Origin of the sequence: Synechocystis sp. FACHB-383, assembly GCF_014698605.1 — a bacterium.
Classification (GTDB): Bacteria; Cyanobacteriota; Cyanobacteriia; order Cyanobacteriales; family Microcystaceae; genus Synechocystis; species Synechocystis salina.
Genome location: NZ_JACJTJ010000040.1, coordinates 115,344 through 165,657 on the forward strand (window position 1 = coordinate 115,344; position 50,314 = coordinate 165,657).

At 49.5% G+C, this 50,314-nt stretch carries 52 protein-coding genes, 1 other RNA gene and 1 pseudogene (1 of these 54 running past the window's edge); 30 read left to right on the plus strand and 24 right to left on the minus strand.

What is annotated here, in order from left to right:
* The 4 genes from H6G45_RS11590 to H6G45_RS11605 all read right to left on the minus strand — a co-directional run.
* Positions 1-595, minus strand: the 5' portion of a protein-coding gene (locus H6G45_RS11590; protein WP_190598586.1) for a MoxR family ATPase. 350 nt of this gene lie to the left of the window's left edge; the window shows 595 of its 945 coding nt (coding positions 1-595); it begins with the start codon at positions 593-595; its stop codon lies off the left edge, out of view.
* A gap of 174 nt (positions 596-769) precedes the next feature.
* The gene (locus H6G45_RS11595; protein WP_199309719.1) at positions 770-1,852 is read right to left on the minus strand and encodes a DUF4350 domain-containing protein; all 1,083 of its coding nucleotides are present in this window, start codon (positions 1,850-1,852) and stop codon (positions 770-772) included.
* A gap of 49 nt (positions 1,853-1,901) precedes the next feature.
* Positions 1,902-3,221, minus strand: coding sequence for a HAMP domain-containing sensor histidine kinase (locus H6G45_RS11600; RefSeq protein ID WP_190598588.1), 1,320 nt, complete (start codon positions 3,219-3,221; stop codon positions 1,902-1,904).
* Between the two features lie 51 nt (positions 3,222-3,272).
* Complete coding sequence (locus H6G45_RS11605; protein WP_190598589.1) at positions 3,273-4,646, minus strand: GTPase; 1,374 nt, start codon at positions 4,644-4,646, stop codon at positions 3,273-3,275.
* 209 nt (positions 4,647-4,855) lie between these two features.
* Here H6G45_RS11605 and H6G45_RS11610 point away from each other — a divergent pair, with 209 nt between their 5' ends.
* The 8 genes from H6G45_RS11610 (at position 4,856) to H6G45_RS11645 (ending at position 11,017) form a co-directional block, all read left to right on the plus strand.
* Entirely contained in the window at positions 4,856-5,362 is a 507-nt protein-coding gene (locus tag H6G45_RS11610) for an ATP synthase subunit I (protein ID WP_199309720.1), read from the plus strand.
* Positions 5,363-5,429: 67 nt separating this feature from the next.
* Positions 5,430-6,260: a F0F1 ATP synthase subunit A gene (gene atpB, locus H6G45_RS11615; RefSeq protein WP_199309721.1), complete on the plus strand. Its 831-nt coding sequence runs from the start codon at positions 5,430-5,432 to the stop codon at positions 6,258-6,260.
* 193 nt (positions 6,261-6,453) lie between these two features.
* Positions 6,454-6,699, plus strand: coding sequence for an ATP synthase F0 subunit C (atpE, locus tag H6G45_RS11620; protein WP_010871369.1), 246 nt, complete (start codon positions 6,454-6,456; stop codon positions 6,697-6,699).
* A 116-nt stretch (positions 6,700-6,815) separates the two neighbouring features.
* A complete protein-coding gene (locus H6G45_RS11625; RefSeq protein WP_190598590.1) occupies positions 6,816-7,247 on the plus strand; it encodes a F0F1 ATP synthase subunit B' in 432 nt (143 codons plus the stop codon).
* A 25-nt stretch (positions 7,248-7,272) separates the two neighbouring features.
* Positions 7,273-7,812 (plus strand): F0F1 ATP synthase subunit B, encoded by a 540-nt coding sequence (locus H6G45_RS11630; RefSeq protein ID WP_190598591.1) that lies wholly within the window; start codon positions 7,273-7,275, stop codon positions 7,810-7,812.
* Positions 7,812-8,369, plus strand: a complete 558-nt coding sequence (gene atpH, locus H6G45_RS11635; protein WP_190598592.1) for an ATP synthase F1 subunit delta — start codon at positions 7,812-7,814, stop codon at positions 8,367-8,369. Before H6G45_RS11630 ends, atpH begins: the two co-directional genes overlap by 1 nt.
* Positions 8,370-8,429: 60 nt before the next feature.
* Entirely contained in the window at positions 8,430-9,941 is a 1,512-nt protein-coding gene (gene atpA / locus H6G45_RS11640) for a F0F1 ATP synthase subunit alpha (protein ID WP_190598593.1), read from the plus strand.
* A 131-nt stretch (positions 9,942-10,072) separates the two neighbouring features.
* Entirely contained in the window at positions 10,073-11,017 is a 945-nt protein-coding gene (locus H6G45_RS11645) for a F0F1 ATP synthase subunit gamma (protein WP_190598594.1), read from the plus strand.
* A 249-nt stretch (positions 11,018-11,266) separates the two neighbouring features.
* Here H6G45_RS11645 and larC read toward each other — a convergent pair whose 3' ends face one another.
* Positions 11,267-12,523, minus strand: coding sequence for a nickel pincer cofactor biosynthesis protein LarC (gene larC / locus H6G45_RS11650; RefSeq protein WP_190598595.1), 1,257 nt, complete (start codon positions 12,521-12,523; stop codon positions 11,267-11,269).
* A 5-nt stretch (positions 12,524-12,528) separates the two neighbouring features.
* Here larC and H6G45_RS11655 point away from each other — a divergent pair, with 5 nt between their 5' ends.
* Positions 12,529-13,161: an L-threonylcarbamoyladenylate synthase gene (locus H6G45_RS11655; protein ID WP_190598596.1), complete on the plus strand. Its 633-nt coding sequence runs from the start codon at positions 12,529-12,531 to the stop codon at positions 13,159-13,161.
* Positions 13,162-13,173: 12 nt separating this feature from the next.
* On the opposite strand, the gene ctpB is transcribed toward H6G45_RS11655, so the two are convergent.
* Positions 13,174-14,691 carry a carboxyl-terminal processing protease CtpB gene (ctpB, locus tag H6G45_RS11660; RefSeq protein WP_242018147.1) on the minus strand — a complete coding sequence of 506 codons (1,518 nt, stop codon included), beginning with the start codon at positions 14,689-14,691 and terminating at the stop codon, positions 13,174-13,176.
* Between the two features lie 135 nt (positions 14,692-14,826).
* Positions 14,827-15,336 carry a L,D-transpeptidase gene (locus tag H6G45_RS11665; RefSeq protein ID WP_190598597.1) on the minus strand — a complete coding sequence of 170 codons (510 nt, stop codon included), beginning with the start codon at positions 15,334-15,336 and terminating at the stop codon, positions 14,827-14,829.
* Positions 15,337-15,356: 20 nt separating this feature from the next.
* Between H6G45_RS11665 and H6G45_RS11670 the strand changes: the two genes are divergently transcribed.
* From H6G45_RS11670 to H6G45_RS11690, 5 genes are all read left to right on the plus strand, one after another.
* Positions 15,357-15,536 carry a hypothetical protein gene (locus tag H6G45_RS11670; RefSeq protein ID WP_190598598.1) on the plus strand — a complete coding sequence of 60 codons (180 nt, stop codon included), beginning with the start codon at positions 15,357-15,359 and terminating at the stop codon, positions 15,534-15,536.
* A gap of 172 nt (positions 15,537-15,708) precedes the next feature.
* On the plus strand, positions 15,709-17,445 hold the full coding sequence (locus tag H6G45_RS11675) for a diflavin flavoprotein (RefSeq protein WP_190598599.1): 1,737 nt from the start codon (positions 15,709-15,711) through the stop codon (positions 17,443-17,445).
* A 26-nt stretch (positions 17,446-17,471) separates the two neighbouring features.
* The gene (locus H6G45_RS11680; protein ID WP_190598600.1) at positions 17,472-17,990 is read left to right on the plus strand and encodes a phosphate-starvation-inducible PsiE family protein; all 519 of its coding nucleotides are present in this window, start codon (positions 17,472-17,474) and stop codon (positions 17,988-17,990) included.
* Between the two features lie 49 nt (positions 17,991-18,039).
* A complete protein-coding gene (locus tag H6G45_RS11685) occupies positions 18,040-19,827 on the plus strand; it encodes a diflavin flavoprotein (protein ID WP_190598601.1) in 1,788 nt (595 codons plus the stop codon).
* A gap of 1,062 nt (positions 19,828-20,889) precedes the next feature.
* Complete coding sequence (locus tag H6G45_RS11690) at positions 20,890-24,327, plus strand: PKD domain-containing protein (RefSeq protein WP_190598602.1); 3,438 nt, start codon at positions 20,890-20,892, stop codon at positions 24,325-24,327.
* A 760-nt stretch (positions 24,328-25,087) separates the two neighbouring features.
* Here H6G45_RS11690 and H6G45_RS11700 read toward each other — a convergent pair.
* Positions 25,088-25,384: a Calvin cycle protein CP12 gene (locus H6G45_RS11700; RefSeq protein ID WP_190598603.1), complete on the minus strand. Its 297-nt coding sequence runs from the start codon at positions 25,382-25,384 to the stop codon at positions 25,088-25,090.
* A gap of 399 nt (positions 25,385-25,783) precedes the next feature.
* Between H6G45_RS11700 and glmS the strand changes: the two genes are divergently transcribed.
* Both glmS and H6G45_RS11710 read left to right on the plus strand, forming a co-directional pair.
* On the plus strand, positions 25,784-27,679 hold the full coding sequence (glmS, locus tag H6G45_RS11705) for a glutamine--fructose-6-phosphate transaminase (isomerizing) (RefSeq protein WP_190598604.1): 1,896 nt from the start codon (positions 25,784-25,786) through the stop codon (positions 27,677-27,679).
* A 129-nt stretch (positions 27,680-27,808) separates the two neighbouring features.
* A complete protein-coding gene (locus H6G45_RS11710) occupies positions 27,809-28,363 on the plus strand; it encodes a peroxiredoxin (RefSeq protein WP_190598605.1) in 555 nt (184 codons plus the stop codon).
* 36 nt (positions 28,364-28,399) lie between these two features.
* Here H6G45_RS11710 and H6G45_RS11715 read toward each other — a convergent pair whose 3' ends face one another.
* Positions 28,400-29,200, minus strand: coding sequence for an RDD family protein (locus H6G45_RS11715; protein ID WP_190598606.1), 801 nt, complete (start codon positions 29,198-29,200; stop codon positions 28,400-28,402).
* Positions 29,201-29,366: 166 nt separating this feature from the next.
* Here H6G45_RS11715 and petN point away from each other — a divergent pair, with 166 nt between their 5' ends.
* The 5 genes from petN to H6G45_RS11740 all read left to right on the plus strand — a co-directional run bounded on the left by petN (position 29,367) and on the right by H6G45_RS11740 (position 32,684).
* Positions 29,367-29,456, plus strand: coding sequence for a cytochrome b6-f complex subunit PetN (gene petN, locus H6G45_RS11720; protein WP_010871354.1), 90 nt, complete (start codon positions 29,367-29,369; stop codon positions 29,454-29,456).
* Between the two features lie 42 nt (positions 29,457-29,498).
* Positions 29,499-29,642 carry a hypothetical protein gene (locus H6G45_RS11725; protein WP_190598607.1) on the plus strand — a complete coding sequence of 48 codons (144 nt, stop codon included), beginning with the start codon at positions 29,499-29,501 and terminating at the stop codon, positions 29,640-29,642.
* Between the two features lie 37 nt (positions 29,643-29,679).
* Complete coding sequence (locus H6G45_RS11730; protein WP_190598608.1) at positions 29,680-30,690, plus strand: metallophosphoesterase; 1,011 nt, start codon at positions 29,680-29,682, stop codon at positions 30,688-30,690.
* A gap of 140 nt (positions 30,691-30,830) precedes the next feature.
* A complete protein-coding gene (locus tag H6G45_RS11735) occupies positions 30,831-32,396 on the plus strand; it encodes an NAD(P)H-quinone oxidoreductase subunit N (RefSeq protein ID WP_190598609.1) in 1,566 nt (521 codons plus the stop codon).
* A 69-nt stretch (positions 32,397-32,465) separates the two neighbouring features.
* A complete protein-coding gene (locus tag H6G45_RS11740; RefSeq protein ID WP_347338264.1) occupies positions 32,466-32,684 on the plus strand; it encodes a hypothetical protein in 219 nt (72 codons plus the stop codon).
* Between the two features lie 80 nt (positions 32,685-32,764).
* On the opposite strand, the gene psaK is transcribed toward H6G45_RS11740, so the two are convergent.
* The 6 genes from psaK to rnpB all read right to left on the minus strand — a co-directional run bounded on the left by psaK (position 32,765) and on the right by rnpB (position 36,293).
* Positions 32,765-33,025, minus strand: coding sequence for a photosystem I reaction center subunit PsaK (psaK, locus tag H6G45_RS11745; protein WP_190598610.1), 261 nt, complete (start codon positions 33,023-33,025; stop codon positions 32,765-32,767).
* Between the two features lie 184 nt (positions 33,026-33,209).
* Positions 33,210-33,995 carry a precorrin-6A reductase gene (gene cobK / locus H6G45_RS11750; RefSeq protein ID WP_190598611.1) on the minus strand — a complete coding sequence of 262 codons (786 nt, stop codon included), beginning with the start codon at positions 33,993-33,995 and terminating at the stop codon, positions 33,210-33,212.
* A gap of 11 nt (positions 33,996-34,006) precedes the next feature.
* Positions 34,007-34,765 carry an LPS export ABC transporter ATP-binding protein gene (gene lptB, locus H6G45_RS11755; protein ID WP_204250435.1) on the minus strand — a complete coding sequence of 253 codons (759 nt, stop codon included), beginning with the start codon at positions 34,763-34,765 and terminating at the stop codon, positions 34,007-34,009.
* 24 nt (positions 34,766-34,789) lie between these two features.
* A complete protein-coding gene (locus tag H6G45_RS11760) occupies positions 34,790-35,326 on the minus strand; it encodes an LptA/OstA family protein (protein WP_190598612.1) in 537 nt (178 codons plus the stop codon).
* Positions 35,327-35,472: 146 nt separating this feature from the next.
* Positions 35,473-35,847: a DUF1818 family protein gene (locus tag H6G45_RS11765; protein ID WP_190598613.1), complete on the minus strand. Its 375-nt coding sequence runs from the start codon at positions 35,845-35,847 to the stop codon at positions 35,473-35,475.
* Positions 35,848-35,869: 22 nt separating this feature from the next.
* Positions 35,870-36,293: RNase P RNA component class A (gene rnpB, locus H6G45_RS11770), an RNA gene on the minus strand.
* 116 nt (positions 36,294-36,409) lie between these two features.
* Here rnpB and H6G45_RS11775 point away from each other — a divergent pair.
* From H6G45_RS11775 to speB, 6 genes are all read left to right on the plus strand, one after another.
* Positions 36,410-37,135: an amino acid ABC transporter substrate-binding protein gene (locus H6G45_RS11775; RefSeq protein WP_242018148.1), complete on the plus strand. Its 726-nt coding sequence runs from the start codon at positions 36,410-36,412 to the stop codon at positions 37,133-37,135.
* Positions 37,125-37,307, plus strand: coding sequence for a hypothetical protein (locus tag H6G45_RS19575; RefSeq protein WP_242018149.1), 183 nt, complete (start codon positions 37,125-37,127; stop codon positions 37,305-37,307). Before H6G45_RS11775 ends, H6G45_RS19575 begins: the two co-directional genes overlap by 11 nt.
* A gap of 82 nt (positions 37,308-37,389) precedes the next feature.
* Complete coding sequence (locus tag H6G45_RS11780) at positions 37,390-38,868, plus strand: GH3 auxin-responsive promoter family protein (protein WP_190598614.1); 1,479 nt, start codon at positions 37,390-37,392, stop codon at positions 38,866-38,868.
* Positions 38,869-39,007: 139 nt separating this feature from the next.
* A complete protein-coding gene (locus tag H6G45_RS11785; protein ID WP_190598615.1) occupies positions 39,008-39,574 on the plus strand; it encodes a photosystem I assembly protein Ycf4 in 567 nt (188 codons plus the stop codon).
* 214 nt (positions 39,575-39,788) lie between these two features.
* Entirely contained in the window at positions 39,789-40,544 is a 756-nt protein-coding gene (locus H6G45_RS11790; protein WP_190598616.1) for a peptidylprolyl isomerase, read from the plus strand.
* A complete protein-coding gene (gene speB / locus H6G45_RS11795; protein ID WP_190598617.1) occupies positions 40,545-41,465 on the plus strand; it encodes an agmatinase in 921 nt (306 codons plus the stop codon).
* 181 nt (positions 41,466-41,646) lie between these two features.
* Here speB and H6G45_RS11800 read toward each other — a convergent pair whose 3' ends face one another.
* Entirely contained in the window at positions 41,647-42,561 is a 915-nt protein-coding gene (locus H6G45_RS11800; RefSeq protein WP_190598618.1) for a histone deacetylase, read from the minus strand.
* A 148-nt stretch (positions 42,562-42,709) separates the two neighbouring features.
* On the opposite strand from H6G45_RS11800, the gene psbM reads away from it, so the two are divergent.
* Positions 42,710-42,817, plus strand: a complete 108-nt coding sequence (psbM, locus tag H6G45_RS11805) for a photosystem II reaction center protein PsbM (protein ID WP_010871338.1) — start codon at positions 42,710-42,712, stop codon at positions 42,815-42,817.
* A 114-nt stretch (positions 42,818-42,931) separates the two neighbouring features.
* Here the strand turns inward: psbM and H6G45_RS11810 are convergent, their stop codons facing one another.
* The gene (locus tag H6G45_RS11810; protein WP_190598619.1) at positions 42,932-43,786 is read right to left on the minus strand and encodes a universal stress protein; all 855 of its coding nucleotides are present in this window, start codon (positions 43,784-43,786) and stop codon (positions 42,932-42,934) included.
* Between the two features lie 231 nt (positions 43,787-44,017).
* On the opposite strand from H6G45_RS11810, the gene H6G45_RS11815 reads away from it, so the two are divergent.
* On the plus strand, positions 44,018-44,383 hold the full coding sequence (locus tag H6G45_RS11815; protein ID WP_190598633.1) for an MTH1187 family thiamine-binding protein: 366 nt from the start codon (positions 44,018-44,020) through the stop codon (positions 44,381-44,383).
* An 81-nt stretch (positions 44,384-44,464) separates the two neighbouring features.
* On the opposite strand, the gene H6G45_RS11820 is transcribed toward H6G45_RS11815, so the two are convergent.
* From H6G45_RS11820 to H6G45_RS11850, 7 genes are all read right to left on the minus strand, one after another.
* Complete coding sequence (locus H6G45_RS11820) at positions 44,465-45,001, minus strand: hypothetical protein (RefSeq protein ID WP_190598620.1); 537 nt, start codon at positions 44,999-45,001, stop codon at positions 44,465-44,467.
* A 10-nt stretch (positions 45,002-45,011) separates the two neighbouring features.
* Positions 45,012-45,494 (minus strand): thioredoxin-dependent thiol peroxidase, encoded by a 483-nt coding sequence (bcp, locus tag H6G45_RS11825; RefSeq protein WP_190598621.1) that lies wholly within the window; start codon positions 45,492-45,494, stop codon positions 45,012-45,014.
* 88 nt (positions 45,495-45,582) lie between these two features.
* Positions 45,583-46,428 (minus strand): M56 family metallopeptidase, encoded by an 846-nt coding sequence (locus tag H6G45_RS11830; protein ID WP_190598622.1) that lies wholly within the window; start codon positions 46,426-46,428, stop codon positions 45,583-45,585.
* Positions 46,428-46,850: a BlaI/MecI/CopY family transcriptional regulator gene (locus H6G45_RS11835; RefSeq protein ID WP_190598623.1), complete on the minus strand. Its 423-nt coding sequence runs from the start codon at positions 46,848-46,850 to the stop codon at positions 46,428-46,430. Before H6G45_RS11835 ends, H6G45_RS11830 begins: the two co-directional genes overlap by 1 nt.
* A gap of 43 nt (positions 46,851-46,893) precedes the next feature.
* Positions 46,894-48,687: an alpha/beta hydrolase gene (locus H6G45_RS11840; RefSeq protein ID WP_199309725.1), complete on the minus strand. Its 1,794-nt coding sequence runs from the start codon at positions 48,685-48,687 to the stop codon at positions 46,894-46,896.
* 103 nt (positions 48,688-48,790) lie between these two features.
* Positions 48,791-49,576: a precorrin-4 C(11)-methyltransferase gene (cobM, locus tag H6G45_RS11845; RefSeq protein WP_190598624.1), complete on the minus strand. Its 786-nt coding sequence runs from the start codon at positions 49,574-49,576 to the stop codon at positions 48,791-48,793.
* On the minus strand, positions 49,573-49,812 hold the full coding sequence (locus tag H6G45_RS11850; RefSeq protein WP_199309726.1) for a DUF4926 domain-containing protein: 240 nt from the start codon (positions 49,810-49,812) through the stop codon (positions 49,573-49,575). Before H6G45_RS11850 ends, cobM begins: the two co-directional genes overlap by 4 nt.
* A gap of 263 nt (positions 49,813-50,075) precedes the next feature.
* On the opposite strand from H6G45_RS11850, the pseudogene H6G45_RS11855 reads away from it, so the two are divergent.
* Positions 50,076-50,314, plus strand: a pseudogene (locus H6G45_RS11855) (IS4 family transposase); the annotation flags it as partial.

The following is a 50,314-nucleotide window of genomic DNA, read 5'->3' on the forward strand; positions in this document are numbered from 1 at the left end:
ACTGCTCCAGGTCTTGCCGTTGGGCATGGAAACCCCGCTGGAAATTGACCAACATTTGTTTCGCTGCGGCCTGGGGGGGATAGTCCACCACTAGCTTAAATAAAAAGCGGTCTAGTTGGGCTTCCGGTAGGGGATAGGTACCTTCAAATTCCAAGGGGTTTTGGGTGGCCACTACCCAGAATAGAGCTGGTAGCGCATGGGTCTGGCCATCGAGGGTCACTTGTTGCTCTTCCATCGCTTCCAACAGAGCAGACTGAGTTTTGGGAGGAGTGCGGTTGATTTCATCCGCTAGCAAAATTTCGGTAAACACTGGGCCCTGTTTGAGGCTAAAGGCCTGCTGGTTGAAGTCAAACACGTTTACCCCCACCATGTCGGACGGCAACATATCCGGGGTTAGTTGTACCCGCCTAAATTGGGATTGGATCGATTGGGCTAGGAGTTTTACCAACAGAGTTTTGCCCGTACCCGGCACCCCTTCTATGATCACATGGCCCCCGGCCAACAGAGCCACCAGTAATTCCTGGATGAGATGGGGTTGGCCCACCAAAAATGTTTCCAAATGGCCACGGAGTTCGTTAAACAGGGGACGGGTCATAGGGTTTGGTCAAGGGAAGGAAAATCGAGCAATTGATGGCAATGGCAGTTTTAGCAGAGTTGATTGGCAAAAGCCCTAAAAACACCGAAATAAACGCAAAACATTAACTCAATCAGCCCCCATAATGGGCAGTTACTCCACCCCACTAGGTTTGAGACCATTGCCCAATGGATTTTAACTAGAGGGAGGTAGTTGGGCTTGCAGTTGTTGCCATTGTTTTAACCATACCCGTAAGTCACTCTCATTTTTGGGCAATTTGTCTGGGTGGCTAAGGTTGGTTAGTAAGGCCGCAGTAGCTTCACTTTCCTTGGCCTTGGGCAAATTGCCTAATCGCCTCTGTAGGGAGGGACTTTCCGCCTGGAGCAATTGTTGCACCACAAATTGAGGTCGATCGCCTTTTTCCAACACCTGGGCAAGGGCATGGATATAGGCTTGATTATTGTTGCTAGTCAGACTAGGTGGTGCTTGGGGTTGGCCAAAACGTCGGTTCCCAAAAATGACTAGGAGAATCACAGCCACTAGGGATTGCAGAAAAACTAGCATTAGGGGCGTGTTTTGCAGATAGGCCCACACCGATGCCACCCCTTCCTTCTGGAGGGTTTCCGTATCCTTATAGCCGTGTAAATATTCATCCACCCAGAGGGGATGATTACCTTCCGTCAGTAAAGATTGGAGCAGGGCAAAGTTGCCTGGGTCATCCTGAAAAGCATTGGCCGCCAAAAAGGGCGGTACCACCCAGATAATTTCTCCCTTGCCTTGCCGTTGCCGCCAAATGAGGGTGCCGTATTCGTCCGCTAATATTTTCCCTTCCTTTTGGGGCGATCGCCTTCTGCCCTGAATGCGTACCGGGCCCTGGTCACTAACTACGGTTTGATTAAAGGGAGCTTCGGTCAATTCGGCCCATCGTCCTAGGTAAACCAAACGATTACCACTGGCTACCCACTCCCGCTCCTGGGGGGTGACATTACCGCCATCTCCATAGGGCGCAATGTTAGTGATCGGTCGGGGGTCAATTCTTAGTAAAGTTACCGGGGTTGGTAAATTGGTGAGTTCGTCCCCCGGTTTACGCCACCGCTCTACGGGGTTTCCCCTTTGTTCCATCCATTGCCACCAAGCGCCATAGCCCCCCGGATTAGTACTATAGGTGGACCCCTGCAGATGGTCTGCCCGCCCGGTTCCTGCCCACAGTAATGCCCCCACCGCCACCACGGCGATCGCCAGCAGAATAATCAAATTACGACGGGATTTAAATAACATTGGCAACGGCGGACCAAGACCCACAGATCAGAACATCAGAGAACAAAACCTAGTTGGTGACCACAAAACGGTGGCCGAGGGAATTATCCACCATAGCTGGCAAAAAAATGTGGAAATTACTACCTTGTCCGGGGCGACTGTGGACAGTGATTTTGCCACCCCACCGTTCCACTAGGCGATGGACAATGGTCAAACCCAACCCCGCCCCCTGTGTTCCCGAGGAAGTATTTTGCCCCCGGAAAAAACATTCAAATAAATGGGGGATGTCCGCTCTGGCAATGCCACAACCACTATCATTCACCACAATTTCCACCTGAAATTCCTGGTGATAGGCTTTAATTTGCACTCTTCCCACAGAGTCAGTGAATTGCAGGGCATTTTCTAATAATCTTTGCAGTATGGCTTGCAAATCCGCCCGAGAACAGGCCACTGGAGGACAGTTTTCCACCACAGTAGAGTTCAAGGTAATTGATTTTTCTGCAGCGATGGGTTGGTAAATACCGATTACCCCCATAATGCAATCGGCAATTGACACTGATTCCGGGGAGGGGGCAGTGGCATCAATTTCCAACAACGCCTGTAAACCAGTGATCAAATCAGTTTGGCGATCACAATTTTGTCTAATTAAGTCTAAATATCGCTGGCGGGCTTCCTTTTTGTGTTGAAAAGATTCCAACAATTGCAGTGCTGTTTTGGTATTGGTGAGGGGAATACCCAATTCCCGAATCAAATTAACCACAAAGGAGTTGGCGATCGCCGTATAATTCGGCTGCTTATTATCATTACTCGTAATTTTTTTGAGCGGTGGTCCCATCCCCTGCACCAGTTGATTAACCAAATCCAAATCAGCGCTGGAGGGCAGCTTCTCCGGTGCGAACAAATCCACTGGCAAATCGTCCGCCACCACCAATAATTGTTTTAATTGATTTAAATAATGCCCAATCACCTGTGGAGAAAAGCTTTGTAAAATATTGACTACCTTGGGGTTTTCCGGGGATTCATTCAGCAAAATTAAGAGGCTAATTTCGGCGCTGAGAAAACAGAAAAAACTTTCCCCCTGCCAATGGGTATCAACTTCCAAAAGCAATGGGCTAATGGTTGTTTTTAGGTCCAACCTCAACCCCGCCACCGGCCCCGGCTCATCCCCATCCCCGGGACGACACCAATATAAATGCTTCAACAACCCTGTTTGACTATAGTCGGCGATCGCCGTTTGCCAGGGAGATTGCCCACTAAACTTAGCCCAAACACTGCACTGAATCTGGTTATCAGCCAAAATCAGACAAATACTCTTAAACCAATTAACCGCCGCCGCCGTTCCCAACGTGTGCAGGGTATGGGGAGCCTGCCCCTGAACCAATCTGAACATGGATGGTGATCACTCCAATTTTTTGTGGCCATGGCCTTGGGAGAACCTAACCTAATTATGGCCACTAGGGGGATTTTTAAACCGATTTTGGGCTTCTTGGAAAGCATTTCGCATCACCGCTTGGATTTTTTGTGGATCTGGTTTCTTGCCCCCCATCAAATCCCCAAAATAAACACAGGCCCCTTCCCCCAAAGACCAGGTGTAGGCCGCTGCCCAGGATGCCGCCACCACGGAACCAAATCCCGGCACAAATTTAATCAGTTCTCGCCCCACTGCCTGGGCCAAAAATCCCCCCGCAATGGCACTGACCACCACCCCTGCCTGGGAAGGGGTCAACACTTGCCCATAGAGTTTACCCAGCAATCCCACCAAGGAAACTTGGAGCGCCGTCAGCACGGGCATCGTCGCAAAGGGGAGGGGTACTGCGGCCAAGGTTGCCGCCATGACAGAAAAAGCCAAAATATACCGGCGGGCCACATCCCGGTAAATGTTGCCCAGTCGCTTGCCCGTTTCCCCATCCAATAGTTGATGCAGGGTTTGGGCTTCGGCCTTGGGGAGTCTCTCCGCCAGGCGATCGCGCAGCGCTGTTAGACCGTAAAACTCAGGGCTATAGCCATCTTCTTCCCTGGTAAAATCCACCATCACCGCTCCGTCAATCCAGGGACCAAAATTTTTGGTAATGGCGGCGAAGGCCCGCTCTATTTCCGGTTGGTCGGGGGGATAGGGGGGATGGTCATCGCTGGGGTGGGGGTAAATTTCATGGAGACAGGTCACCACCAACAGGCAGGGAATTTGGGGATAGGCGGTTTTTAAATCCTCAATAATTTGCCGGAGGGTGTCGGTGGCAAAATCGGTAATTTTGACAGTAAGCAGTAAAATTTTCGCCGCTGGATTAACCTCCTGCGGGTCGGCTAGCTCTGTCTTGAGCTCTTCAATTAAAGATTGGGTGTCGTGGCCCAAATCCCCCAAACCAACGGTGTCGGTGAAAATTAACAGAGGAAGCTCTGGCGAAGGGTAGGCATAGCGGGCGGTGTTTTGGGTGTGGGGCTGGAAACCTTGGCCGACTATGGCAGCGGAGGCCCCGGTTAATCCCCTTACCAAAGAGCTTTTCCCAGATTGAGGTTTGCCAATAAGCAAGGCTTCCGTGGTGGGTAGTTCCTGACGCAATTGGGCCAAGATGTCGGCAATTTCGGCTTCATCCACCCAAAGGCGGTCTAGGAGCTTTTTTTTCCAATACTCCAGGGGCAGGAGGTTTTGCAGATGCTGACGGGTGTTTTGCCACCATGTATGAATTGGCCAAGTTTGCTCTGGTTGGTCGGACGGAGCTAGGGGGTGATTGGGATGGGTAATAATTTCCTGGTCAATTTTGTCTGGGTTTTTGGCTTCGTTGACCTCGGGCTGGGGAGAATTGGGGGGAAGAACCATGGCCGCTGGGGAAAAATGCTACACAGGATGGGGGAACTGACGGGCCTCGGACAACGGCCAGAATCAGCTACCTAGGTGATCTTGGCAATTTTCTGCGGCGATCGCCAGGGGGATTGCCGTCCTTGCTGGGGGTCTAGACAAAAAACAAAAAACTAAGAATCGGTTGCGACAGCGTGATATGATCGCTTCTGGCTTAGGGTAGGTGGTCCTTGATTACCAAGGAAGACCATTGCCCAAACTCCATTTCTCACCTTGCTAGTAGTCAGAGTGTGACACCGCCAACTCCATCGTCCGAGGGTCAAAATTTCCCCAGTGCCCCTGCCCCGAAGCTTATGGAAGCGGAAACGGTAGTGGATAACGGAATGGCTGACTTTTACCGGTTGCAACGGCAGTTGTTGACCTGGACCCTGGTGGCTACGGCGATAATTTTTGTCTGTGTTGTCTGGGCCTATTCCCTCAATATAGCTTTAAATTATTTGCTCGGAGCACTGGTGGGACTGATATACCTCAAGCTATTGGCAAAAGATGTGGAAAGGATCGGAACCCAGTCTGGGCGGGCTGGGGTGAAAGGTTTAGCAGTTTTTGTTGGGCTGATCATCATCGCCACCCAAAGGGAAAGCCTCGAGGTTTTACCTATTTTTCTGGGATTCCTAACCTATAAAGCTGCGATCATTTTCTATATGCTGCAAAGCGTGTTTACGCCCACAGCGGATTAGATGATGAGAGGTTGAAGAAAGGTCTGGGCTATGGACTAGCTTAGTCCCGGGTAGTATCTCCTAGTTTATGCAAGGGAGCCTTTCCTGGTTGCTAAGGTTTGTTGAGTGCCAACAGCTTTCCTCTTTACCCCGTCAATCTCACCGAATAACAATGTTAGCTGGTTTGAGTGTTTTAAATTTGTTTCCTCTAGCTGCCCTGGAAGTGGGTCAGCAGTGGTATTGGGAAATTGGGAACCTCAAATTACACGGGCAAACATTTGCAACCTCTTGGTTTGTCATTTTATTGCTGGTAATTGCTTCCCTCGCGGCTACGCGAAATGTGCAACGGGTTCCCAGCGGCATCCAAAACCTCATGGAATATGTGCTGGAGTTCCTCCGGGATCTGGCACGGAACCAACTGGGGGAAAAGGAATACCGCCCTTGGCTACCGTTTATCGGCACATTGTTTCTGTTTATTTTTGTATCTAACTGGTCCGGGGCTCTATTACCCTGGAAGCTAATTCACATCCCCGATGGAGCAGAATTGGCGGCCCCCACCAACGATATCAATACAACTGTTGCCCTGGCGTTGCTTACCTCCTTGGCCTACTTCTATGCAGGTCTCAGGAAGAAGGGGTTGGGGTATTTCGCCAACTATGTGCAACCCATTCCCGTTCTTTTACCCATCAAGATTTTAGAAGACTTCACTAAGCCCCTTTCCCTGAGCTTCCGTTTATTTGGTAACATCCTTGCGGACGAGTTGGTGGTGGCAGTGCTTGTACTGCTTGTGCCTTTACTTGTACCTTTACCCCTGATGGCATTGGGTTTATTCACCAGTGCGATCCAGGCCTTGGTGTTTGCCACTTTAGCCGGAGCCTATATCCATGAGGCGATCGAGTCTGAAGGTGAAGAGCATTAGCCCTCCGGTGTAAGATCTCTACGGCCATGGTGGTTTGACCCCTTGCGGTTGACCTGCCCTGCCCGATGCTTGCCTGGGCCCATGCTCCCCCCAGGAGTTGTCCGTTTCCCCAGGTCTATTTTTAATCTGGTGGAAATTTACTCCGAAAATCCTAAACTTTACTGTCGTTTTGTTAGCTAAAAGGAAAAAAATTATGGATTCTACCGTTGCTGCCGCTTCTGTCATTGCCGCTGCCCTTGCTGTTGGTTTAGGGGCGATCGGTCCTGGTATTGGTCAAGGTAATGCTTCTGGCCAAGCCGTGTCCGGTATTGCTCGCCAACCCGAAGCTGAAGGAAAAATTCGGGGTACTTTGCTGTTGACCCTGGCATTCATGGAATCCTTGACAATTTACGGTCTGGTTATCGCCCTCGTATTGTTGTTCGCCAACCCCTTCGCGTAAGGACGGATTCGTAGCCCGAGACGTGAGTTGATCGCGTCTCCTCACCCCGCCAATCCGCTATTCGTTGGGTTTGTGGGGATTATTCCGCTAATCCCTGACCTAGTTTTTGTAAAACAATGTTTGATTTTGATGCCACCCTGCCCCTGATGGCATTGCAGTTCGTGGTTCTCGCGTTCCTGCTCAATGCCATTTTCTACAAGCCGATGAATAAGGTTTTGGATGAACGGGCTGATTACATTCGCACCAATGAAGAGGATGCCCGGGAGCGGTTAGCCAAGGCCAAGGCGATTACCCAGGAGTATGAGCAACAGATTACCGATGCCCGTCGGCAGTCCCAGGCTGTGATCGCTGATGCCCAAGCGGAAGCTAGGCGTTTGGCGGCGGAAAAGATTGCGGAGGCCCAACGGGAATCCCAACGGCAGAAGGAAACGGCGGCGCAGGAAATCGAGGCCCAACGGCAGTCGGCTCTGAGTTCTTTGGAACAGGAGGTGGCTGCCCTGAGTGATCAGATTTTGCACAAATTGTTAGGCCCTGAATTGATTAAATAAGTGCCCTATAGACTTAGTTGCCATTATGCTTAATACCTTGTTCATCCTAGCGGCCGAAGCCCATGCGGCGGGGGAAGGGGGGTTCGGAATCAATTTAGATTTTTTGGAAGCCAACCTCTTTAACCTGGCCATTTTGCTGGGAATTATTATTTACTATGCGCCGAAAACCTTGGGTAAAATCCTTGGCGATCGCCGTCAAAAAATTGCTGATGCCATTGAAGAGGCTGAGACTCGCCAACGCAAATCTGCCCAGATTTTAGCGGAGGAAGAGAAAAAATTGGCCCAAGCTAAGGCTGAGGCCGCCCGCATTGTCCAGGACGCGGGTCAACGGGCAGAGGTGGCTAAACAGGAAATTGCAGCCCAGACGGAAACCGACCTACGCCGGATGCAAGAAACAGCGGCCCAGGATTTGGGTGCCGAGCAGGACCGGGTCATTGCGGAATTAAAGCGCCGCATCGCTGAACAGGCAGTGGCCAAGGCCGAAGCTGACCTGCGCGATCGCCTCAATGAGGATACCCAGGATCGGTTAATCGAACGCAGTATTGCCCAATTGGGAGGTCGTTAATGAAAAGTTCTATGTACAGCAGTAAAATTGCTGAACCCTATGCCCAGGCATTGATGGGACTGGCCCAACAGCAAAACCTAACGGAGGCTTTTGGTGAAGACCTGCGCTCCATTTTGGCTCTACTGAATGAATCTCCGGATTTAGCCGCCGCCCTTTCTAGCCCGGTGGTCAAGGACGAAGATAAAAAATCTGTGCTGCGTTCTGTGATGGGAGAAGGGGGCAATGGCTACCTGATCAACTTCCTGATGTTGTTGGTGGATAAACGCCGGATCATTTTCCTCGAAGCCATTTGCGAGCAATACCTGGTCCTGTTGCGACAGTTCACCAATACAGTGTTAGCCGAAGTGACCTCCGCCCTCAAGCTCACCGATGCCCAAAAGGATCAGGTGAAAGAGAAAGTTAAACAACTTACCGGAGCCCAGTCGGTGGAATTGGTAACCAAAATCGATGGAGATATTCTGGGGGGCATTGTCATCAAAGTCGGTTCCCAGGTGTTCGATTCCAGTTTACGGGGTCAACTCCGCCGGGTTGGTCTAAGTCTCGGGACCGCCCTCTAGCAGTTAGTTTGGTCGCCCAGCGACGCTTTATATTCACTTTTTCAACGGAAAATTAAGACTATGGTAAGCATTAGACCCGACGAGATTAGCAGTATCATCCGCCAGCAAATCGAGTCCTATGATCAGAGTGTGCAGGTGTCCAATGTGGGCACAGTGCTCCAGGTAGGGGATGGTACCGCCCGGATTTATGGTCTGGAACAGGTGATGTCCCAGGAGTTACTGGAGTTTGAAGACGGCACCATTGGTATTGCCCTCAACCTGGAAGAAGATAACGTCGGTGCAGTGTTGATGGGAGATGGCATCAATATTCAAGAAGGCAGTACCGTTAAAACCACCGGCCAGATTGCCCAAATTCCCGTAGGGGATGCCATGGTGGGTCGGGTTGTGGATTCCCTCGGTCGTCCCATCGACGGTAAGGGTCCCATTACTTCCTCTGCTACCCGTTTGTTGGAATCTCCGGCCCCTGGGATTATTGAACGGAAATCCGTTTGTGAGCCCATGCAAACCGGCATTACCGCCATCGACGCCATGATTCCCATTGGTCGGGGTCAGCGGGAATTGATCATTGGGGACCGTAAAACTGGTAAAACGGCGATCGCCATTGACACCATCATTAACCAGAAGTCCGAAGACGTGGTTTGCGTTTACGTGGCGATCGGTCAAAAGGCTTCCACCGTAGCCCAAATCATCGATACCCTGACCGACAAAGGGGCCATGGACTACACCATTGTGGTAGCCGCTAATGCCAACGACCCCGCCACTCTGCAATATTTGGCCCCCTACACCGGTGCCACCTTGGCGGAACACTTCATGTATCAAGGCAAGAGCACCTTGGTAATCTATGACGATTTGACCAAACAAGCCCAGGCTTACCGGCAAATGTCCCTGTTGATGCGTCGTCCCCCCGGTCGGGAAGCTTACCCCGGTGACGTATTCTACATCCACTCCCGTTTGTTGGAGCGGGCCGCTAAATTGAGTGATGCCCTCGGTGGTGGCAGCATGACCGCCCTGCCGGTGATTGAAACCCAAGCCGGGGACGTATCTGCTTATATTCCCACCAACGTAATTTCCATTACCGACGGTCAAATTTTCCTTTCCACCGACCTGTTCAACGCTGGTTTCCGTCCTGCCATTAATGCTGGTATTTCGGTAAGTCGGGTAGGTTCCGCCGCCCAAACCAAAGCCATGAAAAAAGTGGCTGGTAAATTGAAACTGGAATTGGCCCAGTTTGCTGAACTAGAAGCCTTTTCCCAATTTGCTTCTGATTTGGATGCCGCCACCCAAGCCCAATTGGCCCGGGGTCAACGGTTACGCCAACTGCTGAAACAGCCGGAAAATTCTCCATTGTCCGTGTGGGAACAGGTGGCCATCAGCTACGCTGGTTTGAATGGTTACATTGACACCATCCCCGTGGAAAAAGTGACGGAATTTGCCCAGGGTCTGCGGGATTACCTCAAGGCCAACAAAGCCAAGTACGTGGAAATTATCGGTAGCCAAAAAGCTCTTACCGAAGAAGCGGAAACTTTGTTGAAAGAAGGGATTAAAGAATTCACCCAAGGTTTTGCCGCCTAATCAATGCCCAAGTCGGTGAGTTGGGGGGAAGGGTCTGGGCCGAGCTCGACTTTTCCCCACCCCTGATTTTAGGGATCCACATTTAGGCTCCAGAACAATTAAAAAGATAAATTTAACGGGTGTAACGTCCTATGCCTAACCTCAAAGCGATTCGTGACCGGATTCAGTCGGTCAAAAATACCAAAAAAATTACTGAAGCCATGCGCCTAGTGGCGGCCGCCAAAGTACGTCGAGCCCAGGAACAGGTACTTTCCACCAGGCCCTTTGCCGATGCCCTCGCCCAGGTGCTATACAATCTGCAAAATCGTCTTTCCTTTGCAGAAACAGAATTACCCTTATTTGAACAGCGGGAACCTAAAGCGGTGGCCCTCCTGGTGGTCACTGGTGATCGGGGGTTGTGCGGTGGTTATAACGTCAACGCCATTAAGCGAGCAGAGCAACGGGCCAAGGAATTAAAAAGCCAAGGCATTGCAGTCAAACTAGTGTTGGTGGGCAGTAAGGCCAAACAGTATTTCGGCCGGCGGGATTACGCTGTGGCCGCCAGCTACGCCAACTTAGAACAAATTCCCAACGCTTCCGAAGCGGCTCAAATTGCCGATTCTCTGGTGGCTTTGTTTGTTTCCGAGGCAGTGGATCGGGTGGAGTTGATTTACACTCGGTTTGTTTCTTTGATTAGCTCCCAACCTGTGGTCCAAACCCTGTTTCCCCTCTCTCCCCAGGGATTGGAAGCCCCCGATGATGAAATTTTCCGGCTGATTACCAGGGGCGGTAAATTCCAGGTGGAAAGGGAAAAACTAGAATCTCCGGTGGAGAGTTTTCCCCAGGATATGATTTTTGAGCAGGATCCGGTGCAAATTCTCGAGGCTTTGTTGCCTCTTTACAATACCAACCAATTACTGCGGGCTCTGCAGGAATCGGCGGCCAGTGAGTTGGCGGCTCGGATGACGGCCATGAGTAATGCCAGTGACAATGCTGGACAGTTAATTGGCAGTTTGACCCTGTCCTATAACAAGGCTCGTCAGGCGGCCATTACCCAGGAATTGTTGGAGGTGGTAGCTGGGGCTAATTCCCTCTAACCCATTTAGTGATCTTTTTACACGGCTCCTGCCCTTCGGGGTGGGAGTTTTTCTGTTTCAAGGTCTTGGTTTCCCTCTATCGCTTCGGGTCTAACCATATCGAGGTTTAGGGAACAATCCAGTTGCAGCTTACGATAGTTTACCAAGGGCCAGATGTGGTGCCAACATTGGGCGATTTGTTGAACTTGACCGTTGACGATTTGATTCCATGGCTCGACAACGCTGAGCCTTTTGTTAACTAATGTCACCTCAACCCTGGGCTGAATCTTTGCTGAGACTGGACCAAGCGGCGATCGCCTGTTGGTGAATTAATTGCCAGGGCTGACCGGTGGCTTTGGCCAGGGCGGCACAATCGACAAATTCGGGGTGGGCATTGAGAATAATTTTTGTACCGGCCTGATAGCTGTAGGCCACTTTGATGCGGATGGAGCCATGGGCAATAACCACAGTTTGCCATTCCCGTTCCAGGGCATAGCGCTGTTGTTGGCGTACTCGGACACCAAGACTAGTGGTTTCCCGGAAGAGTAAATTGAGGCAGTGATTTTGATTTTCTGGCGCACAAAGCACAGTGAGTAAAATGCCAGGGCGGGATTTCTTCATGGCGATCGCCTGGGTGAAAACATCGATCGCCCCTTGGTGGAGCAAACTTTCCAGTAGATAACCCACGGCCTGGGGTTGGAGATCATCCAATTGGGTTTCCAGCACAGTGATAGTTTCCAGTTGCCCAAAGGGGATTTCCTTCGGTGTTTTGGCGGTTTGGGATTCCGTCCCGATCCAGAGTCGGAGAATATTGGCCAACGGTAATTCCTTACTCCCCGCCCCCAGTCCTAATTTTTGCAAATTGAATGGGGGTTTAGTGCCAAATTGGTTGGCTAAAGTAACGGCGATCGCCGCTCCGGTGGGGGTGACCAACTCCCCCGTCAAACCATTGTCATAAACTGGTACTTGGCGAGTTTCCCAGAGTCGTAACACCGCCGGGACTGGAACCGGTAAATCACCATGGGCCGCCCGCACCGTACCACTGCCCGTGGGCAAAGCGGACCAATAACATTTGTCAATGCCTAAATAATCCAGTCCCAAACAGGTACCCACAATATCAACAATGGCATCGGTGGCCCCCACTTCATGGAAATGTACTGCCTCCGGCTCAATACCGTGTACTTCCCCCTCGGCGATCGCCAGTTGATGGAAAATGGCCAAACTCCAACGACTGACCCTAGCTGGTAAATTGGACCCTTTGATTAATTGCTCTATTTCCGGTAAATGCCGCCCTCCATGGTGATGGCGATCGGAAGACGGCTCTGTTAATAGATGCACTTCCACTTTGGTGGCCGCCTGGCCTTGTTTTTGTACCATGCCCGCTGCCAAGCGATATTCATGGGCCAAACCCAGCAGGGCCAGTTTCTCCATCAGGTATTCTAGGGGAACCCCTGCCGACACCAAAGCCCCCAGGCACATATCACCGGAAATCCCCGTGGGACAGTCAAAATAAGCAATCAACCCCATAAACAATGGCCACCTTCTACAATCTTCATCCCGAAACCCCCCAACAGCGCACCGTTGAGGTGATTTGCAAAAGTCTGCGCCAGGGGGCAATTATGCTGTACCCCACCGATACGGTCTATGCCATCGGTTGTGATCTCAACGATAAAAATGCCGTTCAACGGGTCAGACAACTGAAGCAACTCTCCAATAATAAACCGTTAACGTTTCTCTGTTCGTCCCTGTCTAATATCGCTGAATATGCAGTGGTGTCGGACAATGCCTATCGCCTCATGCGTCGGTTGATTCCTGGACCCTACACTTTTCTCCTGCCGGCCACAAAACAGGTGCCGAAGCTAGTGGTGGAGCCAAAGCGAAAAACCACCGGCATACGGGTGCCCGATCGCCCCATTTGCCAAGAAATTCTGCAAAATTTAGGCAATCCAATTATTTCCACTTCCGCCCACCTACCGGATCAAGACGAGTTTGTCATGACAGAAAAGGCGAAATTATTTGACCTGTTCGACAAATTAGTGGACATCATCATCGACGATGACCAGGAGCCTGGCTATCAAACCTCCAGCATTATTGATCTCACCGACAAAGAACCAAAGGTAGTGCGGGAAGGACTGGGTTGGGAAACCCTGCGAGATCTTTTCTAGTGTGGAATCCGATTAAAGTTGACTGGGTTCCAATAACCCTATGCCCAGGTCCTTGGTCGGTGGTAGACCTAAGCTATGGCGATGTTGACGTAGCACACTAATGGCCCGCTGATATTGGGGATCAACATCCGTGGCGATTAAGTCTGGGTCGTTGCGAAACTGGAGCTTAGTATCGTTAGAAATGTCTAGATGAATGTCGGGACTGATGCCTTTGTGGTTGATATCTGTGCCACTGGGGGGATAGTAGCGGGCAATGGTGACTGCCAAGCCGGAACCGTCGGACAAGGTGTTAACAGACTGCACCGTACCTTTCCCGTAGGTAGCAGTACCCACTACAGTAGCCCTTCCCTGTTCTTTTAATGCCCCCGCCAAGATTTCACTGGCACTGGCGGAACGTTCATTGACCAATACCACCAAGGGTAAATCCGTTAGGCTCCTGCCGTTGGCCGAAAAATGGCGATCGCCGCCCCGTCGGTCAATGGTACTGACAATTTCCCCCCGATTGAGCCAGAGGCGGGCAATGTCAATACTAGAAAGCAACAAGCCCCCAGGGTTGCCCCGCAGGTCTAAGATGTAACCACTAATACGACTATTGTTCAGCTCCGTAATCGCCTTTTCCATCTGCTCAGCGGAGTGGGAACTGAATTCATCTAGGCGGATATAACCTACCCGCAATTCCCCTTCTTCCTTAACGTTGTAGGTAACGGAATCAATTTCGATATTTTCCCGTTTGAGGGTAACACTGAAAACACCGCTTTTGGGGCGGGAAAGTTGCAAACTCAACTCACTGCCAATCTCCCCCTGGATCGCCTCCGTGGCCTGCTCTAAGGACATCAAGGCCGCCGGTTGGCCGTTAATGCGGACAATGCGATCGCCAGGACGAATACCTGCTTTCAATGCTGGGGTGCCCCGCATCACATCCACCACCACCAGGTCACTACTGCGTTTATCCATCAACACCCGGATCCCCACACCGGAAGCTTCCCCCGCCGTTTGACTGCTGAGGATGGCAAATTCCTCCGGGGAAAGAAAACGGGTATAGGGATCATTCAAATCTTTTAATATGCGCCCAATTTGTCGGTAGGCCTCAGCATTATCCTGATAATTGCGCCCCAATAATTCCTGGCGCTTGGATAACCAATTGGAATGGTTAAAGTCCTTATCAACAAACTGTTGATTAACTAACTGCCATACCTCATCCACCACCGCCTTGGGGCTATTTTCCAAGAGGGTCACGTTATCGGACACACCAGTGTCATTCTCCTTTGGAGTCGCCAACGGGGGACTATCGGGATTGATTACGTTGGGAGCGCTGAGGGCTGGCTTTAGATTAGCCCCCAAACCGAAAGCAAATACCAGAGCGGCAGCCAAGGGGCGGAGGCGAAGCAAATGGGGACTCATGGAAGGCAGGGTGGGGCAAAGGGAAGCAGACAAATAATCAAGTCCGATGCAATGGGACACTGGGTCGGCGGAGGGCAGAATTCCTTCCCCAAAACGGAGGACTAAACCACTTAAGCCCAATCCTAGCAAGAAAAATCTAGTTCGTGGGCAAGATTAGGTCATCAAATCAAGCATCGTCCATTTACTCGTCTCAATGGCTGGCTTCCTTGGTTTACCTGGGGACAGTGGATGGCTTTGCAAACAAATCCCAGGCTAAGGTACTGCTCAGGGATGAATAACTAAAGGGGTGTGTACCTCTGACCATTCAAATAACCACTTGGCATGGTCAACCGCTAAATTAATACAGCCATGGCTTACTGGTGTACCAAAATTTTTGTGCCAGTAGGCTCCATGAATTGCATAGCCCCCACTGTAATATTGGGCGTAGGGAACATCATCGATATCGTAATCTTCCCCTTTCATGCGATCAATACTGCGTTTGCTTTGAATCGCAAATATACCAGGGATCGTAGGAGTGTCTTTCTTCCCTGTGGAAATAATCACAGCATAGACTGGTTTTGGCCCCTCCCAAGCTGTTAAACGCTGGGTCGAGAGATTAACTTCAATCCAACGCTCCTTGGATTTTTTGAGGATGGCCATTTTTCGATTGAGGGTATCTTGGTAGGTCTGGGCGACCACAACGGGAACAAATAAATTAACTGCAACTACTTCCGTGGCAAGAATGCCCGCCACCACCAGGCAACTCCCTCCCCATCGGACAAGGGAAGATATCATGGATGATAATCCTACTACTAATGCGTTCTTACTCTTATTTTAAGCGATTTTTTCTCAAACTGCCCCGAAAACAAGAACAAGAAGTCCATTTTCTCTGGACGGCGATCGCCGGCCCTTGTCTGATTTCTACCCTTGAAAACAAATACTATGAACCTTTGCCAGGTGACTACATGGCGGACAAATGCGAATGGGGTCGCTGACATTTGCCCAAGCCATAGAGCCCTTAAATAGATTAAATTGACTGATTGATTGCAAGCGCAGTCATAAGAAAAACTAATTTTTTTATTTAGATATTGACATTTTACAGAATCCTGTATGGGCAGCACCATAGAAGACAGCAGCGAACTTTCTTGAAAAACCGCAAAGTTTTCTATGGTTACCCTAATTGATTCTCCAACATCTGCTGCTGTCCAGCCCCGCTTAACAGTCCAAACCGCGGACATTGCAGCCAACACCACAGCGATTCGTTGCCTTGACTGGGATCGGGATCGCTTTGATATCGAGTTTGAGTTGCACCATGGCACAACCTACAACTCATTTTTAATTCAAGGGGAAAAAACAGCCCTCATTGATACTTCCCATCGCAAGTTTGAGTCCGTCTACTTGCAAGAATTGCAGGACCTAATTGACCTGAAAAGCCTCGACTACTTGATTGTCAATCACACGGAACCCGACCACAGCGGTCTGATTCCGGAACTTCTAGACCTGGCTCCCCAGGTGACGGTGATTGGCTCCAAGGTGGCCATCCAATTCCTCGAAAAGCTGGTGCACCGACCTTTTGAGTCACAGATTGTTAAAAGTGGCCACAGTCTGGATTTGGGCCAGGGTCATGAGTTGCAATTTATTTCCGCGCCCAACTTGCATTGGCCCGACACAATTTTGACCTATGATGCCGGTACCCAGGTGCTCTATACCTGTGACGTTTTCGGCATGCATTATTGTGATGATTCACTTTTGGATGAAACACCGGAACGGCTCGAACCTGATTTCCAATATTATTACAACTGCCTGATGGGGCCGAATGCCCGCTCAGTGTTGATGGCTTTGAAGCGCATTGCGCTCTTGCAATTTGATCTAGTGGCAACGGGCCATGGGCCACTGTTGCAGCATCACATTTCCCACTGGATCGGACAGTACGATACCTGGAGTCAAAATCAGGTCAAGGCTCAAACTTTTGTGGCCCTGTTTTATATGGATGGCTATGGGGTCAGCGATCGCCTAGTGCGGGCCATTGCCGATGGCATTAGTAAAACCGGTGTGGCGATTGAGTTGGTCGATCTAAGCGTGGCGGATACCCATGAAGTCCGCACCCTGGCCCAATGCGCAGCAGGACTGGTGCTGGGTATGCCTCCCCAATCTTCTACTTCAACAACCCTAGATCCTTTACTGGGCACCATTTTAGCTGCGGTACACCCCAAACAGGTGATTGGTCTCTTTGAAACCGGGGGGGGGCAGGATGAGCCCATTTATCCCCTCCGCAATCGCTTCCAGGAATTAGGTTTGCTAGAAGCCTTTGAACCAATTTTACTCAAGACGGAACCGACGGCGGCCACGGACCAGCTTTGTCGTGAAGCGGGCACCGATCTGGGCCAGTACCTCACCCAGAGTCAATCTCCACCAGCAGATACAGCCCTCGATCCAGAACTCAACCAGGCGATCGGTCGCCTTAGCACTGGACTCTATATTCTGACGGCCCAAAAGGGGGATGTAAGAAGTGCCATGCTGGCTTCCTGGGTGATTCAAGGCAGCTTTGAACCCCTCGGCATTGTGATTGCAGTGGCCAAAGATCGGGCGATCGAATCATTGCTCCATCCCGGTGACACCTTTGTACTTAATGTGCTGGAGGAGGACAACTATCAAAGCCTGATGCGCCATTTCCTGCTGCGTTTTCCCCCAGGGGCTGATCGATTTGCTGAAGTTAACACCTATCCAGCCCAGAATGGTTCTCCGATTTTGTTGGAAACCCTAGCCTATCTGGAATGTGAGGTTACCTCCCGTCTTGATGGCAATGACCATTGGTTGGTCTACAGTACCGTACAAACCGGGCGGGTCGCCAAATTGAATGCACTAACTGCCACCCACCACCGCAAACTGGGCAACCACTACTAAATTCACCTTCTACCTGGGATTTTCTCATGCAACTCCTCTCAACCAATTCGGATTCGGACGCAAAGCCCACTCTTCTCTATTTCAGTCGTGCCCTTGTTGTTCGTCTGCTGGAAACGGTGCAGGACTTTATTGTGATTTCACTTTGCGTTGGCCTGTTCAGTTTTATGGTGATGCAGTTGCGGGAAATGTTTGTGTCTCTTTTTCCGCCACTAGACTTTCCCCGGGTCACCGCCGACATTCTATTCCTGCTGATTTTAGTGGAGCTATTTCGGTTGCTGATTATTTATCTTCAGGAACACCGGGTTTCGATCGGAGTTGCAGTAGAAGTTTCAATTGTTTCAGTGCTACGGGAAATTATTGTGCGGGGCGTTCTGGAAGTGCCCTGGGAGCAAGTGCTAGCAGCTTGTTCGTTTCTGCTCATTCTTGGTGCTTTGCTCGTAGTAAGAGTTTGGTTACCCCCCACGTTTGAGGGGGTCGATCCTGAACGGGAAATCTCTCGCCGTCATCAAGTCCGCAAGTCCGGTAAGGCTTCCTCATCAATTTAACTATTTTGACCATCCTTGCCCCCCGTCATCTTTATTTGAAGTTAAACCTATGATTTCTCCAATTAGCGGTCTCCCACAAGCTTTGGATACTTCTTCAGATTCAATTGCCGTTGCTTCCCTGCCTCGGGATATGCAGGTGGCAGAGATAGCCCCCCAAACCCAAGTATTGCGGTCTCGCCTCTGGGATCGACTCAAATTTGAGGTGGAATATGGTCGCCGTCGGGGTACTACGTCTAATTCCTATCTGATTCAGGCCGATTACACGGCACTGATTGATCCCCCAGGGGAGTCATTTTGTGATTTATATCTATCGGAATTGCCAAAATATTTAGATTTAGCCCAGCTTGACTACATCATCACTAGTCATGTTAATCCCAATCGCATGGTTACCCTGGAGGAACTAATGCGCCTGGCACCAAAGGCCAAACTTGTTTGTTCCCGCCCCGCAGTGAAAGTGCTTAAAGCCACCTTTCCCCATTGGGAAGAGCGATTCCAGACCGTGCGGTCCCAGGACACCCTAGATTTAGGTCAGGGCCATGGGCTGCAGTTAATGACTGTGCCGACTCCCCGTTGGCCGGACGGTTTGTGTACCTACGATTTGGCTACCCAAATCCTTTTCAGTGATAAGTTGTTTGGCACCCATGTTTGTGGCGATGCAATTTTTGATGAGGACTGGCGACAATTAAGTGGCGATCGCCGTTTTTATTTTGATTGTTTGCATGCCCCCCAAACCAAACAGGTGGAAACGGCATTGGATCAATTTGATTCGTTAACTCTGAAGACGATCGCGCCGGGCCATGGCCCCCTGGTTCGTTTTAGCCTCAGTCGTCTGTACGGTGATTATCGCCAATGGTGTCAGCAACAACCCCGCCAGACCCTTAAAGTGGCATTGATCTATGCTTCTGCCTATGGCAATACCGCCACCATGGCCCAGGCGATCGCCAAGGGATTAATTAAAGCCGGTGTCGCCGTCGAAACCATTAACTGTGAAATCGCTGAAACCGACGAAATTGCCGAAGCAATTCAAGCCTGTGACGGGTTTATTATTGGTTCTCCTACCCTAGGAAGCCATGCCCCTGTACAAATCCAAACTGCATTGGGCATTGTTTTATCCTCCGCAACCAAAACCAAATTAGCTGGGGTCTTTGGTTCCTATGGCTGGAGTGGTGAAGCCATTGACTTAATTGAAACCAAGTTAAAAGATGGGGGCTATCGCTTCGGCTTTGAAACGATTCGCATCCAATTCAGCCCTGGGCCCGATGCCTTAGATAATTGCACAACCTCCGGCGCAAATTTCGCCCGGCAACTGCGTACCAGGAAGCGGCAGAGAGTTGCCCGTCAGGCTACCACCGAAACCCAAGCCGATCGCACCCAGCAAGCGGTGGGACGTATTATCGGCTCCATTGGTGTGGTCACAACCCAATCTAACGGCAGACATCGAGGTATTTTGACCTCCTGGGTTTCCCAAGCCAGCTTCACCCCCGCCGGCATTATGCTAACAATTCCAACTCAATGTGATGCCTACGGTCTAGCCCAGCAAAATACTGCCTTTGTACTTAACCTCTTGCAAGAGGGACGGAGTGTACGGCGCCATTTTGTTCCCCGGCCTCTCCCTAAAGATTGTGATGATAATCCCTTCAGCACAGTGGAACATTATTCGGCCCAAAATGGTTGTCTGATTTTAGCGGAAGCGTTGGCTTATCTTGAATGCCGAGTCCAATCCTGGTCAGATATAGGCGATCATGTTCTGATTTATGCAACGGTTCAAGCCGGACAGGTCTTACAACCCAACGGCATCACTGCCATGCGGCATCGTAAATCGGGGGGACAATATTAGGCGCTGTAGTCTTTTGGATTAACTTCCAATGAGTCGGTAACTCAGGACCCATTTTTAAAAAGAGTCTTAAAATTGCTGGAGCCCTTATGGGACAAGTGTTGGGTCTATTTAATAGTTTGACTCCGAAGTCCTTGTGATGGGCTGATCTAAGCAGGCCCATAGGATCAGCTCCCATTGTCCTTAGGTTTCTAAATTTGGTTATCGACTTTATTAATGGCATCGACCACTCCAAATATGCAGAGTTAATTGGTTGGTGTAATAAAACTATTTAGTCGATTGGTTTTAGCGACAAGCTCTCGCTTTAAAGAAACTAGTGAATCTACTGAACTTTTTGTCCAGTATGTTTCCATAGCTCCCCGCATACAGTGTTTCTTCGCTTGTTGAGCAACATTTAATTTTTTTATATTAAATGCATATTAAATATCCTGAATTTTGATGTCAGTATCAAAAAGCAAATATTAAAAAGCTTTGATTGTCTAAATTCAGCTATCCGACAAGCAATGAATCCCTAACTGTTACCTCGAGGTTGACACCATGGACTCCCTCTCCGATCCCCTGCAATCTTTTTTAGACTTGGAGTTTGGGCTGAGGTTTTTATGGCCAAAAGAGAACCGGGTAGCCACCTCTGAAATCGTTATGTCTCCCCTCTCCACCACCCTGAGATCTTTTCTGAACTTAGGGTTTGGACAGACGATTCTGGAACAGAATCAGAGCCAATTTGTCGCCGCCGAGGTCGTTGCCTCTCCGATCGCCATCTCCAATTGGAATGAAGGAAATCTTAGAAATTTTCTGGCTTGGGTTGGACCAATATTTCCCCTAGATCTGACAGTTGCGCTTGTAAATTTGTCTAATGAAAACTCTATTTTTCATTTGGTCCCATTGCCAGATGTTCAGCCATTTAACGAGCCCAGTCCCCTCTTATCCGAAGAAAATGGGATCAACGGGGAATTCGAGCTTGCGGCAATCTCTTTGCTCAATCGGGACGGATGGTTAGGAGAATCATCAAACCCATCCCACCTTTTGGCCAATTCCTCGGCTTCTTGTGCCTGTCCAGCCTGTGCAATGTTGATCACCCAAGCTCCAGTTGGTTACCAAGATGGTACAGCGTCAATCCCGCCCATAGCCTTTGATAAAACTTTTAAACTCCACAGTAATCCTTTTGCCAACCACACAATCTATCTAGATTTTGATGGTTATTTTATCGCCAGTTCCCAGTGGGAAAACGGAGGAGCCCTCCAGCTTCAGCCTTACTACAGTGGAAGCACATTTACCGATGCCAATAAAGAAGAAATCCAGAAAATATGGCAACGGGTTGCAGAAGATTTCGCGCCCTTTAATGTTAATGTCACCACCGAAGAACCCAATACAGAAGATTTGAAAAAGTCCGGTAATGGGGATCAACGTTGGGGCATTCGCGTTGCCATGACCAGTAATTTAAACCTTGTCACGGGAAAAGCCATTACCAATGCAGGAGGCGGAGGCACAGCCTACTACAACAGTTTCAACTGGGCTACGGATGAAGTGGCGCTGGTGTTTAATCAAGGAGAATATGCCGGTGCGGAAACCGTTAGCCACGAAGTAGGCCATACCCTAAATCTCCGCCATGACGGAGGTAGCTATGGTAGCAATTCTAGCTATTATGAAGGGCATGGTTCCGGCGCAACGAGCTGGGGCACGATTATGGGTGCGCCTTTTATCAACGCCGATGAGAATGTTACCCAATGGAGCAAGGGTGAATACATAGGCGCTAACAATACAGAAGACGATCTCGCTATCATCACCAGCAATGGCTTTAGCTACCGAGTCGATGATTACGGCAACACCTTGGCTTCTGCCTTTGAGTTAACCGGCAGCAATATTAGTACTTTCGGAATTATTGAACGCACAAGCGATATCGATTGGTTTAAGTTTGTCACTGGGGTTGGAAACATTAATTTCAATATCAACAACGCCTCTCGCGCTTATGTCGCCAATGGGGATGGCAGCTACACGACAGAATATCTAACTCCTCGGGGGCCAAATTTAGATATTTTTGCCAAATTGTTCGACGCTTCTGGCAATCTGCTTGTCCAAAATAATCCTTCAGATTTACTGACCGCAAGTCTAAACTATACGATTACAACGGCCGGCACCTATTATTTGTCAATTGATGGAGTCGGTGTTGGTAATCCTTTCGCCAATCCCCCCTCTGGATATACCGAATACGCTAGTCTCGGCCAATATTTAATTACAGGAAGCGTTGTTCAGCCCACTACCAGTCCGGCAATTCTTGTCTCACCGACATCGGGGTTGACGACAACGGAAGCTGGAACACAGGCAAGCTTTACCGTAGTTTTGGCGACCCAGCCCTCCGCTAATGTCACCATTGGAGTTAGTAGTAGCAATACTAACGAGGGAATAGTTAATGTAAACGCACTTACATTCACAAGTTCGAACTGGAATGTTCCCCAGACTGTTACGATTACGGGAGCAGATGACAGTGTAGACGACGACAACGTTTCTTACACTATTGTTCTAGCTCCCGCTAGCTCCACTGACCCCGATTATGGTGGACTGGATGCAGCCAACGTAACCATTACCAATCAGGACAATGACACTGCTGGTATTTTGATTAGCAGTCCCAGCGCCAATAACACCACTGAAGATGGCGGAACAGTGACCTTTGCCGTCCACCTCAAGTCTAAACCAACCGCCGATGTTACTTTACCCATTAGCTCTAGCGATATTTCAGAAGGTGTACTTAGTGCTTCTTCCCTAGTTTTTACCAGTGTTAATTGGAATATTTCCCAGATTGTAACGGTAACCGGTGTTAACGATGGGCAAACTGATGGTAATGTGTCCTACTCCATTGTGACAGGTACGGCATCCAGCATTGACGGCAAGTACAATGGTTTGAATCCTGATGATGTTGTCTTAGTCAATAACGATAATGAACCCGATCCAGTAACCATTTTTTCCGATAGCTTTGAAGTCTCGGAGTGGAACGGTCTATGGATCGAAGATAGTCAAAATGATTGGTTTCGTTCTACCCAAAGGGCCCGGGATGGTTCCCGTTCTGCAGAAGTGGATGGGACGGCGAATAATGCGACCCTAACTATTGCCCAACCCCTTAACCTCACTGCCTACAGCAGCGCCACCCTCTCGTTCTCTTGGTTCATCGAAAGTAACTGGGATAGTGGCGAATACATTGCCCTTGATTTTTGGAATGGCAGTAGCTGGCAAGAACAACAACGTTTAGCTGGCAATATCAGTCCGGAGAATGTTTGGCAGGATGTTTCCATCAATGTACCAATCTTAAGTAACTTCCAGTTCCGCTTCCGGGCTAGTGTCAGTAGTAGTAACGAAGACGGTAACGTCGATAACGTTAAAATTACTGCCCTGCCTTCTGGGCAAAATACCTTTCCCCAAGCTTTTATTACTGGCAATACCTCGGTTAATGAAGGGGCAATTTTAGTCTTGTCGGGGGCTAACTCCACCGATAGTGATGGCTCAATTACTCGCTATGACTGGGATTTTGATGGTGACGGTCAATATGACGACGCAACAGGCCCCAGTGTCAACTTCACAACATCTAATAGTGGCATTGCTACCGTTGGATTACAAGTTACAGATAATCTTGGGGGGACAGCAAAGGCCAGCCAGATCATTACTGTCAATAACGTTGCCCCGATCGCCAACGCGGGTATTTCCCAGACAGGTTTTATCAACGTTCCCTTTGTCCTCTCCGGTGCAAATTCCACCGATCCAGGGAATGACATTATGACCTATGCCTGGGATTTGGATGCCGATGGCCACTACGATGATGGGACTGGTGTTGACACAACTTTTATTCCAACTCAGCCTGGCATCTATACCATTGGTCTTCAAGTTACCGATGCCGATGGCGCTTCCTCGACGGACACCACAACCATCACAGTTCAAGATAAGCCGGCAGAAAATCTACTGTTCTACGACAGCTTTGAATTGTCGGAATGGAATGGGAACTGGGTTGAGGATAATCAGAATGATTGGTTTCGCTCTACCCAACGGGCCCGGGATGGATCTCATTCAGCAGAGGTAGATGGACTAGCTAATAATGCCACTCTGACTATGGCTAGACCACTCAATTTAGCCGATTATAGTAGTGCTGTCCTCACTTTTTCCTGGTTCATCGAGGGAAATTGGGACTATGGCGAATACATTGCCCTAGACCTTTTTAATGGCAGTAACTGGACAGAGGTCAAACGTTTATCTGGTAATGTGGACCCGGAAAATAGTTGGCAAGATGTTTCCCTGGCTCTGCCTCTCAGTAATAGTTTCAATTTAAGGTTTCGGGCCACTGTTAGTAGTAGCCTTGAAGACGGCAACATTGATAATGTACGCATTGTCGGACTAGGCAGCGGCACTGCGGCTTCAGCCTACGGTTTGAACCTGGAAACACCGGAGACTGGGCTGTTTTCTCCCATGGGCTCCTATGGACAGGTCTTAGGAATAGGAGTGGATGGCCTACATCCCAGCTAGTTGACATCCTCCAACCCGGCTAAAGCCGGGAGATTCCTAGACTTCACAATCTAGGCTTTCTGCTTCATAGCTCGATGCTTTTCGGACTACCCTCGCCTGTTCTACTACAAACCCCTCTGGAATAGAACGGGTATAGTGCCAAACCACTTTGCCAATTTTGGGGAGTTTAATCCCTTCTGCGGACACCGGGTTTTTCCCTAACTGAGGGAAGACAAATGAACGCAGATTGTGCCGCTTTTTAAAGCGTGGAAAACCAAACCCTCTTTTGTGCATATCATCCCAAGCCCGCTCCAACTTCCTCAAGGTTTGTTGGAGGATTTGGGAATGGGTGTTGGCTAATTCAGGAATGTGTTTTCTTGCCTCTGTTAAGCGTTTTGCTTGAACTTGGTAATCAGGAAAGGGTTCGTCCGCAGAGATAATGTATTCCCCTCGAATTGAGCAAGCATTAACTGGAGACCTACGAGAAGCACACCAATCCTTGCGTTCTCGCAGGGCATAGTTTCACACCTTGCGACAGACATTTAAGCTTTCCTCTATGTCCAGCACTTGTTGTGGAGTTGGTTTCAGCTTGTAGGCGTAGGTCATGGTTAACAGACCCACACTTTAGCTTACACAAGATGTTTTGTGTGTAAAACTTTCACCTGCCAATTAAAGCGGTCCTGAAGTACCCCCAGGAATTGGGGCGAGAATAATTTCAAATTGAGTGAAACATTGTTTCTGTTTGTGCTCAAACCCCTCATCCCTAGGAAATTGCCCATCTTTAGACGTCATAGATTCGGGCTTCAAGAGCACTGGGATTTTCGGTGCAGTAGTGGGTAAAGGAATTGTGTGGTGTGTTTTTGGGCAGAGATTTGTCAACCTGTTGCAATTCTTCAACGGTTTCCCAAGCAAGCACCGCATCTAGGCTACCCAAGCCGTATATTTCAGTGATGCGGCGAGCATGTTCTAAAGCGGCTTTAAGACGGTTGTCCAATGTCGTGGCTGAAACATTAACATTATCTGCCAATATTGTTGCGGGTTGAGAAGCTTTAACCGGGGTGATAGTCAGGTAAGACATGGCAATAACTACGTTTTTATGAACTGTCTCTAAGCTTATCCATAATTACTAGCAATGTAAATATCAAATTGATATAAGATTCAATTATCTTTCATCAGCTAAATAAATCTTTGGCCTTGCTCGGAATTAATGCTTGCCCACCCTTGCCGAAGTTAAAAAGTTAACTCCCTAGCCCATCGGAATTTGGACCGTTGTCCGTGCCATGGGCCCGCAATCAATACAATCCCATCTGATGTCGATGTTCGGAGAATGGTCCGCCACTGTTCTAAGTCATTATTCAAGAGCGCATTGCCGGGGCAAGCCCACTTCCATGGAGTGGGACAGATTTGTCATTGGGCAGAGGGAAAAAGCTAAACTGGAGGGCAATTTGATCATTTTCACTATCATTGGGGAATCTCCATGTGTGGCATTGTTGGTTACATCGGCACCCAAACGGCGGTAAATATCCTCATTGAAGGGCTAGAACGCTTGGAATATAGAGGTTATGACTCTGCTGGCATTGCTACGGTCACCGAAGAAAAAATTGAGTCGGTGCGGGCTAAGGGCAAACTATTTAACCTCAAGGAGAAGCTAGAAAACCACAGCAACTTTTCCCGCCTTGGCATTGGACACACCCGTTGGGCCACCCACGGTAAACCAGAGGAGCATAATGCCCACCCCCACTTGGATAACCAGCAACGCATCGCCGTTGTGCAAAATGGCATCATTGAAAATTACCAAACCCTGAGGGATAACTTAAAGGAAAAGGGTTATCAGTTTTATTCGGAAACTGACACTGAGGTCATTCCGATTTTAATCGCCGATATTCTTAAAGATTTGCCCGGCGATGACCCAGACGAAGCCCTGCTAGAAGCCATTGGCAAGGCGGTACACCAGTTAGAGGGAGCCTTTGCGATCGCCGTGTTGGATGCCCATTGCCCGGAACAGTTAATTGTGGCCCGACAGCAAGCCCCCTTAATTTTGGGATTTGGCCAGGGGGAATTTTTCTGTGCGTCCGATGTGACTGCCCTAGTGCCCCACACCAATACAGTGCTTTCGTTGGAGAATGGGGAAATTGCCAGGTTAACGCCCCTGGGGGTAGAAGTTTATGATTTCCAACTCAAAAGACTGCGGAAACTGCCCCGTACCTTAGATTGGAGTGCCACCACCGTCGAAAAACAGGGCTTTCGGCACTTTATGCTCAAGGAAATCTACGAGCAACCAGCCGTTGTCCGCACTTGCTTGGCAACTTATCTGAATGAACAATGGCGGGCCGCCGACCATCCCAGCCATAGCCCCGTATTCCTGGGCCTAGATCCCCAGTTGACCAAAAATCTACAACACATTCAAATTTTGGCCTGTGGCACCAGCTGGCATGCAGGCCTGGTGGGGAAATATTTACTAGAACAATTGGCTGGTATTCCCACCACGGTGCATTACGCTTCGGAATTTCGCTATGCGGCCCCTCCCCTAACGCCCCATACTCTCACCATTGGCGTGACTCAGTCGGGAGAAACGGCGGATACTTTGGCGGCCCTGGAAATGGAAAAACAGCGGCGCCTCACTTTGGAAGACGACTATAAACCTTTAATTTTGGGTATTACCAACCGTCCCGAAAGTACCCTGGCCACTATGGTTAATGAAATTATCAATACCCATGCTGGCATTGAAATTGGGGTGGCGGCCACCAAAACTTTTGTAGCTCAGGTGTTGGCGTTCTACTTCCTGGCCCTGGACATCGCTTTTCAGCGGCACAGTCTGAGCCTGGAGGCCATAGAACACATTATGGTGGGTCTGCGACAATTGCCCGCCCAGATTGAAACTATTTTGGAACAACAGAGTAGTGCCATTGAAGCCCTAGCCCATGAATTTGCCGAAACCCAGGACTTTATTTTCTTAGGGCGGGGCATTAACTTTCCCATTGCCTTGGAAGGAGCCCTCAAGCTGAAGGAAATTAGTTATATTCATGCGGAAGGTTATCCTGCGGGGGAAATGAAACACGGCCCCATTGCCCTTTTGGATGCCAAAGTCCCAGTGGTGGCGATCGCCATGCCGGGGTCAGTCCATGACAAAGTAATTTCCAATGCCCAGGAGGCCAAAGCCAGGGATGCCAGGTTAATCGGAGTCACTCCCATGGACGACAACCAAGCCCGTTCTGTGTTCGATGATTTATTGTTGGTGCCCCACGTAGAGGAAATGCTCTCCCCCATTGTGGCTGTCATTCCCCTACAACTTTTGGCCTACCACATTGCTGCCCGCCGAGGTTTAGACGTGGATCAACCCCGTAATTTGGCCAAATCCGTCACAGTGGAGTAGGTCACAAACCCTAGGTGATTGGTTGATGTCGGCGGAGCTCTGCTGCCAGAAAAAAGCTGTGGAACAATGGCAGGTAAACCCATTTATGTTCACCGGCAACTCGGTGTCGCAACTTCAAAACAATCTCCTATGACAAGCAAAAAAATTTCCTGGCCACAAACCGTCATTGCCCTACTTTTAACCCTAGGTTTATGGCTAGGATTGGCTGATTTACCCGCCTATGCCCTGGGGGGCAGCCAACCCGCACTAGACCAACCCGCGCCCCTGTTCACCCTGCCCAGCACCACTGGCGAAGGGGAAATTAATTTGGCTGATTACCGTGGTCAATGGGTAGTTTTATATTTTTACCCCCAGGACTTTACCCCTGGCTGTACTTTGGAAGCCCAGCGTTTCCAGCGGGATTTGACCAAATACCAAGCCCTCAACACCCAGGTAATTGGGGTGAGTGTGGACGATTTAGATTCCCATGAAGCTTTTTGTGATGCGGAGGGACTTAAGTTTCCCCTCTTGGCAGACTCCGATGGGGCGGTGATTAAAGCCTATGGCTCTTGGCTGAGTGGCATGGCCCTGCGGCATACCTACGTCATCGATCCCGAGGGTATGTTGCGGGAAAGATTTCTCGGCGTCAGACCCGCCACCCACAGTGAAGAAGTTTTAGCCCGCCTAGAAGAATTGCAAGCCTAGGCGATCGCCATTTTTGTTCAACAAATTTCCAGGGTTTTAAAACTCAAAACTTTCCTGAGTCAGGGCCGTTTGGCGGTCTTGACAGGCCAGGTAAACTGCCTCTAGTAAAACTTCGGGGGGAGTATCGGCCAGGGGAGCCGTGAGACGCAAGCGGTCTTGTATCTGTTGGGCTAGCCTTGCCTCTGCTTGTTGCCTCGCCTTGGGCAGCAAATCCCCCCGTCGGAGCAGATAGTCCCGGATCACGAACCAATGGTCCGCCGTAATTCTTTCTAAGCCCGGCCATTGGCTTAATTGAGTCGCTAAGGATTTAGCCGCTTCCGGTTGCTGAAGCTGTAGGCGATCGCCTCTTTGGTCTCGACTTTCTCGAATCACCAGGGTGTCAGCCAATAAATCCCCAATACGTTTTTCCTGCCGGCCAAAAATGATCATCAGAGCGCCAATGTAGAGAAAATCATCAATGGGGCGAAATAGAGCCCGTAAACTAGCTTCCTGCAGCCCCACTGGTCGGCCATCTCCCCTGATTACCCGAATTTTAGCCCGACGCTTACCAGGGGTTTGTCCCTGCCATAGGGTTTCAAAAAAGACAAAATAGCCCACATAAACCGCAAAAATCAGAAAGATTTGGATAGCTGTCAACCACAATTGCCAGTCGTCGGATACATAAAGGGAAAGGTTATAGGCCAGTACCGCCCAAATAATTAAAAGTACAAAGATTATGGTTCCCAGGCAGATATAGTCAATCAACACCGCATACAGACGATTGCCAATGCCGGCCAGGGTAAACTCTAATTCGACACTTTCGGGGGTTTCCACCTGATAATGGTTAAACAGGGCCATGGTTTCTAGCTTGAATGGAAAGGAGGGGAACAAATGGGACAATGGCGGCTAAATAGCCGGTCAATGGGACAGTGTCATCCCTAGGGCAAGCTTTAAAATTTTGCCCGATCGCCGTAAGATAAAGGCTGACAAAGCTCGTTTTTATCGGCGTATTTAACAAAAGACTATGGACATTTTGACATTAGGTTGGGTAAGCGTGTTGGTTCTGTTCACCTGGTCCATCAGCATGGTGGTGTGGGGTCGGAACGGCTTCTAGGGAAAACCTCGGATTTGTCGCCGTTTAAGAGCTTTTGATACCGTGGAATCAACTCCTGTTCTCAATACCCTTTTCTTAGTGGCCCTGGTGATGCTAGTGCTGGTCAGTGGAGGCATTCTCTACCTGACCACCTTGGAATGGCGCGATCGCCGTCGTCAGGACCGAGATAAAAAAATGAGCCGCTAAATTTGTTTGATTTGCGGACATAACCGTTGTGATAGCCATGGGTTTTTCCCGTCTGCCGGTGATCGGGGTGTTTTTTGCCCTGGTTACCGTAACTTTTCTGTTAATTGCCAACTTTAGCCAAGGTCAAGACCCTGCCCCAGTCAGTCTGGCCAAGGAAGTGATCGTCCAAGACCAGTCCACCCCGGTGGTGATTGTGGCGGCGGGGGACATTGCCTGTGCTCCGGAAGATCCAGGTTTTAACGGTGGTTTAGGAACCCCAGACCGTTGCCAGATGGCCGCCACGGCAGACTTGGTTGCTAGCGCTAATCCTGATCTAGTTTTGCCTCTGGGGGATAACCAGTACGAACGGGGAGAATTGGTCAATTACCAAGCTTCCTACCAACCAACCTGGGGAAAATTTGACTCCATTAGTCGTCCGGTGCCAGGCAACCACGAATATTACGGCCCCGATAAGGATGCCGCCGATTACTTTAACTATTTCGGTGCAGTAGCTGGCGATCTCGCAGAGATCCGCTCCGCGGTGCGCCAAAAAGGTTATTACAGCTATGACCAGGGTGATTGGCATTTCATTGCCCTCAATTCCAACTGTGAATACATTGGCGGTTGTGAAATGGGATCGGCCCAACAGCAATGGTTAAAAGCAGATCTGGCGAAAAATACCAAGCAATGCACCCTAGCCTACTGGCACCATCCCCGTTATTCATCCGGTGTGCACGGCAATCAACCCCAAATGGGGGACCTCTGGCAAACCCTCTACGACGGTGGTGCGGAGTTAGTACTTTCGGGCCATGACCATCTCTATGAAAGATTTGCCCCCCAAAATGCCCAGGGCGGCTTGGATCAAACTAAGGGATTGAGGCAATTTGTCATCGGTACCGGCGGCAAAAGTCTTTATCCTTTCAAAACTGTGCGCCCCAACAGTGAAGTGCGGGCAGTGGGGGTATATGGGGTGTTGAAAATGGACCTCAAACCCGGTAGTTACCATTGGCAATATCTAGCGGCCAACACCGATGAATTTGATGAACAGGGGGAGGACTTGTGCCATTAAGGGGATGATTATGCCATTGCTGGTCCCCCTTGCCATTGGCCAAAACTAGGAAAATACTAATAAATTCCATCACCCATTCTAATTCTCCTTTGCGGCAAACCTGCGCTAAGCTTATTCGTGAGCATTTCTCGGTTGTACCTATGGACTTTTCTAGTAACGTTGCAGCGCAACTCAATGCGGGGACGATTTTGCCGGAGGGCGTTGTTATTGTCACTCTCCTCCTTGTGCTAATTGTGGATTTGATTGGGGGACGCAAGGTAGCCTTGGCCCTGCCCTACCTGGCGATCGCCGGTTTATTGGTGTCGGTGGGTTTGCTAGTTACTTCCTGGTCCATGGCGGATCCCATTGGTTTTATCGGTGCTTTTAATGGGGATAACCTCAGCGTTATTTTCCGAGGCATCATTGCCATGTCCACCGTTGTCACCATTTTGATGTCGGTGCGCTACGTCCAACAAACGGGGACTTCCTTGGCGGAATTCATTGCCATTTTGCTCACGGCCACCCTGGGGGGCATGTTCCTCTCGGCGGCCAACGAGTTGGTGATGATTTTTATCTCCCTGGAAATGCTCAGTATTTCCTCCTACCTCATGACCGGTTACATGAAGCGGGACCCCCGTTCCAATGAAGCAGCGTTGAAATATTTGCTCATTGGTGCTTCTAGCTCCGCCATTTTCCTTTACGGTCTTTCCTTGCTCTATGGTTTGTCCGGCGGTGAGACCCAGTTGGTATTAATCGCCGAAAAATTAGTTAATGCCGACAGTATGGGTCAATCCCTCGGTTTGGCGATCGCCCTGGTCTTTGTCATTGCCGGTATTGCCTTTAAAATCTCCGCTGTGCCTTTCCACCAATGGACCCCCGACGTTTATGAAGGTTCTCCCACCCCAGTGGTAGCCTTTCTTTCGGTAGGATCTAAAGCGGCCGGTTTTGCGGTGGCCATTCGGTTGCTGGTGACCGCCTTTGGTGGCATTACCGATGAGTGGCACGTTATTTTCGCTGCCCTGGCAGTGTTAAGCATGGTGCTGGGTAATGTAGTGGCTCTGGCTCAGACCAGTATGAAGCGGATGTTGGCCTACTCTTCCATCGGTCAAGCGGGCTTTGTGATGATTGGTCTGGTGGCGGGTAGTGAAGATGGTTATGCCAGCATGGTGTTCTACATGCTCATCTACCTGTTTATGAACCTGGGGGCGTTTAGTTGCATTATCCTCTTTACCCTCCGCACCGGCAGTGACCAAATTAGTGATTATGCTGGTCTCTACCACAAGGATCCTCTGCTCACCTTAGGCTTGAGCATTTGTTTATTGTCCCTGGGCGGTATTCCTCCTTTGGCAGGTTTCTTCGGTAAAATTTACATCTTCTGGGCCGGTTGGCAGTCGGGATTGTACGGCTTGGTTCTCCTTGGTCTGGTCACCAGCGTCGTTTCCATCTACTACTACATCCGGGTGGTAAAAATGATGGTGGTGAAGGAACCCCAGGAAATGTCCGACGTGATCAAAAATTATCCGGCCATCAAATGGAATTTGCCTGGTATGCGTCCCCTACAGGTGGGTATTGTTGCTACCCTGGTTGCCACCTCCCTGGCAGGTGTTCTTGCTAATCCCCTCTTTAACTTAGCCACCAACTCCGTGGTCAGCACCAAGATGTTGCAGACAGCCCTCCAGCAAACGGAAGAAACTGCGGCGATCGCCATTTCTTCTGAACTTCCCTAGAGATAGCGGTAAGTATTGCTTTAGGAGAAAAGGTCGATAAGTATCACCGTAGAAAACGACTTAAAGGAGATCTTGGGGGAAATTAAGACTCAACTCAACGATCTCCAAAAAGACGTAACTTCCCTCAAGATTAATATGGCAACGGTTAAAACCGAGTTGTCTGCGGTCGGAGATGATGTTAGGGATCTCAAAGGACTCGCCAATGCTCAAATTTGGACGTTAATTCTTGCCGTAATCGGGGCCGTAATCACTCCCCTTGTTCGTTTCGGCATTTTTCCTAATCCCTAACAAAAAACGATCAGGCTTTTCGCCCGATCGCCGTTGATATTTTCCCAAAGGATAAAAGCTAGTCTATTCAGAATCGAATCTTAAAGTACTCCCATATTGGCCAAGCCCAGGATTACTCCAGTGCCGAGGATGTGGCCAAAGCTGGCGGTGCCCAGCACAGCCCCTAAACCAAAGCCACCGAAGAAGTTAGAGGAAGGCATGGGGGTGCCTACACTTTGTTGTTTGATGGTGAATTTGCCAAAGGCGATCGCCAAAATGTTGCAAGCAATCATCACCCCAGCAACTTTGGGGCTCCAGGACAGGGTAGCGGGAACGGCGGTGGCCAATAAAAAGCTATGCATTGAGTTCTCCTTGATCGTAAACGATGATTTTAAGACTATTTTTAACGGCGATGGCATCCACCATTAGGCATTGGGCAACAATGGTGACCAAACCAACGTTAAAAGTTTTATCTTAAGGTTCACCTTTGCTTCCCAGGAAAATCTCGTTGCAATACTTAACAAATCCCCTGGCTAGCCGTGACATTTAGCGTCGTAAATGACTCTGACAAAACTGGTAAATCGGAGCAAGATCATTCACAGTCTGCCCTACTTTGTTCTCGGGTCGGGCAATTCTGATCAGAGTTATCCCCAACGCTTCGGCCAGCCGTTGCTTCACCAATTCTCCCCCTTGGGCACCAGAGGCTTTGGTTACCACCACTTGAATTTGCCATTGTTCCCACAAAGCTTTTTCCAATGGTTCAGCTACGGGGGGACGCAGGGCAATTATTCGGTCGGAGGTAAATCCGGCGGCGATCGCCTGGGTTAAGGCTTGGGGATAGGGCAAAATACGGGCAAATAATATGGCTTGGGTCTGTAGGGCACTGAAATGGTCCAACCAGCGAGCGCCCACGGTCAGCAGCACCCTTTTATCCACTAAGTATGGTTGATAAGACCCTGTGGTTAAACTATCAACGTCGGGCACTTCCAGGGTGTTTTCTCCCAAGGGTAGGGGAGGGCGCTCAAATCGGATATAGGGAATATCTTTTTCCTTGGCGATCGCCGTGACGGTGGCGGTAATTTGGGCCGCAAAGGGATGGGAAGCATCGACAATGGCCGCAATACCATGGCGTTCTAGAAAGGTCGGTATTTCCTCCGGAGTCAAAGCTCCGACGTGAACCCTTAGATAGGGATGAAGGGGATATAGATGCCTGGCCTCTGGGGTAGTGACTGTCACCAGACAAGCCATGCCCTGGGTAATGAGTTCCTCGGCGATCGTGCGACTATCTACAGTTCCGCCAATTAACCAAACAGTTGGCAGGCTATCTACCATAACTAGAGTGCTTACAACTGAAATTTTTCACCTAGATAATATTGTCGCACCAAGGGATTTTCCGATAACTCCCCCGCACTGCCAGAAGCCAAAATTTGCCCGTCCCGCATAATGTAACCCCGGTTGGTGATGGCTAGGGTCTCCCGCACATTGTGGTCGGTGATTAAAATGCCCATATTTCGTTCCCGTAACTGGGCAATGATGGTTTGAATTTCTGCCACCGCAATGGGGTCTACCCCGGCAAAGGGTTCATCTAAGAGCAAAAATTGTGGCCCTTCCACTCCGATCGCCAGGGCCCGGGCCAACTCGGTGCGCCTTCTTTCTCCCCCGGAAATCTGGGAGCCCTGGGTATTGGCCACTTTTTCCAAGCGAAACTCCGCCAATAGTTGTTCCAGACGATGTTTCCGTAGGGGCGGCGAAACCCCAGTTTGTTCTAAGGCAAGGAGAATATTATCCCGCACACTCAACTGACGAAAGACGCTGGCCTGTTGGGTTAGATAGCCTAATCCTAGATGGGCCCGCTGGTTCAGGGGTAAATTCGTTATGTCCCGCTGGTGGAGCCACACCCGACCCGTATTGGGTTTTACCAGCCCCGTAGCAATGTAAAAAGTAGTGGTTTTGCCGGCGCCGTTGGGACCCAGTAAACCGACAATTTCCCCAGGGGCGACCTGGGCGTTGACCCGATTGACCACACACCGTTTGCCGTAGAGTTTATGGATATTTTCTAAAACTAAGGTCACGATCGCCGTTCTCGCTAAAAAGCCTGTCACCGAATGCCGTTAGTATCCCACAGCTTAAGAACCCAGGGGAGGTAAATCCGGCAAAGTGTCACCGGGGAGGGGATTGGGTCCAGTGGGGGACGGGCCGGCGGGATTTTGGGACTCCTCCACTAGATAAATCGATTCCACCTGTTGATTCGCTTCCGGGTTAGCAACGAAACGTCCTTCGTCCACCAAATAGGTCATGGTTTCCGCCCGCATACTGTTGCCATCCTGGAGCACATAGACGTTGCCACTGAGCACTAACCGTCTCTCCTGGGAAAAATACTGGGCCTGGGCCGCCGTTGCCTGCAAGTTCCGGGCAGGATAGTAAACCTGAACGTTGCCCCGGGCCGTCACCACTCCAGTTTGGGAATTGGCCTCTTGGATATCGGAGCGAACAGTCATGGGGCTAGAAGGGGCCGTTTGGGCCACCACCGAGGAATTATTGTTGACGGGTAGGGAAGTCAAGCTCCCTAAGGCGGCCACGGCGATCGCCAACCAACCCCAGTGACGAGATAGCAAACGGGAAGGGGAAAAATGTTGAGGGAATACCATGGGCAAACGAACCATAATCGCTAACAGGCAAGCTAGGGAAGAAAGCAGGGGAAGATTGTCAACCCAATTAAAGCTAGTGTAGCGAATTCGGGCAATCTCTTTGGGGCGCTGAGGTCAAAAATCCATCCTCCACCCTTGGGTTTTGGACGTGCACCCTGGGTTTAGGTTTCCCCTGGGCCATAGCTCTGCACACTGTTTAATAATGCTGGCACCGCCGCCGCTGGCCAACCCCCTTCCGCTTTACGCCCCTGGTGCAAAATAAACCTCAATCCGTAGGCATGGGCATAGCCCTCAATTTCTAGCCAAATTAACTCACTGCTCAGTTCACAACAAATTTTTTCCTCCTCCATTAACTGGTCGGCGATCGCCGTGACAGTCTCGGCCAACTCCCGACTTAAACGCTTAAAGTCAGCAAATTCTGCCCTAGTCAACTCTAACGCCCAATCCTCTGAACCCAGTAAAAAAGGAAAAGTCTCGCCATTGGGATCAAAGCCCCAGCGCCAACCGGAACCCTCCTGAATAGTTTTCGACAGCATCAAATTGGCCAGCGGAGAAGAAAAAAGAGAGTTAGTCGTAAGCCGGGTTCTGTTCCAGGATGCGAGGCACCCAGGGGGAGTTATCTATCTGGGAAATTTGTTACCAAATTCCTCAAGCGGTTCCACCAATCATGGGGCAGGAAAAAGACCAACCTTTGCCCCTCCGACCTTGCTTCCAACCGGGGTTTACCGAGCCAGTACCTCTCGATACTGCTGGTGCGCTCTTACCGCACCTTTGCACCCTTACCTTTTCAGGTATCAGCTATCAGGTATCAGGGGTTTAGACTGATCACTGGTCACTGGTCACTGTAACGGCGGTATTTTTCTGTGGCACTATCCTCACGCTCGCGCGCACTGGGCGTTACCCAGCAAGTTTGGCCTTTGGGAAGCCCGGACTTTCCTCAGATTCCCTGTGACAGGAATCCGCAACTCCCGCCCTAACTCTCTTTTTCTAGTGTGCCATTGATCAGAACTCTCCGCCGATGTGGTTGAGGGCGCAAATTAATTGAAACTTCATTGCCTCCTCCGTAGTCTTGGGAGATTGGTGCTAGGAACTGATCCCATGAAAAAATTTGCCTGTTTAGCTTTGTCCGTATTACTCAGTGGAGCCATGGGCTTACCCAGTGGGGCCGGAGAAGTATTGGATCGCATTGAACAAACGGGGGTGATTAATGCCGGCACCAGAAAGGATGCGGTGCCCTTCGCCTATGTCAATGACCAGGGGCAATGGGTGGGCTTTTCCATCGATATGCTGGAATTAATTCGCCGGGAAGCGGAAGCCAGACTAGGCAAGCCGATCAAACTAAATATGGTAGAAGCCACCGCCGATAACCGCTTTGACTTGATTAAAGATCAAACCATTGATTTAGAATGCGCTTCTTCCACTTTCACTTGGAATAGAACAGCAATGGTGGATTTTTCGGTCAGTTACTTTGCCGATGGCACCAAAATTATCACCGGGGTGGACAGTGATTTAGAGTCCGCCGATTCCTTGGCTGGCCGGGCGATCGGGGTTATTGCCGACACCACCAACGAAAAAGCTATTCTTAATTTCCAGCCGGGGGCGACCATCGTCGAAGTTGAAGACCAAGCCGATGGTATGGCCAAGCTCGAAGCTGGAGAAATCGAAGCCTTTGCCGGAGATGGCATTGTTTTGGCCGGATTGAAAAAAACTTCTGACAATCCCCAACAGTGGAAGGTGGTGCCTAATTTTCCCTATCAGTACGAAGCCTATGCCTGTTTATTGCCCAAAGATGATTCGGATTGGCGCAATTTTGGTGAATTATAGCCTGCTCAAATATATGGAGGGGGTAATCAGTGACCAGAGGACAGCGGTGGAGATTTATGAACGGTGGTTCGATGAAGAAACTGGCGTTGCTCCCTATCCCCGGGAAACGATCAACGATTATTACCAGGGCATTGTGGACAGTTTTGAATGGATTCCCATTGTTAGCTATTAACAATTATTGGCAGAGTTTGAAATGGGGACTAGTTTCCCCCCGACTCTTCGTTTGAAGGAATGATTAAATTAGGCAGTTTCTGATGCATAATTTTCTTCTGAGGACGAGCAAGCATCTATTACATCCAGCTTTTAATAGTTTTAATCACGCATTACATCAGCCTGAAGTCGAACAAGAGCGATTGAAAATTAAAATTATTCAGCGCTTAATTCATACCCATTATGGCCAATCTTTGGGCATCACGAAAAATTCCCACTGGTCGGCGATTCCTGTAGTTAGTTATGAAGATTTTTTTCCCTGGCTAGAACAGCAGCAGACTTCGCCTACACAATCAATCATTACCAACGAAAAAATTCGATCTTGGCAACAAACTTCCGGCAGTTCTGGAGCCAGTAAGCAAATTCCCTATACCCATGGTTTACTAACTGCGTTTACGTTTATGTTTGCTGTTTGGGCCTACGATTTGCTCCACCATGGCCCAGATTTTCGCACAGGCAAAACCTATGCTTGTATTTCTCCCACCTTTGGCGATCGCCCTGGGGGCATCGATGACACGGATTATTTGACGGGGCCTCTGCGCTGGCTTAGTGGTTATTTTTTAGTGCGAGTGGGTAATCATTTTCCTGACGGGGATACTTTTCGTTGGGTTTTAGCCCTAGCTTTATTACAAAACCCAGACTTAGAAATTATTTCCCTTTGGAGTCCAACTTTTTTGACCGTGCAATTGGCATTTATCACTCAGAACCGCCATGCCCTAATTGCAGCCCTTGGCGATCGCCTGGATGATGCCAGACGGAAAGCTCTGGAAACAGAACCGATTAATTGGTTAAAAATCTGGCCACAGTTAAAGCTGATTTCCTGTTGGAATCAACTATTTGCCTGGGAACAAGCTAGGGTTTTACAGACCTATTTTCCCGGAATATTCATCCAAGGAAAAGGTCTATTAGCCACGGAAGCTCCCATTACCATTCCCTTAATCAAGGCTGGGGGATTTGTGCCCTTGGTGAACCAAATTGTCTTGGAATTCATGGCCGCCGATGGCACCATTGTGGATTTGTCCAGCGTACAAACAGGTCAAATTTATCAACTAATTATTTCCACTCCTGGGGGACTATACCGTTACCGTCTTGGCGATCGCCTGCAGGTATCCCATTGGTATCTTAAAACTCCTTGCTTAACCTTGGTGGGTAGGGGCGATCGGGTGAGTGACTTGGTGGGGGAGAAATTAACCGAAGAATTTGTGGCTCAAACCTTGAGAAAGCTTGCCTTGGCCGATGGCGACGGTCTCCGTTGCTTAGTGCCAGTGCCAGGGCCCCAACCCCATTACGTTTTCTACCTATCCCCTACGGCAATGATGGCGATCGCCGGAGAAGAACAAACATTGGCCCAGCGATTAGATCACAGCCTCCAACGTAGTTTTCATTACCGTCGGGCTCGGCAGTTGACACAGCTAGGCCCCGTGCAAGTGAGGACAGACGGTTATCCCCATTGGTTAACCCAGGGGCGTTGGGGAGATGAAAAAGGTTATTGCCTCCGCATTCCTCCTTCTAACCTTGTTTGAAAAACGCTCCTGACCGCCAAATTTAGGGACAAACCAGACACAATTCCTTCCCGGCGATCGCCCCATCTGCCAAGCCCCTAGCCCTGATGGGGTAAAATTCAAGGGTTGGTTTCGTTGTAATTATCAGTTAGAGAAATACATGGGTGGACAGACGCTCGCAGAATCTTCCCAAATTTTGCGCCAAGAAGTATTGGGAGCCCGCCGCTTCAGCAACTTTTTTTGGGCTGGAATTTCCACCATTGGCGGTGTTGGTTTCCTGTTGGCCGGCCTTTCTAGCTACTTCGGCAAAAATCTTTTGATTGTTAGTGACACTACCGGACTGCAGTTTATTCCCCAAGGTGTGGCTCTACTTTTCTACGGTGTGGCCGGCAGCACAGTGGCAGGTTATCTCTGGTTGACCATGGCTCTGAACGTGGGCAGTGGTTACAACGAATTCAATAAAAAATCGGGGCAGGTGACCATTTTTCGTTGGGGTTTCCCCGGCAAAAACCGCCGCATTGAATTGGTTAATAAAATTGCCGATGTCCAGGCAGTAAAAGCAGAAATTAAAGAAGGTGTTAACCCTAAACGCTCCCTGTACCTCAAAGTTAAACAGCGGCGGGACATTCCCCTCACCAGGGCTGGGCAACCCATTTCCCTTTCCCAGTTGGAAAACCAAGGGGCCGAGTTAGCCCGTTTTCTAGGGGTGCCCCTGGAAGGTTTGTAAATTGCCGCTTACATACTGCCAGATCCCCCTATCAGAGGCACCAAATCCAGGGCAGAAACTGGGGGCAGCTGTGTTAAATTGACCTCCACTTCCTCTGGAAGATAATCGAGGTGGACTAAGATCCCTAGCAAGGGACTATGGGTTAGCTGATTTGCACAAAGATAACAGCAGTCCCCATTAGCAATTACGGAGACCATATAGGAGATAAGATTTTATGCGGATTTTACCGAACATTAGCCGAGCCACTTGGTTTGTGGGCATCTTTTTTGTTGTCAATATCTTGCTCACTGCCTGCAATCAGCCATCTGCCAATTCTTCAGCAGATCCCTCCCCCACAGAAACCAGCAGCCCAGTGGCCCAAGCCCAGCTAGCCACGGATCAATACAAGGACTATAAGCCCCGCTTAAATGGCAAAGCCACCGTAGAAATGATGGTTAACGGCCAGCCGATCATTATTGAAGTGGACGGAGAAAATGCGCCGATCACCGCCGGTAACTTCGTTGACCTAGTGGAGCAGGGTTTCTACAACGGCCTAACCTTCCACAGGGTAGTGGATGGCTTTGTGGCCCAGGGGGGAGACCCCAAAGGTGATGGCACAGGCGGTTATGTGGATAAAAACACCCAACGTCCCCGCAATATTCCTTTAGAAATTAAGATTGACCCTGCCGTGGAAAATGCCCCAGAAGCGCCTCTGTATGGCCAACCGGTGGGACAACAGGGCGGCTACAGCAGTCCCCCTGTGATGTTGCCCCATAAAACCGGTGCAGTGGCCATGGCCCGTTCCCAAATGCCGGATTCTGCTTCTTCCCAGTTCTATTTCACCCTGTCTGATGAAACGGGATTTTTAGACGGTGATTATGCCGTGTTTGGTTACGTCACCCAGGGCATGGACGAGGTGCTGAAGATCAAACAGGGGGACAAAATCCAGTCCGCTAAGGTAATTGCAGGGCAAAATAACTTAGAAAAATAGATGGATAGTTCTCACAAAATTTCCCCCGAGCCCAAACAGTTCCTGGAGTCGGAAGCCGTTACCCCCTATGCTGATGCCGCCGTGGTGGTGGTGCCCATTCCCTATGAGGCCACCACTTCTTACCGCAAGGGCTGTCAGTATGGCCCTGGAGCAGTGCTAGAAGCTTCGGACCAGTTGGAAGCCTACGATGAGGAGTTAGATACTTCCCCTTGTCATGATTTGGGCATTTACACCTGTGCTCCCTTGGCAGACAGCAATGAGCATCCGACTTTGGCAGGGGATGCCATGGTGATCCAGGTTTGTGACGGTATTGTCCCCTTTGTGGAGGACGGTAAATTTGTGGTGGCGATCGGTGGGGAGCATGCCATTACCACTGGGGTAGTGCGGGCTATGCAGAAGGGAACGTCGGAGCGTTTCACTGTGGTGCAAATTGACGCCCACGGGGATATGCGGGACAAATTTGAAGGTTCCCAGCATAACCATGCCTGTGTGATGCGCCGGGTGTTGGAATTGGGTTTACCCACTCTCCCGATCGCCATCCGAGCTATTTGTCAGGAAGAGGCAGATCTAATTCGAGCAAAAAATATTCCTGTCTTTTGGGCTAGGGAAATGGCTGATAACCCTGATTGGATTGACCAGGCGATCGCCAGCATCACTACGGAGAAAGTCTTTCTCACCATCGACATGGACGGTTTTGATCCAGGCTTCATGCCGGGGGTGGGTACTCCCGAACCAGGGGGGCTAAGCTGGTATGAAGGGTTAAAATTTTTCCGCCGTCTTTTTCAAACCAAGCAAGTGATTGGTTGTGACTTGATGGAGTTGGCTCCGGTGCCGGGCTCAGTGGTGTCGGAATTTTCCACAGCGAAGCTGGCTTACAAGTTGATGGGTTACTGGGGAGAGTCCCAGGGGAAAAAACCTTAGCTGTTGTCAAAAATTCTATTGAAGTTTAGGAAAAAGGGGATATAAAAGCTTGTTTGAAAAGCCCCCCCTAGCCCCCCAAATTTGGAGGGAAACTGAGTGAAAGTTCCCCATATAGCCAAAGTGTTAAAACGACAGGGCCAAAATTGACCCATGAACTCTAAACTTTGCGGGTCAAACTCCCTCAGAACAATAAAGGCTTAAGGGTTTCCACCACGGATTTGGCTAAGCTCGGTAAATGGTAGCCCCCTTCTAGTCCGAATACCGGATAGGGAGAGATTTCCATCAGATAGTGGCTCATCATGCCGTAATCCTCCGGGGCTACATTCATATAGGCCAAAGGGTCGGCTCGGTTGGCGTCATAACCAGCACTCACCAACAGTAAATCCGGTTTCGCCTGTCGTAAAAACGGGAGAATTTTGTTCTCAAACGCCTCTCGATAAACTTCGCCATCTCCCCCTGGTTTGAGGGGAATATTGAGCACATTGTCATGTTTACCCCGATCGCCTGCGGCCCCTGTGCCGGGATAACAGGGAAATTGGTGCAAAGAACAATAAAAAATGTGGGGGTTATTTTCCACCAGTGCCTCAGTGCCATTGCCGTGGTGCACATCCCAATCCACAATGGCTACCCGTTCCACCCCTGGCCTAGTTAAAGCGTAATGGGCGGCGATCGCCACACTGTTGAGCAAGCAGAAACCCATGCCTGTATTGCGAATGGCATGGTGACCGGGGGGACGGGCCAACACAAATGCCGCTTCCCGTTGGCTTAAAGCGTGGTCAACCCCATCCAGCCAGGCCCGCACCGCTAAGCGAGCCAACTCATAACTCTGGGGAGAAACAGGGGTATCGACATCGAGGGAACCGCCGCCCTCTTCAGCTAATTTTGCCAATTTGTTTAAATATTCTTGGCTATGGCAGCGGAGAATGTATGGGTCTAAATTCCAGGCCACTGGGGAAGGCCTTTGCCAATGGAGATAATTGGCGCCGGGCATCTTCCGTAACGCAGTGACGATCGCCGTCAGTCGAGCTGGACATTCGGGGTGGGTGGGGCCAGTTTCGTGGTGCAAAAAATCCGCGCTGTAGATAATAGCGACCATGGTGGGAGGAGGAGGATGGTGAAATTAAGTAAAGAAAGCGGAGCAAAAAGTTTGGCCAGCCCCTCAGCCATTGCCCCAGGGCCATGACCCACCAATGCTATTCTAGGTAGGGTATTGAGCCAAATTTAAGATCGAGGCAGTTTAGGCTATGCAAGTTAATAATCTCGGCTTTATAGCAAGTATTTTATTTGTGTTGGTGCCAACGGTTTTCCTGTTGATCCTGTTTATTCAAACCGGTAAACAGAGCGAAAGCTAAGCCTTGGTTAACCATTGTCAAACAGAACAGAGTCAGGGGTGGAGTCTATCCAGCCCCCTTTTTTTGCCCAATGGATGATTTAAGCGTGGGTTAATATTTCGCTCTTGCTGGGGTTCAAATCCCTTCTTTGCGGGCCAGTAACACCGGACAGGGAGCATTGACCCGAATATAGTCCGACAGGGAAGTGCCCAACAGTCGGTCCAAGTCTGGCAAACTCTTGGCAATGGAGGGTCGGCGATCGGGGGAACCCAACAGTAACAAATCAGCGTTGTAGTCCTCGGCCAATTCACATAGTTTTTCCCCTGGCTTACCCCCCGTTACGGTGGAGCGGTAGGCAATACCCAAACGCTTCGCCTTGGCGATCGCCGGGGCCAGGACGGGGTTCTCCTCAATTTCTTGACGGGAAAGGGGCAACAGATCCGGTTTGAGGTCAGGATTCACCCGGGCTAGGATTAATTCCCCTTCTGGATAGTCTCGCAAAAGCTCCAGAGCTAATTCCAACGCATACTCCGCCGCTGCTGACTTATCTAGGGCCACCATGACCCGTTTAATGCGCTTAACGTAAATATCGTCCTTCACCAACAACATGGGGTGGTTGGTCAGTTGAAATACATACTGACTGACGGAATTTTCTAAAATGGCTTCCAACCGCTTCAAGCCCCGGGAACCCATAATAATTAGGTCCGCATCAATTTCATTGGCCACATCACACACCACCCCCTTGGGATCCCCTTGGCGCAACATGGTGGAGACCTTACTGGGTTCGATGGCCACATCCTCCAACAAATCCGCCAGGATTTTACCGCCCTCGGCCCATTTTTCCGTGAATGCCTCCGTGGTAATTTGGGGTGGAACCACGTGCAAAATCGTGATCGATGCCTTTTGCACCGCCGGAAAATCCATCATGGCCTTGAGCATTTCTTGGGTTTGGCTGGTGCCAGAATCTGCGTATAAAATTTTGCTAAGCATGATAATTGAGTTCCTTGAATCGGTTCAGGGAGAGTCTCACCGTGCCATGGAGATTGATAACGGCAAGCCCTCCTCGGTTAAGCCTTATCCCTTCAGAATAAGGCCAATGCAAGCGCAGAAATTTAACGACTTGTTGCGGACTTTCTCAGTCTTGGTGGGCCATGGTTTTAGGGGACTTCTAACCCAATGCCCATATCAACAACTAGCCTGTCCCCCCAATTGACGGCGGGAGTGTGTCAAAATCTAGGGAAATTTGAGATTGTCGTTAGCCATTACCGACGAGTAAAAGCTATGAACGTGATTGTGGATTTATGTGTCGTGCCCCTAGGTGTGGGGGTTTCCGTGGGCCAGTATGTGGCCGCCTGTCAGAAAGTGTTGGCCGAAGCGGGACTGAAACATACCATGCATGCCTACGGCACCAACATTGAAGGGGATTGGGACGAAGTTTTTGCCGCAGTCAAGGCCTGCCACGAAGCGGTCCATGCCCTAGGAGCCCCCCGCATCTCCTCCAGCATGCGCTTCGGTACTCGTACCGATCGCCCCCAAACCATGGATGAGAAGGTGAAAAGTGTGGAAACATGGCTGGAAAATTCCTGAGCACTTAATGGCGAGGAGAGCTAGGGTTAATTCGGTCTGCCCAGGGCGGATTTTAGTTCTTCCCCTGTCAACTTCAACTCGTTAACTTGCGGGCTCCGTTGCTTCTAGCTCCACTAGGTAGCTCCCCCATTTCTCCTCGTTGGTGCGGGGATCAATGTCTTTTTTTAACAATCGCCAACTTTTACCTTCACTTTGCCGCTGTAGGTAAAGATCAAATGGATTCTGTTTTTGAGTCACCGTTTGCCGGGGCAGAATCAGTTTTAAATCATATCCCCCAGTTAGGTGATAGGCCGGTAAGTTATCCACGGCGATCGCCTCGATTTTTTTAACGTTGATCTTGCTAATTTCAAAATCCGGCGTTGGGGCGTTTAAATGTTGACTAAGGGCAGTTTGGGTACGGTTGAGTTGGAAAGTAATTGCTTGCTGTACCACTGCACCATCGGGGGCAAATTCCAAGGGGGGCGGGGAGCTTTGACAGGCGTTTAGGCTCAAGCAAATCAAACCCATGGCTAACCAACCAAGCAATCGACGTTGATAACAATTGATTAGGTTAATTAGGTCAACGGCGAAACTCTGCCAGGTCTGGAGCATTTCCCTGCCCAAAAGTGATTTTTGCATAAACAATTAATTAATCAGCGCCCCTCAGTTGTTGTAGTTTCTCCAACACTTTTTCGACGTGGCCCTTGACCCTCACATTAGGCCAAATGTGGGCAATATTTCCCTGGGGGTTGATTAAAAAAGTGGAACGCAGAATGCCTTCATACTCTTTACCCATGAACTTTTTTGGTCCCCAAGCGCCATAGGCCGCCGCTAATTGATGCTCCGGGTCACTGAGTAATTGAACGGTGAGATTATGCTTATCGATGAATTTGCTGTGGCTTTTTTCCGAGTCTGGGCTGACCCCAACCACAACAGCATCGAGGGCGGTAAATTCCGCTAACTTGGCACTAAACTCCGTTGCTTCAGTGGTGCAACCGGGGGTATTGTCCTTGGGGTAAAAATAAAGCACCAACCACTTCCCCGCAAAATTTCCTAGTGAAATCGTTGTGCCTGCGGCATTAGGCGCAGAGAAAGGGGGGGCCGGTTGGTTGATTTCTAGGGCGGTGGCCATGGTGAAAAATTTCTCAATTAAGTACGGTTGTGGGGAATTTCTAGTAGCCCAATGGTCATTAGCCTTACCGAGCCCCAGGGGCTTAAAATTATTTGATATGTAAAGGAATCAAAATTAGGGGCAAAACGGCGATCGCCAGTAGGAGTAAAGACCCTCCCCAGGCAATGAACCGATGGGAACTAGGGGCCACTGGAGAGGACAATAATTGATCAATGCGAGCCAGTAGGCGGTCCTGTTGGCCTGCAAAGGGTACCCCCAGGGGCAGGGGATTGGCCACCATGGCATTTTGGGCCACTAGGGCGAGGGCTTCCGCCAATACCAGGGGGTCACAGTGATTCGCGCCATGGCGATCGGCTCGGCATTCCCTTTGCCACAGTAATTCCTGCCACAAGGATTCCGTTTCCGGTAACCAAAAAGTTAAACGGCGCAGGGCCCCCAAACAGAAAAATGTCCAGGTGTCCCGGTAAAAAAGATGGGCGCTTTCGTGGGCTAACACCGCTTCTATCTGCTCTGGAGTCAGTAGGCGCAATAACCCCCGGCTCACTACCAATTCCGGCGACCAAAGCCCCACCTGGGCACTGTAGGGAAAATCGGTTTCCAAAAGACGAATTTTTTGCCCTTGCCAATGGCTGATGGGGTATTTCTGCACCGCCCCCAGGGTTTGCCAGGTTTGCCCCGCCAAATAGAGCACCGATAGCCCAGTCCAAACTAAAAATATCCAGGCCAAGAGATGGCTACCCATGCTAACTGGTAAGCCAAACATCCAACCACAGCCCATCCAGGCGATCGCCGCACTGGTACTGATCAAAAGCATGGGGGGCAGGGCAAAGAAAATTAATGCCGCAGGCCAGTCTAGTTTGCCGGGCCAGTAACGAATTGCCCAGCGCAGGCCAAACGCAATTAATACAGCCATGAGAAACAGAATACTGTGCATTATTTTTCCTCCTGTCGCTGTTGCCGGGCCGCCCGTAGCCGATCGGCGATCGCCGTTAACTGGTCAATGCTAGCCGTATCCAAACTGTCAGCAAAGGCGGCCACCACATCAGGGTTGCTAATGGCCAAAAACTGTTGCAATTGTTCGTAGGACTGCACCGCCTTGGCCTGGTCAGCGCTTACCCTGGCCGTCCAAATAAAGGCTTTACCCTGGCGATGGCACACTAGCCAACCCTTTTTAGTCAGACGGTTCAACACAGTAGTCACCGAAGAGTAGGCCAATTCCCGGTCAGGATCGCTCAAAATACGGTCGTGGATATCCTTCACCGTGGCCTGGCCCAATTGCCAGACAATTTCCAGAATTTCCTGCTCCAGGGGGCCCAGGGACAATTGTTGGGGGCGGTAGGGGGGGATCCAACTCATAAATATTCCACGGTGCATCAAGATCTTTTCTAACCATACAGGATTAATCCTGAGAGAATCCACCGTACCGGGCCAGGAACTCATCAATTTTTTGCCTGATTTTAGGGGCAGATTTACCGGACACCAGATACAACTTAAACTCATTCTGCCCACTCAAATATTCTGCGTAGGCTGAACTGAGATAGGGGCGATATTTATCCGCACCCTGGGGATCTTGACGGATGTAAACTTCAAAAAATGCCACGGTTGTACCCATGACGTAGTCATAAATGGTGTTTTGATTGGGTAAAACCAGGTGGGCGGTGGAATCAATGGCTTTACTGATGCCCGGATCTAATTTAGTAAAGTTAACGTGGGCTTGCCCTTCAATTAGCAGCCAATATTTATCCGGCACCGTTAACCAGGTAAAAGATGCTGCTTGTTCCAAAGCTGGGGGCGCCGCCGGGTCGTAACTACCGGAGCCAAAAACAACCGGAATGTTAATTTTAGCTAACCCTTTACTGCCAAAAAGACTGCGGTTAACTGGGTTGGCCGCAAACACGGCTTTGACCCTTTCATCCCGTAAGGAAATGGTTTGTCGGGGCAATTCTAGCGCTCGGCATTGCATCAGCAGAGCAACGTCTAAATTGGCTAAATCTGAATCACAATCCTTTTGTAAGTTATCAAAATCTATTTCCGCCCCGGCGATCGCCAAAGCAGTATAGCCGCCAAAGGAATGGCCTGCCATGCCAACATTTTCTAAATCTAAACGACCAGCAAATTCTGATTGATTACGTCGTTGCAATTCATCCAAGGTAAAACTAATGTCCTTGGGACGATCAATGTAATCATTAACATCAAAAATGTCGCCGTGATAGCCCTCCAACATTTCCTGGAGATAGATATTGTCACTACCGACATGTTGGGGGGCAACAACTAGATAGCCGTAGGAAGCTAAATGTTGTAAACCCACTGCGTAATCTTCGGGTCGAGAAGACAAACCATGGGAAAAGGCCAACACCGAAATCTTACCTTGAGGTTCTCCCTTGGGAATAAAAACATCAACATAAAAATGGCGATCACGACTAGCGTCAACTAAGTGCCAAACGACTTTTTCCACCCCATAGGGGCCGGGCTGGCGTAGGTCAGGTAACTCGGCATAATTAACGGCTGGAGCTTCCGCAGTCTCCTCAGCGGTCAGTGTGGCCAATTCCTGCACAGCAGTTTCCGTTGCCAAGATGAACATGTCAACTTGCTTGGCCAATGCCAGAGCCTTCTCCCCATTAATTTGTATGCTGGTGGGTAATTTTTGTAGCACTTTAATTGAAGACAATCCCCCTGGTTCCATTGCCGCCTGAACAAGGGCTGCTCGTATGGCATATTTACCATTATTTTTATAGGGAATATTAATCACTTCCCCTAGTCGGGCTAAGATTTCTTCTCCCATTTTTGTATTAAAAAAACGAGAAATCATTACAGGATCAAGCTCTACTTCTTTGGTCAATACTTCCCGTAACTCTTTCTGTTGATCCTGGGCAATAAAATTGAAATAAAATTGTAGGTCTTTATTAACTTCCCCTGTCTCCGCAAACTTTGTCAAAGATTCTATTTCTACGGAAGTCATCAAACCACCATAGGAAAAGGAAATTTGCTCTGCCGCCCCTAGGGGAAAAGCCAGGAGAATGTTTGCCGTTAAGGCCCCCAATAACAGCATCCCTTTTTGATAAGCTCGCTTTGAAAAGTTTGTCGGTATTATCATGAATTTTCCACAAAAGTAAGGGCTAGGTTTTTTATTGCGGGACAGAGCTGATTCTTGCTGATTGCCATCGACTTCAGCAATTTTATAGAAATTGATCATAGATTTTTTGTTGCCTTTTGTCATCAATCGTAACAAAATTTTGTTTGAGGAAATTTATGCTTATTTTGGCAATGAAAATTAACAAATTACTGACAGGCACAATTTAACGTTTGGGACGAAATATATGACTGTGGTCGGGGTGATAAAGGCGCGATCGCCTAGGCAGATCGGTTTTTAAGGCTGGGCTGATTAAGTATAGGGTGGTGCGGATTAAATTTTCCCGTAAACTTAGGGCCGCCATTTCCCCCAGGGGAACTAACCAAATTTTTTCATCGGGCCACCCCACTCGAAAGCAAACCGCTACGGGGGTATCGGCAGGGTAGTGCTCCAATAATTGGTTCTGAGCTTTTTCCACATGGCGAGCGGCTAAGTATAGCCCTAAACTGGCTTGGTGGTAGGCCAAACTTGCTAACTCTTCCCGTTCTGGCACCGCCGAAGCCGCACCACTAATGCGGGTCAGCACAATGGTTTGTACCAGGTCGGGCACGGTGAGTTCACAGTTTAAGATAGCCGCCGCCGCCTGGAATGCACTAATACCCGGCACACAGACAAAGGGAATATCCGCTTCCCCCAGGGCCTGCATTTGTTCGTGAATAGCACTGTAGAGGGTCAAATCACCGGAATGGAGCCGCACCACAATCTTCCCTTGGCGCACCGCTGTGATCATTAACGGCACAATGGTTTCCAAGGTTTTACTCCCGGTGGCAATGCATTCTGTCTTGGGTCCTACCTCTGCCAACATTTGCTTGGGCACCAGGGAATCGGCATAGAGGACTAAGTCCGCCGCCTGGAGGAGTTTTTGTCCCTTAATGGTCAGTAGATCGGGATCACCGGGGCCTGCCCCAACAAAATAAACTGCCGGAGAAAAAGATTGTCTGGTTGCGGTCATAGATTTGCAGGTATGGGATTTTGGTGAAAAATCAGTAATTGATCTGCCGGTACGGTTTCCATGGCGTAGGGAATACCATGCTGGTCAGCAAATTCAACTTCAAACGTCTGGTCGTCAAGTTCCATTACCACTGTTCCCACCTGGCCCGGTTGCAGGTAAATCAGCTCACCTGTTTCAAATTTTTTGGTTATCCGACCTTCAGTAAGAATAACAACATCTAAGTCTTTAATCTTCATAATTACCTGCTACTTTCTAACGGGATAACAACTAACTAAGCGAGGAAAATTTTCCCCTTTACGAACAACCCATGCTGATAAAATCCAGGATTTCCCCTGTTTTGTTTTCAGAAAAAACTTGAGATTATAGTATTTGCCAAAGTTATTTTCTTTATGAATTAATACCTGCTCAGTTACAGAAGTGTTGAACGATAGTTATAAAGAAGGAAAAAGCCCTTTAAAATGATAGAATAAAGGGCAGAAACATTAAAATAATTGAAGCAATGATATCAAATTTTGGACATATTGTCAAAACTCATCTATCTAATTTTCCTAAAGATGACTACCCAGTGTTAGACACATTTAAGTTTGTGAGTATCTGGTTAGGCTTGGTCTTAGACCAGAGCCAAACAAGCATGAGAAGTATGTTTAAAAGACTGAACTTGCGAGGGGAGACAGTAGATATATCTACATTCTCAAAAGCAAGCAAAAAAAGGGATGTCGGAGTTTTTAGGGAAATGAT

Excerpts from the sequence above, each read along its gene's own strand:
- H6G45_RS11595 (WP_199309719.1), bottom strand. The coding sequence starts at position 1,852 with ATGTTATTTAAATCCCGTCGTAATTTGATTATTCTGCTGGCGATCGCC.
- H6G45_RS11600 (WP_190598588.1), bottom strand. The coding sequence starts at position 3,221 with ATGTTCAGATTGGTTCAGGGGCAGGCTCCCCATACCCTGCACACGTTG.
- H6G45_RS11605 (WP_190598589.1), bottom strand. The coding sequence starts at position 4,646 with ATGGTTCTTCCCCCCAATTCTCCCCAGCCCGAGGTCAACGAAGCCAAA.
- atpB (WP_199309721.1), top strand. The coding sequence starts at position 5,430 with ATGCAAGGGAGCCTTTCCTGGTTGCTAAGGTTTGTTGAGTGCCAACAG.
- atpE (WP_010871369.1), top strand. The coding sequence starts at position 6,454 with ATGGATTCTACCGTTGCTGCCGCTTCTGTCATTGCCGCTGCCCTTGCT.
- H6G45_RS11625 (WP_190598590.1), top strand. The coding sequence starts at position 6,816 with ATGTTTGATTTTGATGCCACCCTGCCCCTGATGGCATTGCAGTTCGTG.
- H6G45_RS11630 (WP_190598591.1), top strand. The coding sequence starts at position 7,273 with ATGCTTAATACCTTGTTCATCCTAGCGGCCGAAGCCCATGCGGCGGGG.
- atpH (WP_190598592.1), top strand. The coding sequence starts at position 7,812 with ATGAAAAGTTCTATGTACAGCAGTAAAATTGCTGAACCCTATGCCCAG.
- atpA (WP_190598593.1), top strand. The coding sequence starts at position 8,430 with ATGGTAAGCATTAGACCCGACGAGATTAGCAGTATCATCCGCCAGCAA.
- H6G45_RS11645 (WP_190598594.1), top strand. The coding sequence starts at position 10,073 with ATGCCTAACCTCAAAGCGATTCGTGACCGGATTCAGTCGGTCAAAAAT.
- larC (WP_190598595.1), bottom strand. The coding sequence starts at position 12,523 with ATGGGGTTGATTGCTTATTTTGACTGTCCCACGGGGATTTCCGGTGAT.
- H6G45_RS11655 (WP_190598596.1), top strand. The coding sequence starts at position 12,529 with ATGGCCACCTTCTACAATCTTCATCCCGAAACCCCCCAACAGCGCACC.
- H6G45_RS11665 (WP_190598597.1), bottom strand. The coding sequence starts at position 15,336 with ATGATATCTTCCCTTGTCCGATGGGGAGGGAGTTGCCTGGTGGTGGCG.
- H6G45_RS11670 (WP_190598598.1), top strand. The coding sequence starts at position 15,357 with ATGCGTTCTTACTCTTATTTTAAGCGATTTTTTCTCAAACTGCCCCGA.
- H6G45_RS11675 (WP_190598599.1), top strand. The coding sequence starts at position 15,709 with ATGGTTACCCTAATTGATTCTCCAACATCTGCTGCTGTCCAGCCCCGC.
- H6G45_RS11680 (WP_190598600.1), top strand. The coding sequence starts at position 17,472 with ATGCAACTCCTCTCAACCAATTCGGATTCGGACGCAAAGCCCACTCTT.
- H6G45_RS11685 (WP_190598601.1), top strand. The coding sequence starts at position 18,040 with ATGATTTCTCCAATTAGCGGTCTCCCACAAGCTTTGGATACTTCTTCA.
- H6G45_RS11690 (WP_190598602.1), top strand. The coding sequence starts at position 20,890 with ATGTTGATCACCCAAGCTCCAGTTGGTTACCAAGATGGTACAGCGTCA.
- H6G45_RS11700 (WP_190598603.1), bottom strand. The coding sequence starts at position 25,384 with ATGTCTTACCTGACTATCACCCCGGTTAAAGCTTCTCAACCCGCAACA.
- glmS (WP_190598604.1), top strand. The coding sequence starts at position 25,784 with ATGTGTGGCATTGTTGGTTACATCGGCACCCAAACGGCGGTAAATATC.
- H6G45_RS11710 (WP_190598605.1), top strand. The coding sequence starts at position 27,809 with ATGACAAGCAAAAAAATTTCCTGGCCACAAACCGTCATTGCCCTACTT.
- H6G45_RS11715 (WP_190598606.1), bottom strand. The coding sequence starts at position 29,200 with ATGGCCCTGTTTAACCATTATCAGGTGGAAACCCCCGAAAGTGTCGAA.
- petN (WP_010871354.1), top strand. The coding sequence starts at position 29,367 with ATGGACATTTTGACATTAGGTTGGGTAAGCGTGTTGGTTCTGTTCACC.
- H6G45_RS11730 (WP_190598608.1), top strand. The coding sequence starts at position 29,680 with ATGGGTTTTTCCCGTCTGCCGGTGATCGGGGTGTTTTTTGCCCTGGTT.
- H6G45_RS11735 (WP_190598609.1), top strand. The coding sequence starts at position 30,831 with ATGGACTTTTCTAGTAACGTTGCAGCGCAACTCAATGCGGGGACGATT.
- psaK (WP_190598610.1), bottom strand. The coding sequence starts at position 33,025 with ATGCATAGCTTTTTATTGGCCACCGCCGTTCCCGCTACCCTGTCCTGG.
- cobK (WP_190598611.1), bottom strand. The coding sequence starts at position 33,995 with ATGGTAGATAGCCTGCCAACTGTTTGGTTAATTGGCGGAACTGTAGAT.
- H6G45_RS11760 (WP_190598612.1), bottom strand. The coding sequence starts at position 35,326 with ATGGTTCGTTTGCCCATGGTATTCCCTCAACATTTTTCCCCTTCCCGT.
- H6G45_RS11765 (WP_190598613.1), bottom strand. The coding sequence starts at position 35,847 with ATGCTGTCGAAAACTATTCAGGAGGGTTCCGGTTGGCGCTGGGGCTTT.
- H6G45_RS11775 (WP_242018148.1), top strand. The coding sequence starts at position 36,410 with ATGAAAAAATTTGCCTGTTTAGCTTTGTCCGTATTACTCAGTGGAGCC.
- H6G45_RS11780 (WP_190598614.1), top strand. The coding sequence starts at position 37,390 with ATGCATAATTTTCTTCTGAGGACGAGCAAGCATCTATTACATCCAGCT.
- H6G45_RS11785 (WP_190598615.1), top strand. The coding sequence starts at position 39,008 with ATGGGTGGACAGACGCTCGCAGAATCTTCCCAAATTTTGCGCCAAGAA.
- H6G45_RS11790 (WP_190598616.1), top strand. The coding sequence starts at position 39,789 with ATGCGGATTTTACCGAACATTAGCCGAGCCACTTGGTTTGTGGGCATC.
- speB (WP_190598617.1), top strand. The coding sequence starts at position 40,545 with ATGGATAGTTCTCACAAAATTTCCCCCGAGCCCAAACAGTTCCTGGAG.
- H6G45_RS11800 (WP_190598618.1), bottom strand. The coding sequence starts at position 42,561 with ATGGTCGCTATTATCTACAGCGCGGATTTTTTGCACCACGAAACTGGC.
- psbM (WP_010871338.1), top strand. The coding sequence starts at position 42,710 with ATGCAAGTTAATAATCTCGGCTTTATAGCAAGTATTTTATTTGTGTTG.
- H6G45_RS11810 (WP_190598619.1), bottom strand. The coding sequence starts at position 43,786 with ATGCTTAGCAAAATTTTATACGCAGATTCTGGCACCAGCCAAACCCAA.
- H6G45_RS11820 (WP_190598620.1), bottom strand. The coding sequence starts at position 45,001 with ATGCAAAAATCACTTTTGGGCAGGGAAATGCTCCAGACCTGGCAGAGT.
- bcp (WP_190598621.1), bottom strand. The coding sequence starts at position 45,494 with ATGGCCACCGCCCTAGAAATCAACCAACCGGCCCCCCCTTTCTCTGCG.
- H6G45_RS11830 (WP_190598622.1), bottom strand. The coding sequence starts at position 46,428 with ATGCACAGTATTCTGTTTCTCATGGCTGTATTAATTGCGTTTGGCCTG.
- H6G45_RS11835 (WP_190598623.1), bottom strand. The coding sequence starts at position 46,850 with ATGAGTTGGATCCCCCCCTACCGCCCCCAACAATTGTCCCTGGGCCCC.
- H6G45_RS11840 (WP_199309725.1), bottom strand. The coding sequence starts at position 48,687 with ATGATCAATTTCTATAAAATTGCTGAAGTCGATGGCAATCAGCAAGAA.
- cobM (WP_190598624.1), bottom strand. The coding sequence starts at position 49,576 with ATGACCGCAACCAGACAATCTTTTTCTCCGGCAGTTTATTTTGTTGGG.
- H6G45_RS11850 (WP_199309726.1), bottom strand. The coding sequence starts at position 49,812 with ATGAAGATTAAAGACTTAGATGTTGTTATTCTTACTGAAGGTCGGATA.